The organism is Dactylosporangium aurantiacum (genome assembly GCF_000716715.1).
GTDB classification, from domain to species: Bacteria; Actinomycetota; Actinomycetes; order Mycobacteriales; family Micromonosporaceae; genus Dactylosporangium; species Dactylosporangium aurantiacum.
Genome location: NZ_JNYJ01000006.1, coordinates 57,501 through 112,355 on the forward strand (window position 1 = coordinate 57,501; position 54,855 = coordinate 112,355).

Below are 54,855 nucleotides of genomic sequence, written 5' to 3' on the forward strand. Positions count from 1 at the left end.
CGCGCCGGCTGGTGGAGGCGATGGCGTGTCTTGGCGGCAGTGTCGAGCTGAGCGTGTTGCAGGCCGCCATCGGCAAATCGGCGACTCAGCTGGAGCGGTGCCTGGCGCCGGCGCTGGATGAGGGTCTGGTGGTGATGGAGCCGGGGGTGCGCGACGCGGTCCGGTTCCGTCATGACCGGATCCGCGAGATGACGTTGCGCGGGCTGGATCCGCGGCGACGGCGTGCGCTGCAGCTGGCGATGGCGCGGCGGCTGGCCGGCGTGCCGGAGTTGTTCGCGGTCGCGGCGGAGCAGTATCTGCCGGTGGTGGACGCGGTCGAGGACGGCATGGAGCGGCGCCGGGTGGTGGGCCTGCTGCGGCGTGCCGCTGATCAGGCGGTGCTGGTCGGCAACTACATGTCGGTGAACGCGCTGCTGACCGCCGCGTTGCGGCTCGTCGGCCCGGCGGACACCGCCACGCTGGTCGAGGTGCGCACCGGCCGGCACGCCGCCCTGTACAGCATGGGGCGCCTGGAGGACGCGGACGACGAGTACCGCACCATCGAGGGCCTGTGCACCAACGCCTTGAACTGTGCGGACGCGACGGTGGTGCAGACGCACAGCCTGACCCACCGGAGCCGTTTCGCGGAGGCGATCGAGCTCTGCCTGGGCGCGTTGCGTGAGCTCGGCATCGCCGTGCCGGCCGCCGACCGGCTCCCGACGGAGGCAGATCACCGGTTCGACTACCTGTACCAATGGGTAGACCAGACACGACCCGCCGACGACCTGGCTCAACCAGAGATCACCGAGCCGGTGCTGCTGGCCGCGGCCAGGCTGATCAATGCGGTCCTACCGGCCGCCTTCTTCACCCCCGATCAGCCCCTGGTCGCCTGGCTGAGCCTGGAGGCGCTGCGGATCTGGATGGAGCACGGCACCGCCGGCGCCCTGCTCGGACCGATGAGCCATACCGCCTTCGCCGTTGTGGACATGCGCGGCGACTATGCCTCCGGGTACCGGGCGCTGCGGCGGATCGTGGCCCTGGGCGAAGCCCGCGGCTACGAGCCCGACACCTCGCAGGCGCGCTTTCTGTCAGCGCTGCTGAACTCCTGGTTCGAACCGTTCGAAAACGTCGTCGGGTCGGGTCGGCGGGCCCGGGAGGGGTTGCTCGCCGGCGGCGACCTGGCCAACGCCGGACACACCTACTACGCCACCGTGCCGGCCCTGCTGGAGTGCGCGCCGTCGCTGGATGTCTACGTCACCGAGGTGGAGGCCGGGCTGGCCTTCATGCGGCGGACCGGCGCCGAACAGACCGGTGAGCTGCTCGACAACTACCGGCGGGTGGCCGGTGTGCTGCGCGGTGAGAGCTCCGCCGTGGCCGGTGCGGCGCTGCCCGCCGACAGCGACGCCAGCAGCATGCTGACGCTGCTGCACGCGCATGCCACCGGTGGGATCGTGACGGCCGTCCTCGGCGACCTGGCCGGCCTGACGCGGCACACCGCGGCGGCGATGTCGATGCTGGTGGCCGGCCAGGGCGTCTACCCGGCCGCGGTGGCGCGGGTGTTGCGTGGGCTGGCCCTGGCCGGGCAGGCCCGGGCCGGTCGCGGTGGTGAGCGTGCCGGTCTGCTGTCCGAACTGGACGACGTGATGCGCTGGCTGGCCGCCCGGGCGGCGGACGCGCCGGCGAACTTCCGGCATCTGCTGCGGTTCCTCGAGGCGGAGCGGGCCTGGGCGGTCGGCGACTTCCGCGCCGCCATCCTCGCCTTCGACGCGGCGTGGCGGGACGCCGCCCAGGTGCAACGGCCGTGGCACCGGGCCCTGATCACCGAACACGCGGGCCGTTTCCACCTCGTCCACGGCCTCGAACACACCGGCTACACCCTGCTCGCCGAAGCCCGCCAGGAGTACCTCGCCTGGGGTGCCACAGCCAAAGTCAGCCAACTGGACCGGGCGTACCCGGCCCTGCGCCATCAGGCCGGGACGGTCACACCCGACAGCCAGCCGGAGGACCGGCCAGACGATCATTCCCCTGGCCGCTCCACCGTCACGACCGGAACCATCGACCTGCTCGGCATCCTGTCCGCATCGCAAGCACTCAGCTCCGAAACGAACATCGCGGGGCTGCACACCCGCCTGGCCGACGTCCTCAGCGCGATGACCGGGGCCACCAGTGTCCAGCTCCTCGTGTGGAGCGCCGACCGGCAGACCTGGCTCCTGCCCACACCCGACCACGGCGTCGTCCCGGTCGACGGCACCGGCCGCGAGCACACCGTCCCGCTGTCCATCCTGCGGTACACCCAACGCACCGGCGAGCCACTCGTCATCGGCGACGCCACCACCGACGACCGCTTCGCCCGCGACCCCTACTTCACCGACCTCACCCGCTGTTCACTGCTGGCCATCCCCGTCCTCAGCCGCAGCACCCTCAAAGCGGTCCTCCTGCTGGAGAACCGGCTCATCCGCGGCGCCTTCACCGCCGAACGACTCGACAGCGTCAAACTCATCGCCGGCCAACTCGCCGTCTCCCTCGACAACGCCCACCTCTATGCCGAGTTCCGCCGCGTCGCGGACGAACAAACCGCCCTCCGGCGCATCGCCACGCTCGTCGCCCGCAGCGCGAAACCCGAACTCGTCTTCGACGCCGTCGCCGACGTGGCCGGCACACTCTTCGGCGCCGACGCCACTGTGATCGCACGATTCGAACCCGACGCCGACGCGACAGTGATGGGAAGCTACGGACTGCGACACCCACAACCCGGCTGGCGCGGCAAACCCCCACCCGGCCGGGCGCTGGCCCTGGTCCAGGCCACCGGTCGAGCGGCACGCACCGACGCGGACGACCACATCGCCGCCGACCCCAAAGCGTTCACCCTCGGACTTCGCTCAACGGTGGCCAGCCCGATCATCGTCGAAGACCGGGTGTGGGGCGCCATGGTCATCGGATCCGGCTGCGAACACCTTCCCGATGACACCGAACGACGACTCGCCGACTTCACCGAACTCGTCGCCACCGCCGTCGCCAACGCCGAAAGCCGCACCGAACTCACCACCTCACGGGCGCGTGTGGTCGCCGCCGCCGACCAGACCCGCCGCCGCATCGAACGAGACGTCCACGACGGCGCCCAGCAACGGCTGGTCGCCCTCGCACTGCAACTGCGCATGGCACAGGCCGAGCTGCCGCCCGAACTCGACAGCTTCCGCACCCACCTCGACCGCGCCGTCGCCGGAGCCACCGCCGCAGTCGACGAGCTGCGCGAGATCTCCCGCGGCATCCACCCGGCAATCCTCACCGAAGGCGGCCTCAAGCCGGCGCTGCGCGCCCTCGCCCGCCGCTCACCGATCCCCGTGGACCTCGACATCGACATCACCACACGACTTCCCGAACGAGTGGAGATCAGCGCCTACTACATCGTTGCCGAAGCACTCACCAACATCGCCAAACACGCCAAGGCCAGGACCGCCAGCGTCACCGTCCACGCCGACACCACCGTCCTGCACGTCACGGTGCACGACGACGGCGTCGGCGGCGCCGACTTCACCCGCGGCACCGGCCTGCTCGGCCTCAAGGACCGCGCGGCGGCACTCGGCGGCCGGATCACCCTGCACAGCCCACGCGGGGCAGGCACCGACCTCGACGTCGAACTTCCCCTCACCGCCACCGACGACACACCCACCCAGGACCACCTGGCAGAACGCGGTTAGGCAGGGTCGGCCGGGCCGGAACGTAGTGAGACCGGCATCCACGGGGGAAGATGCCGGTCTCACCGCAAGGTTAAGGCATGTTCGCCGTCCATACCAAGAGCGGAATGCTACGAAGTGAGGACGACCGGGAGCTCGCTCAGCGCACGAGTGCGGATCGAGTGGCGCCAGGCTGGCGGTGCGCCCGGATCGGCCAGTGTGACCTGGGGAAACTGCTCCAGCAGGGTGCCGACCGCCACCTCGGCCGACAGCAGCGCGAGCGCGGCGCCGAAGCAGTAGTGCGGCCCGTGGCCCAGGCCCACGTGCGGGGCGGGCGGGACGCGGAGGCGGAACTCGTCGGGATCGTCCACGGCCGCGGGGTCGCGGTTGGCGGCGGCCAGGCTCAGCAGCACGGTGGCGCCGGCCGGGATCGTCACCTCACCGTACGCCAGACGTTCCCGTGCGAACCGGCGCAGCGCCAGGATCGCCGGTGGCTCGTACCGCAGCGTCTCCTCCACCGCGGCCCGGCACAACTGCGGGTCGGCGCGGACCTCGGCCACCAGCTGGGGCCGCTGCAACAGCAGCAGGATGCAGTTGCCGATCAGGTTGACCGAGTTCTCGTACCCGGCCAGGAGCGTGAGGAAGGCCAGCGAGGTGAGCTCGTCCTCACTGAGCCGGTCGTCTTCGTCGCGGGCGGCGATCATCGCGGTGATCAGGTCGTCGGCCGGCTCGGCCCGCTTGGCTGCGATCAGGCCGCGAAGATAGGTCTCGAACGCGGCCACCGGCTCGGTGGCGCCGCTGAGCATGCCCGCGGTCACGGTGCGCAGGTGCGGCCGGTCGGCGTCGGGAACGCCGAGCAGGTCGCAGATCACCGTGACGGCCAGCGGCACCGCGTAGCCGGCGATGAGGTCGGCGGGGTGCCGGGAGAGCAGGCCGGCGGCGAGGGCGGCCACCCGCGGCCGGAGCGCCTCGACCCGGCGGGCGCTGAACGCGGGGGCCACCAGGCGGCGGATCCGGGTGTGATCGGGGGCGTCCATGTTCAGCAGGTTGGCGTCCAGCGCGGGCGGGAGCTTGAAGCCGCCCCAGTCGCCGGTGCCGTGGCGCTTGTTCAGCGACAGCCGCGGGTCGGCCAGACCGGCGCGCACGTCGGCGTAGCGGGTCAGTACCCACACCGGCGAGCCGTCGGGCAGCGTCACCTGGTGCGCCCGGCCGGCGGCGCGCAGCGCGGCGTACGCCGCGTGCGGATCGTCGAGGAGGGCGGTCGTCATGGCGTGCTCGCAATCTGCCCCTGGTCCGGGTCGGTCAACGCGAAGCCTACCGAGCCAGACCGGGCGTCCGGTCGGGGTTCCTCGTGGTCGAGTGCAGCGCGCGCGACACCGCAACGAGCCAGCGCACTTCGTCCGCGAAGTCGATGTGGCCGCCGTCGAACGGGGCGGACCGGTGGCCGGTGGCCGGAGGCGTGGCCCGCCAGGCGTTCCACCGGGCCCGCCGGGCCTCATCGAGGGTGCCGTCGAGCGACGCCTGATGGGCCTCGCACGCGGCCACGAGCGAGGCGGCGTAGGCCACCGCGTCGCGGTCGGGGGCGTCCGCGAGGTGGTGGCGGAGCTGGCGGATGCCGTCGCCGATCTCCACGACCCGCCGCCGCAGCCGGCGGTCGACGTCGCGCACGATGCGCCGCGGTGGTTCGTGCGCCGGGTCGAGCACCACCTCCGGCACGGTCACCGCGACAGCCGTCCACAGCGGATGGAGTCGCCGGTACGCCGAGCGCTGCGCCTGCCAGGAGCCGACGCGGGACAGCCGCGGGCCGAGCGACGGCAGGGTCAGCCCGACGACGATGAGCATCGCGCCGAGGGCGGCGACCGGCGGCACCAGCCCTTCCAGCGGCCGGGCATCGGTGTCGAGCTGACCCTCGACGAGGGTGACGGCGCGGATTGCACAGTACAGGATGCCGAACCCGGCGCCGACGGCGGTCAGGCGCAACCCTCGACTGAGCCAGCTCCGCCCGGCGTCGCGCGCGTAGGGCAGGCAGAGACGGATGATGTCGACGACGCCGAGCGCCACCATCGCGACGTAGCAGCCGAGGTACACCGCGTAGGCCGGATCGTGCGCGTAGGTCGCGGCGGCGTCCGTCGGGCGCTCCCCGTAGCGTTCGGCCCGGGTGAACAGCACGGCCATCGCGGCCAGCACGGCGATCACCCACAGCACCCGCCAGCGGGCCTGCCGCCAGCCGTCGGCGGGCGGGTTGGTCCAGAAGATGATCAGGCACTGGATGGTGCCGGAGAACGCGATGACGCCGCTCTGACTGATGAGCAGGGCGAGGTTCGGGATGTCGGCGGCAGCGTCCAGGCGGGCCCACACGGCCGGCGTGGAGACGGTGAAGATGACGCCCATGAGCGCGAAGGCGGTGCATACCACGTACAGGGCCGGGTCGCGCGGGTCCTGGCGCAGGCCGCGCACGAGCCGGTAGGCCAGCGCGATCCAGGCGACGGCCGCCGCCACGGGGTAGATCAGCCCGTTCACTGCGGATCCCCGAGGGCGCGCTCGATGCGCGTGATGACACCGGCCGCCTGCTCCGGCACGTCCCAGCGGGCCTCCCCGCGCCACGGGTTGAGCAGCTCGAACAGCTCGGTGCCGAGCTCCTCGGCCTCCCGCTCGGCGGCACCGTCGAAGCAGGTGCGGGCCAGCGTGCCCTCCAGCGGCTCACCGAGCGCGGCCAGCGCCGCGCCGGGGTCGAGGTTGGGCAGCAGCCGCCGGATCGCCTCGGGGTCGTTGAGGTCGAGCAGGTGGTGGCCGTGGGCGAGGTGGGCCAGCTCATGGCAGAGCACCATGTCGCGCAGCCACCGGGGCGCGGCGGCGTCGATGATGATGCTGAGACTGTTCGCGCGCACGGCGACCCAGCCGCTGGGCAGCTCCGGCGGCATCGAGACATACAGCTGGTGGATCGGCTTGCCGACCTGCTCGCTGATGACGGCGCACAGGGTGTCGGCGGTGACGTGCTTCGGCAGTCGCAGTCCGGCGACGACGCCGGAGCGCCGCCGGGACCGGCCCCATCTCATCGGTCCACCTCCCCGCTCGTCCTCTCCTGCCGATCTGCCCCACACGGCGACGAACCCGGTCACTTCGGCGGGTCCGGGTCGATGCCGATGCCTTCGAGCTCGAGCAGCTGGCGCAGCACCGAGTCGAGCGCCTGCTGGCTGGCGGGGGACAGCCCGGTGCGGCCCAGCACGTCGCGGAGCACGACCTTGCGCACGTTGAGCTCGCGCATGGCACGCAGACGCTGCAGGTCGCCCTCGATGTCGTGCACCTCTGGCCCGTCGCCGTCGGCGATGAGATACGACGTCGGCACCCCGAACGCCATCGCGAGCGCCTTGAGGTGACTCAGCCGCGGATCGGTTGCCTTGCCGCTGCGCAGCTCACCGATGTAAGCGCCGCTGATGGTGACCGGCGCGTCCATTTCCTGGCGCAGCTGCGCGGCCAGCGGGCCCTTGTTGATGCGCTCGGCGATCTCACTGTTGAAGTACTCGCCGTCCGAGCGGGCGCGGTTGGCGCCGTCCGGCGGCTTGAAGGTGGCGAAGAGCAGGTTGAGCCGATCGGCCAAGGAACGCCGCCCGTGCATGCCCGGCTCCTACCCCCGTCGCGTCCGTGTCGCGGGCGAGTATAGAGCACCCTCGACGTCGAAGCCGTTGACAGTGACCGATTGAGACCGGCTATCCTCTCAGCACGCCGCAAAACGCACGTTGAGTCGACGGGCAACCCACGCAACGGGCGTTTGGCGGAGGTCGTGGGGGAGGGTGGGCATCAACTGGTGCCATGAAACGGGGGCCACCTTCCTCTCACGGACCGCCGGAGGTTTCCCGCGTCCGGCCGGGTGGGAATCCTGTCGGTCAGGCAGCCGAGGCTGCCGTGACCGCAGGACTCCGCTCGCGCGTGAAGAGGTGGCAACATGCCGGCATCCGAGCCGTCCGGTCTGGCATCGATCGGGGCGTGGCTGCGCGACGATCCGTCGCTCGCCCGGTTGGAGGCACTGAGCCAGGACGTGCGGGATCTCGCGCTCGACGCCGGGCTCGACCCGGACCGGCACCCGGTGCTGAAGGACCCGACCTGGACCGGCCGGCTGCGGGCACGGGCCGCCGCGCCGGTGACGGTCATCGTGATCGGTCAGGTGTCCGCCGGGAAGTCCACCTTCGTCAACTCGATGCTCGGCCGCCGGTTGCTGCCCACCTCGCAGGACCCGACCGACGGTGTCGTGTCCGTCCTGCAGGCCACCGAGCCGGGTGCGCCGGAGCGGGCCGAACGGGTCACCGCCGACGGGCGCGTGGAACCGTTCGCGTCGCTGGAGGACGGGGTCCGCTTCCTGGCCCGCCAGTCGGCCGGTGAACGGGAACAGCTCGGCAGCCGCGAGGTCAGGCTGTACCTCGACGAGCCGATCCTGCAGAACCTGCGGCTGGTGAACACGCCAGGCCTCGGCGACCGGCTCGCGGCGTTCGAGCGGGTCACTCTCGACTGGTTGCGTGACGACGCCTCGGACCTGGTGATCTGGACGTTCTTCCCCGACTCCGCGGCCAACCGTGGCGAGCTGGGCGTGTTCGCCGACGCGCTGACCCGCCGGCGCAACGCCGTGCTCGGGGTGGTCACCCGGGCGATGGAGGACCACGAGGACGAGCCGGACTTCGATCCGCGCACCGACGCGCAGCTGGCCGGCGTCGTCGCGCAACTGCGGGCGCAGCTCGGCGACTACCTGCACGACGTCGTGCTGTACGACGCCTACCGGACCAGGACGCTGCTGCGGCAGCTGCAGGCCGATCCCGGTCGGGCGACCGATCCACGCTTCGCGGTCGACCTCGAACGGTGCGGTTACACGGCGGTCCGGGACATCCTGACCCGCCTCGCCGGTGACGTCGACGCTCGGCGGATGCTGCTGATGCGCCAGTGCGCCGGCACCGCCGGGACCCTGGCCGACGCGGCGGACGCGGCCGAGCAGATCTTCACCGCGCGTGCCCGCATCCGCGCCGATCAGCTGGCCGCGTTCCAGCGGGTGGAGCACGAGGTGATCAACCCGGTGCACGACCTGCTGGACACGGACCTGACCACCATCGCCGACCGTTTCGCCGCCGAACTGGTACACCTGCACACGGAGGCCGCCAGCGACGTCATCGCCGCCGAGTTCACCCTCGGCGGGTCCCTGGTCGGTAGTGCGGCCGCGGCGCTGTCGCGGGTCACCGCGCGAGGCGCTCAGGTGGACACCGTGTCGCAGCGGCTCAGCCGGGCGATCGAGGCGGAAATGGAACGCAAGCTCGCCGCGACGTCGTTCCAGGAACGGCTGCTGGTCACCACCCGCAGCACGGTCCAGCGGCGGCTCAGCGCGCTCGCCGCGGAGCTGCGGATCGCCGCCGGCGACCGCGGGCCGGGCGGGCGGACCGCCGTCACCGTCGACGTACGGCCCGTCGGCGGCATGGCTCAGCCGCTCGTGGAAGGCATCGTCAGCCACGTCGTCGGGACCGTCGCGGAGGCCGCGGCCAAGAGCCTGGTCGGTGGCACCAGCGCGGCGATCGGCCGCAGCGCGATCGAGCAGGCCGGGACCGCGGTGGCGGTCGGCGCCGCCCGTACGGCGACCACCTCCACCCTCGCGAAGGCCGTCGGCGTCTTCACCGTCGTCATGGTGCCGCTGGACGTGCGCCGACTGTTCCGGGACTTCAACGAGGGCAAGGCGCGGCTCATCCAGGGCATCGCCGCGACGTACGAGCGCAGCCGCTGGCTGTACGCGGGCCGCATCCGCGACACGCTCGTGCCGATCGCCGACGACGCGGTCGACGACCTGCGCTCGGCGGCCAGGGCGTCGCTGGTGCCGGCCGAGTCCGGCGACCACCGGTCGGTGGAGCGCGCGGCCGCCGCCGGCAACGCGGCCATCGCCCTGCGGCACATCAAGGAGACCCTGACCCACGCCGCAGCGGGCCATGCCGGACCCTACGGCCGCTGACCCCTCCGGCGACCCTGCCACCCGGTGCCTGGGCCTGCTCGCCGAGGCTGTCGCGCTCGCGGAGACGGCAGCGGCGCTCGCGGGCACGCCGAGCCCGGCCGAGCAGCAGCTGCGCCGCATGTACGACGAGTGGGCCGACACGACTCTTCGGGTCGCCGTGGTGGGGGCGTCCTCGACCGGCAAGAGCACGCTGCTGCAGCACCTCTTCGGCCCGGTGCCGCTGCCGACCGGCCGCACCGCGACCACCGCCGCGCTGACCGTCCTGCGGCACGGCCCGGCCGCCGAGGCGCAGGTCCACCTGCGGACGTCGCTGACCATCGACGCGGACGCCGTGCGCTCGGGCGGCGCGGACGACGACGTCCGCAAGGCCCTGTCCGCGTGGTGCGCCGATCCGGACGCGTTCGGGCTGCTCACCGCGACCCACACCGACGGCCGGACCTCGGTGCCGGTCACCGCCGCGGACCTCGACCTGTCCCACCGGACCGGGCGGATCGACGTGACCTTCGCCGCCGCCGCGCCGCTGCGCTTCGACCTGACCTGCGACGACGGCGTCCGTGGGTTCGCCGCCGCCGTCACCGATCCCGTGCAGGCGCTGCGGGTGTCCCGCGCCGTGTGCCGGCTGCCGCACCCCCGGCTGGACGGGGTCACCGTCATCGACACCGCCGGCTTCAGCTCGCCGTCGCCGCTGCACGACCAGCTGTCCGCCGAGCTGCTCCAGCGGCGCCCCGACGTCCTCGTCGTGCTCCTGGACGCCCGCCGGCCCGACAGCCCGCCGAGCCACGACACCCTCGCCGCCGTCCGCCCCGTGCTGGCCGCCGACCCGCACGCCCGGCTCGTCGTCGGGCTCACGCACGCCGACCGTGCCCTGCGCAGCCATCTCGACGACCTTGACGTCGACGTCGGGGATGTCACCCCGGACGAACGCGCGACGCTCATCGACGATTTCGTCGCCGTCTCGCGCAGCCGCGCCGAAACCCTGCTCGGCGCGGATCTCGCGACGATGCCCGTGGTCGTGCCCCTCGCGCTGTCCCCGCAGGCGCCGCCCGAGCTGCGCCACCACGTCGAGCACCTGTGGAAGCAGGTCGAGCGGCTGGGCGGCGTCGGCGTCGGCCACGACACCTGGCTCGCCCGGGCCCGAGCCGCCGGCGCCGCGGTCGACGGCCTGGCCCGCTGGTGCGACCAGCGGCACCAGGCCCTGCTGCCGGAACTCGCCGACCTGCACCGCCACGCCGACGAGGTGCGGCAGCGCGGCCGCTCCAACCGCGCCGGTCACCTCGCGGCCCGGACCGCCGTCTCCCGGGCGGCCGGCAGCATCCGCGCGGCCGTGATCAGCGAGCGCACGAACCTGCTCAGCGACATCGACCAGCTGCGCAAGGACAGGAACTTCAGCCGGTACCTCACTGATGCGTACCCCGACGCGCTGCACCGGGCGGTGAACAGCATCCGCGCTGTCGCCGAGGCGCACCACACGGAGCTCGGCCGGCGGCTCATCGTCCCGGGGCTGCACCGACCGGTCCTGCTCGAGGGCGACCGGCTACGACCGGACGCGCGGACCGCCGCCGCGGCCAGACGCCGGATCAAGGGGATGCGGCACCGGATGCGGCAGGGCTGGAGCCTGGCGCTGGGGAGCATCGCGGACCTCGCCGCCCGCGACCTCGCCGCCGCCCGTGCGGCCCTCAGCCACCACGCCTACGAGCAGCTGAACCAGGTCGGCCGGCACCTCGAGCATTGGGTCAACCACCTCAACCGGCTCCTCGCGGCCAACCATGCCGCCGTCCAGCAGCACGACCGCCGCCACCTGGCGGAACTGCGCGACGTTGTCGCCCGCATCGAGCTGACGCGGCAGCGCGCGGACCAGCTGCGCTCGTGCGCCCGCGACGCCGAGGCGCTCCGGGCGGCGCTGACCGCGTAACGCGTCCGGCGAGGTCCTCACCCGGCGCGGCGACCGCTGATCAGACCGGCAGGGGGCGCTTGCCGAGGCCCTTGACCGAGGCGCGGGCCTTCCTGCCCGGGTCGAACAGGGCGAGGCAGCGCTGGGTCCGCTCGCCGGCCTGCCACTCCTCGTCGTCGAAGCCGTCCCAGGCGACGCCGACGTCGCCGCGGGCGCCGAGCTGGGCGGCGGTGAGGCCCAGGTACGCCGCGGCGGCGGACCAGCAGCGGTCGCTCGTCCACTCCTTCAGCTGCGCGGCGGTGGGCAACGGGCCGCCGGCGGCGGTGCCGACCTGGACGGTGCCGACGAACTCGGCCTCGTGCGGCTGCGCGCAGTCGATCGGGGTCAGCGCCCGGATCTGGCCCCACCAGTCGCCGGCCTTGTCGCCGTTGACGTCGAAGCAGCGCAGCGCCTTCGGTGCGGCGCCGGACAGCGAGCCCTTCAGCGACTCGGTGCTGCTGGCGGTGCGGCCGTAGATGTCGCTGAGCTGGTGGACCGAGCAGACGGACGAGCGCAGGCCGCCCTCCCACGGTGCGCCGGCCGGCATCTGCACGTCGATGCCGAGCATGCCGGTGTGCCAGTCGCCGCCGACGTAGTCGCTGACCGCATTGCCGCAGGCGACGTACGCCGCCCGGAACGCGTCGCTGGTCCTGGCGGGCGCCTCGGACGCCTGCGCCGGGCCGCCCTCCACAGCGGCGACCGCGACCACCTCGGACCTGTGCCCGCGGTCGCAGCCGACCGTCGAGCCGCGCAGCGCCAGCGGGTTGAACGTCGCGGAGGCCGGCCGGTCCACGCAGGTGCCGGCGGCCGGCAGCTCGAACGCCGGCGCGGTCAGCGGCCGCCAGTCGTCGACGAGGTCGCCGTCGGCGCCGGCGACCGTGGCGCCGCAGCCGGACACGGTGAGCAGCGCGGTGGTGAGCACGGCGGCGAGCGCCGCCCGGACAGGCGTCATCATCGGATCCCGATCCCCCGTGGACCCCACCGGACGGTGGGACCTTGAATCTCGACGCCAGGTGCGGTGTTGTCAACGGCCGTCCGGGTCGAACCTGGCCGGGCTCTGCGGCGCAGGGGAGCGGGGCGCCGTGCCACCGCGGGAGTCGAGGCGGCGGCGCTGCGACGTCACGCCGCGCACGGGGCGACCCGCCGGACGTCACCGGGGCGGCGCTGCGGCGGTGCGTCGGACTGGAGCCCGCCTGAGCCACGCCGTCAGGGCAGCTGGGGGTACACCACGCGGACGTCGGCGGACAGGGCGGCCTTCGCGCCCTTGGCGGCCTCGTCGACGAGGATCTCCAGGTCGCCGCAGGCGATGCCGTCGACCACGGCGGCGGCCACGAACGCCGGGTCCAGCTTCGGCACGTCCCAGCGGGTCATCATGTCGGTGTCGGCGGCGCCCAGGTGCACGCCGCTGACCACGGTGCCCTGCCCGGCGAGCTCCAGCCGCACGCCGTTGGTGAGGCTCCACTGCGCCGCCTTCGCCGCGCTGTACGAGGTGGCGTTGAGGAACGTGATCCACGACAGCACCGACAGCAGGTTGGCGATGGCGCCGCCGCCGTTCCGGGCGAGCACCGGGGCGAACGCGCGGGTCACCCGCAGCGTGCCGAAGAAGTGCGTGTCCATCTCGAGCCGGATGGCGTCGAGGTCGCCGTCGACGAGGTTGGCGAAGGTGGCCAGCCCGGCGTTGTTGACCAGCAGGCTGACGTCGCCGGCCTGCTCCGCGGCCGCGTCGACGGACGCCTGGTCGGTGACGTCGAGCCGCAGCACGGTCGCGCCGGGCAGGTCCACGGCCCGCGGGTCCCGGGCGGTGGCGTACACCTTCGCCCCGCGGTCGAGCAGCTCCCGCGCGATATGCAGGCCGAGCCCCCGGTTGGCCCCGGTGACCAGCGCGACCGATCCCTCGATCTCCATATGGTGACCTCCTGAGTTGGTCCGGTCACCGTATGACACCACCGCGCGGCGACGCCTCATCCGTTCGGCGGTCGGTTGTCGGACTTCGCCGTCTCATCCTCGTCCCGGATGCCTCTTGAACGGCCCATACCGACGGTCGGCCGGACGATGCCGGCGAGCGCCCGCAAGATGGCCGGGCGCTCGCTGGGCTTGGTGTTCCGCAGCACCACCATGATGATCACGAGCTTTGCCACGGACGGTATCGCGAGCGCGACGACGGCGATCCAGGGAACGCTGATCAGCGAGGGCATCTGACCCTCCTCGTCTTCGCTGGCTGTCCGTGGCTGTCTCGTCGGTGCGTCGGCGGGGGCGGCGAGCGCGCGATCAGCGCTCGCCGTTGCCCCACGGGCAGCCGCACGACCGCCGAAGCATCAGATCGGTGTCCAGCCAGGCGCAGCCGGTGCGGACCACGTACAGGACAGCGTCCCCAATGGATCTGCGTGGATGCTGTTCTGGCCTACCGAAGCGTTTGGGTGCCGGGAGCAGCGGGCCGGCCAGCGCCCACTGTTCGTCGGTCAGGTCTGAGGGGTACCGCCGCGGCCGGAGCATCCGGCCACGTTGGCGGCATCGGCATCGGCGGGCACGCGGGCACGCCGATGCATCATCGGACCTTGTCGCAGAATTCCCATTCCTTGCCGTGGTCGGGGCACTGTTCCCTGAGCTGCTGGGTGGCCAGCGATAACGCCCTGCGACCAGGCTCGTCCGGCGTGTAGTGCAACTCGAACTTCTGGCCGCACCTCACACACCGAAGCATGACGTTCCTGGCGGTGCGGCCCCAGACCGCGCGCTCCCCGTCGGGCGGGATCCAGGGGCTCGGCTCGGTGGCCCAGCCGGCGTCGTAATGCTGCACCGCCTCGACGAACTCCGCGGGCGGCCGGTAGGCATGAGCGGAGACGTAATGCCAGATCAGCGCCGGCGCCGCGAACATCACGCCCGGCCGGGCCGGCACCCTGATCTCGCGGAACGCAAGCCAGGACTCGCCGTCCGACCGCGGATCGGCGATGAGACTCGTGTCTGACGGGCAGAACTCACAGCGGTGCAGGCCGCGCGTCTCGTTGACGGCCGGGTTGCCGACGATGTCGAGCAACGCGTCGGCGAACCCGTCCGGGACCGGGCCCGTGTCGAACGGCTGCGAGGCGTCCAACCAGCCGACGCTGAGCCGCTCGTACCGCGGCCGGTAGTCCAGCGTGCCCCATTCATATCTGACGGTGTCGTGGTCGAAGAGCGAGTACGCGTGCGTCAGGTCTGCGAAGTAGGTCACCGCGGCAAGATACGGCGTTGGGTGCAACAACCGGCAATGAGGTCGGTCATGCGGTCGAGACCTGCACGCCGGTCAGGCCCGATGAGCATCGCCGCAGCTGGGACGTCCGGCTTACCTTGGCGGCATCGACGCAAGCGGTTACGGCTGACGACAAACAGACCCACTTCTCAAACACGCTCTCAGTGGGGGACAGTCGGGCGGCGCGGATTGCCGGGACGAGGCCCGCGGCGCCGCCGATGAGCACCGTTGCGGCGAGGGCGCCGGCCGTGGCCCAGGCCGGCGCGACGGTGGGCCAGGTCGGCGCTCACCGCCGGACGCGGGAACGCGAGTCGCGCGATCAGGTCGGACGATCACGGCGGTGCACGGCATGACTCACTGACCGACTTCCTGCAGATCGTGGAGGAGCTCCGACACCGCGACCGGGTCGATCGCGCCGAAGCCGGCGACGGCCCTGCCGTCGGCGTGGGTGGGCAGCCACACCTTGCCGAGGGTCTGCTGCTGTTCGCCGGTGACGTCGCCGATGTACATGCCGGGGTCGAGGTCGATCGAGGCGACGAGGCCGCCGGGCAGGTCACGCTCCAGCGTGCACACCATGCCGCCGTCGCCGACGTTGCCCATCCGCCAGCCGCGGCGCACCAGCCCGAGGAGCCGTCCGACGTGGACGGTGCGGCCGGCGTGCCGGTCGAGGCTGTGGGCGGCGCGCTCGTCGTCGGTCAGCACGTGGACGTCGCGACCCAGCTGCGCGAACGGCTGCAGGATCTCGTAGTCGGCGAACACGTCCGCCCACGCCGCCAATCGGTCGCCGAGCCGCAGCGGGTGCGCGAGCCACACCGTCGCGGTCGCGGTGACGACGATCGGCTCGTCTTCCACGTCGGCGTACGTGCGGTCCTCGGCCACCCGGAAGCACGCCTCACCGTCGTCTGGGCCTTCGGAGGTCACCCAGAGCAGCCGGCGCGCGACGTGCCACAGCAGCGGATGTCCCACCAGGTAGCGGTGGAACTCCGCACTGCTCCACCGGCGCTGGTCGGCCATGGCGCGCTCGAGGCGGCGGATCTGGTCGGCCGCCACGGTCCGCACGTCCTTCTTCAACCCGAGGAACCGCTGGTACGCGGCGGGCGCGGCGACCGGGTCGTCCTTCACTCCGCACCTGGGCAGCGCGGCGCGGCGGGTACCGGCGGCGTCGGTGACAAAGGGCATGAGGTGCTCGTCGAAGCCGACGACGAACCGGCGCGGCCCGTAGTCGAGGCTGAGGCTGCCGTCGGTGTCGAGACCGAGGTCGGGCACAAGGCGGTCCGCGAGCTGGTCCAAGGTGAGGCCGGTGTCCCGGGCCAGGGTCTCCAGCCGCTCCTTGGCGATCCGGCGGGTGCTGTGCTTGGAGGCTTTGTCGGCGACGCCCTGGATGTGCATGAGCGCCACGTCGGTGCCGATCGCGGTGAGCACGTCGAGGCCGCGCGCGGCCCGGGTGTGGTCGCCGTGACCGGGCCAGGAGCGGATCAGCGGACCCAGCCTGCGGGCCGTCTCGTCGTCGCCGATGAAGCCCTGCATGTCGAGCGCCCATCGGCCGACCGACGGACAGTTGGCGTCGACCCAGCGCAGCAGGAGGGCCCGGCCGAAGGCGGCCAGCGAGCCGGGGTCGCAGACGTCCTTCACAATCTTCAGACCCGCATACGGCAGGGAAGGCTGGGACAGCGAGAGCATGGTGACCACGTGCCGCGCCGACTCGACCGGCAGGGTCCGCACGCCGTCCCGCAGCCGGATCGCCGGCAGCGTCGGCAGGGCGACCCAGCGCGGGATCTTCGGCAACGTCGAGGGCAGCAGGTCGAGCGGGTCCGTGTCGAGCAGAGTCCGGATTGCGGCGCCGGCCGCCGGACCGTAGTGCTCGGCGGCGGTGAGCACCAGATCTCGGTGACCTTCCGCGGCGAGCGCCAGCAGTGCGTGCTCGGCGAGTTCACGGCGCGGGCCGGGCTCCTCCAGGGCCGGCGGCACGAGATCGCGGGCGGCGGCGGCCGGGTGGCGGGACAGCCACTGCCGCGCGAGGTCGCGGGTCCACGCCGACCGGGACTTCACCCGCAGTTCCATCATCAGGTCCGCCAGCTCCGGTCCGGTGAACGGCAGCAGCCGCAGCGTCGTCTCGGTGACCATCTCCCGCGACAACGCGACGAGGTCCGGCACGGCGTGCAGTGCGTCGCCTCCCGCCGTGCCGTCGGACGCCAGCGGCGCGGAGCGGGTCAGGCCGGGCACCACGACCGGCTCGCGGCGGCGGGACCACGGCGGGGTGACGAGCACATCCTGCAGCCCGTCGTGCCCGGTGGCCGCCGGGTCGGTCGTCGGCGGCAGGTCCGTCGTGGTCACGCAGTCACCTCACGCAGGTCACGGATGAGCCCGGACATCAACGTCTTCCTCGAACAACACCTGCTTCGCACGCCGCTGACTGTAGGTCACGCCGCGATCGGACCGGCGACGCGGCTCGTGACGGGTCACGGGGAGGTGAGGGCTTCGGTGGGGGACAGGCGGGCGGCGCGGATGGCGGGGAAGAGGCCCGCGACGCCGCCGATGAGGACGGTGGCGGCCAGCGCGCCCGCCGTCGCCCAGGCCGGCACGACCGCCGGCCAGGACTGGTAGGTGGCGTAGCCGGTGGTGACCGCGACGCCGAGCAGGACGCCGCCGAGGCCGCCGAGGAAGGACAGCAGCAACGACTCGGTGAGGAACTGCAGCCGGACCTGGCCGCGGGTGGCGCCCAGGGCGCGGCGCAGACCGATCTCGGCGCGGCGCTCCAGGACCGACACCACCATGGTGTTTGCCACGCCGACACCGCCGACGAGCAGGGCCACCGCGCCGAGGCCGAGCAGCAGGGCGTTGAGGGTGGTGTCGGCGGCGCGGCGGGCGGCCAGGGCGTCGGACGGTTTGGACACCGCGACGTCGCCGGGGGCCCGCGGGTCGGCGGTGGCGGCCAGGACCGCCCGGACCGCCTCGACCTGGTGGTCGCGGGAGCGGGTGTACACCGTCGTGGCGTGCCCGTCGAAGCGCAGCGACCCGGTGGCGGCGTCCCAGCCGACGAGGACCGCCGCGTCGAGCTCGGCGGCGAGGGGCACCGCGGCGAGCACGCCGATGACGGTGAAGTGCTGGCCGCCGACCAGGATCCAGGTGTCGGGGCTGGGCCGGCCGATGCCGAGCCGGTCGGCGGCGGCGGCGCCGAGCACCGCCGCCGGGTAGCGGGCGGTGGCGCCGTTGAGCCAGACGCCGGCGCGGACGCGTGCGCCGACGGTGGCCGGCAGGGTGAGCCGGGCGGCGAGGACGCTCAGGCCGTTGGTCTCCGCCTTCGGGATCAGGTCCGAGCGGTACACCCGGGCGCCGCGGACCCGGCCGGTCGCCGAGACGGCGGTCACCGGGCCGATCCGCGCGATCATCGACTCGGCCTCGGCCGGCAGCGTCGCGGGCTGCCCCTCGAGGGTCTGGCCAGGTGCGACGGTGAGCAGGTTGGTGCCCAGCGCGGCGAGCCGGCGGTCCAGCTCCGCCCGCGACGAGGAGGAGATGCCGACGACGGCCACCATGGCGGCGATGCCGATCGCGACGCCGAGCGCGGACAGCAGCGCCCGCGCCGGCCGGGTCCGCAGCCCGGCCGCGCCGACGCGCAACAGATCCGCGGGCGCCAGGCGGGCCGGGGCCGGAGGGCCGAGGCGAGCGCTCATGACACCACCCGGCCGTCACGCATGTGCACCTGCCGGTCCAGGCCGGCGGCGAGGTCCCGGTCGTGGGTGACGACCACGACCGTGGTGCCGGCGGCGTGCAGCTCGCGCAGCACGCCGAGCACGCCCCGGCCGGCGGCGGAGTCGAGGTTGCCGGTGGGTTCGTCGGCGAGCAGCAGCGCGGGGTCGCCGACGACCGCGCGGGCGATCGCGACCCGTTGCCGCTCGCCGCCGGACAGCTCGTGCGGCCGGTGGCCGAGGCGGTGGCCGAGACCGACCCGCTCCAGCGCGGCCGCCGCCCGCAGCCGCCGCCGGCGCAGCGGCACCCCGGCGTAGAGCAGCCCGTCGGCGACGTTGTCCAGCGCCGGTACCCCGGCGGCGAGGTGGAACTGCTGGAACACGAACCCGATCCGGCCGGCCCGCAACGCCGACAGCCGGCGGTCGGACAGCGCCGACACGTCGTGGCCGTCGACGCTGACCCGGCCCGCCGTCGGCCGGTCGAGGGTGCCGAGCAGATGCAGCATCGTCGACTTGCCGGAGCCGGACGGGCCGGCGACCGCGACCAGCTCGCCGGCGGCGATGCGCAGGGTCACGCCGGCGAGGGCCGTGACGCCGCCCGGGTACACCTTCGTCACGTCGGTCAGCTCGATCATGCCGGCATCACCACGGTCGTGCCGTCCCGCAGCCCGTCGCCGCTGATCTCGACCCGGCCACCGGCGAACAGGCCGGTCTCGACGCGGACGTGGCGGGTGGCCGTTCCGTCGAGGACGACCTCGACGCCGTAGCCGCCCTCGGCGAGCGCGACCAGGGCCGCCACCGGCACGGTCAGCACGTCGGCGCGGGCGGCGGCGGTGAACACGACGGTGACCACGGCCGCCTCCAGCCGCGCGGCGGCCGCCGGGTCGGCCAGCGACACGACCGCCTCCAGCTTCGTCTGCGGCTGCGCGTCCGGCGTCGCCGGCTGCTCGACCACCGTCGAGACCCGCTCCAGCCGGCCGGGCACCGCCTGCCCGTCGGGCAGCAGCACCCGCACCTCGACGCCCTTGCGGGCCAGCCGCTGTCGGGACACGTCGAGCAGGACCGTCACCAGGCGGCCCGTCCCGGTGTACTGCAGCACGTCCTCGCCGCCGCCGGTCGAGCGGTTGACCCCCGTGGTCACCGAATCGACGCGGATCTCACCCGGCGCGAACAGCACCCGGCCCAGCTGGACCTCCCCGGTGCGGGGCAGGCCGAGGTCGCGCTGCCAGGCCCGCACCGCAGCGGCCGTGCCCGCCGAGTACGTGTCGTCGACCGTGAAGCCGCCGTACCCGAGCGCCCGCAGGCTGTCCTCCAACTGCCGCACGTCCGCGCCCACCACGCCGGTGGTGAGGGTGCGGTACGCGACGACCGCGCCGAACAGCAGCACGACGGGCGTGTCGTCGACCCGGTACACCGCCTGGCCCCGGCCGATGACGTCGCCGGGCAGCGGCAGCCGGGTGACGACCCCGCCGATCCGGCCGGTCAGGGTGATCCGGGCGCCGTAGCCGAGGTCGCCGGCCCGCTCGTACGTGTCCACCAGGGTCTGCCGGGTCACCCGCGCCGTGGCCGGCGGCCCGGCCGGCGCCTGCCCGCCACCGCGCGACGGCGGCGTGAACCCGTCCGCGGCCACGACCGCCGCGCCCAGCGTCAGCACCAGCGCGCCGCACGCCGCGACCCGCCGGCCGCGCCGCCGCCCGTTCACCGCGACGGGGCGGGCGACCGGCCGCCGTGCCGGATGCAGGCCGCGCGGGCCTCCTCGTACTGCGGGTCCTGCCGGGCCGAGTCGGGCACCTCGAGGTCCAGGTCCGGCTCCGGGTCCGGGAAGTCCTCCACGCCGTGGGCGCGCATGCACCGCGACTCCTCACGCGCGACGTCGAGCTTGCCGGCCAGCTCCCCGGCGTCCAGCACCGGCCGGTACTGCTCGCACGCCGCCACGGCCCGCTCGAGCACCTCGCCGTCGATCGAGCCCTTGTCGTACCCGCCACCGACCCGGACGTTGCCGTTGCCGTCGACCACCGGGTCGGCCTCGGGGACACCGTGCTCGCGCATGCACCGGGCGTGCCGCAGGCCCTGCTCCTGGAAGCTCAGCGTGGGCGTGCTGCCCGGCGTCGCGGTGCCGCCCGCGCTCGCCACCCGTGCGCCGTCGTCCGCCGTCGTGCACGCCGCGAGCAGCAGCAGCGGCAGCAGCAGTGCGGCCAGGACCCGTCTCGTCATGCGCACCAGTGCACCGCGGCGGCGGCAACGGTACCGTCACAGCCGCTGTAACGCCGGTGTAATGCCCGGTCACCGAGAATGCCGGACGGGGGTGTGCGGTGCGGGTGCTGCTGATCGAGGACGAGGCCCTGCTCGCGGAGCAGGTCGCCGACGGGCTGCGTGACCAGGGCATCGCCGTGGACGTCGCCGCCGACGGGCTGGACGGCCTGCACAAGGCGGGCAGCAACCGCTACGACGTGGTCGTGCTCGACCGGGACCTGCCGCTCGTGCACGGCGACCAGGTCTGCACCGCGCTCGCCGCGGGCGGCGGCGACACCCGCATCCTGATGCTCACCGCCGCCGGGGAGGCCGCCGACCGGGTCGCCGGCCTGATGCTCGGCGCCGACGACTACCTGCCCAAGCCCTTCGTCTTCGCCGAGCTGGTGCTGCGCGTGCGGGCGCTGGCCCGTCGGTCCAACAACGCGCCCCGCGTGCTGCGGCGCGCCGGGCTGAGCTTCGACACCGCCCGCCGGGTCGTCACCCGCGACGGGCGCACCATCGCGCTGACCACGAAGGAGCTGGCCGTGCTGGAGATCCTGATGAGCGCCGGCGGTGCCGTGGTCAGCGCCGAGGACCTGCTGGAGCGGGCCTGGGACGAGCACGCCGACCCGTTCACCGCCACCGTCCGGGTCACGCTGGCCCGGCTGCGGCGCAAGCTCGGCGACCCGCCGCTGATCGAGACCGTCGTCGGCGCGGGATACCGGCTGTGAGGCACCCGTCGATCCGGCTGCGGCTCACCGTCGTCTACGCCGTCGTGCTCGTCGTGGCGTGCGCGGCGCTGCTGGCGCTCAACTACTGGCTGCTGTACCACAGCCTGTACGACAACATCCACGACCCGAGCCCGGCGGAGCTGGCGAAGCTGCGCGCCGCCCCGCCCGGCATGGTCCCCGAGGCCGGGGAGAAGCTGCGGGCCGCGGAGCTCGACGCGGCCCTCGTGGCGCGGCTGCGCCGGCAGACGCTGCTGAGCACCGCCGGCACCTCCGCGATCGGGCTGCTCGTCACCGCGGTGATCGGGCTGGGCATCTCGTGGGTCGTGGCCGGGCGGATGCTGCGGCCGCTGCGGACCCTCACCGCCACCACCCGCCGCATCTCCGAGGACCGGCTGCACGAGCGGATCGCCCTCACCGGCCCCCGCGACGAGCTGCGCGAGCTCGCCGACACGTTCGACGAGATGGTGGGCCGGCTGGAGTCCGCGTTCACCAGCCAGCGCCGCTTCGTCGCCGACGCCGCGCACGAGCTGCGCACCCCCCTCGCCATCGTGCGCACCGGCGCCGAGGTGCAGCTGGCGAAGCGGCACAGCAGCCCCGAGCAGTGGCAGGCGATGGCCGAGCGGGTCCTCGTCGCCACCGGCCGCGCCGAACGCATGCTCGACGGCCTGCTCGCCCTGGCCCGCAGCGACAGCGGCGTCATCGCCGCCGAGCCGCACGACCTCGCCCCGGCGGCCGCGGCCGCGCTGGGCGACATCGACGACGAGGTCGAGCGGGCCGGGCTGAGCGTCACCACCGACCTGCGCCCGGCGCCGGTGACCGGCGACCCGGCGCTGCTGGACCGCCTGGTCAGCAACCTCGTGGACAACGCCGTGCGGCACAACCAGACCGGCGGCCGGGTCGAGGTGACCACCGCCGGCGCGGCCGGGTCCGCGGTCCTCGTCGTGCGCAACACCGGCGAGCGGATCCCGCCGGCCGAGGTCTCGCGGCTGTTCGAGCCGTTCCAGCGCCTGGCGCCCGAGCGGGCCGCGGGCGCCCGGTCGACGGGGCTCGGGCTGGCCATCGTCCGGTCCATCGTGCACGCCCACGACGGCACGGTCACCGCGTCACCCAACCCCGACGGCGGGCTCACGGTCACCGTCACGCTCCCGGCGCCGGGTTGACGCCCGGTATGCTGGCGGCGGCCGAGGTACTGGCGAGGGTGGAGCACCACCGGGGACCCGGCCGATCGAGGATGTGGCGCGGTCCGCCTGGGCGCCTCCGGCAGCAGCAGACCTGCGATCGGAGGCGGCATGCACCTGCGCCACGGCACGAACCCCCACCAGCGGACCGCGACCGCGACCCCGCTCGACCCCGGGCGGCAGCCGTTCCAGATCGTGCACGGGGCACCGTCGTACCTGAACATCCTCGACGCCGCGGCGGCCTGGCAGCTGGTGAAGGAGGCCGCGACCGCGCTCGGCACGCCCGTCGCGGCGTCGTTCAAGCACGTCTCGCCGGCCGGCGCCAGGCCCGCGACGACCTGCCGCTGACCCGGGACCTGTTCGCCGGGCACGCGCTGCCCGCCGCGGCCGTCGACGACCTGCTGCTCGGCCTCGTCGTGGTCCGGCACACGCGGTCGAACTCGGTCGCGTACGTCCGCGACGGGATGGCGCTGGGCATCGGCGCCGGTCAGCAGTCCCGGGTCGACTGCACCCGGCTCGCCGGCGGCAAGGCCGACACGTGGTGGCTGCGCCGCCATCCCGCGGTGTCGCCGGCAGGTGCGGCCGGCGGCGTCCAGGAGCGGGTGGCCGCGCAGCTCGACCGGGCCGGCCGGGTGCCCGGCGCGGCCGGCTGGCTGGGCACCCTCGACCGGGTCGCGTTCGTGTCCGACGGTGCGCTGCCGTTCGCCGACAACGTCGAGGAGGCCGCCCGGCACGGCGTGCGGTACATCGCCGAACCGGGCGGCTCCATCCGCTCCGCCGCGGTGCTGCGGGAGTGCGAACGGCGCGGCATCGCGCTCGTGCGGACCGGGGTCCGCCTGTTCAGGCACTGACCCGCACGGCCCCCTGCTGGATGCGCACCATGTTGCCCGACGGGTCACGGAACGCCGAGTCGCGCGGCCCCCACGGCCGCTCGATCGGCTCCTGCAGCACCTCGGCGCCGGATGCCCGCACCCGCTCGAACGTCGCGTCGAGGTCCCCGGTGCTGAACACGATCATCGGCAGGACGCCCCGCGACAACAGGTCCTGCAGTGCGTCGCCGTCTGCCTCGGTACGGCCGGCGTGCGGCCACGACAGCACGAACTGCAGCCCCGGCTGGCCCGTGCCGCCCAGGGTGACCCAGCGCGCGGCGCCCTCGCCGACGTCGTTCTGCACCTCGAGGCCGAGCGCGTCGCGGTAGAAGGCAAGGGACCGGTCCCAGTCGCTGACGGTGATGTGGCAGTACTGCAGCGCGACGTTCGTGGTGTTTTCCATGCCGGCGACGCTAGGTTGCCGCCGGCCGGGGCCGCTTCTCGAATCCTGACCGATCCGCTGGGCGGGCCGCCGCGGCGGCCGCGTGGACGGCGGGGGAGAGGGCGGTCGCGATCACCGCGTACCCGGCGCTGGACGGATGGAACCGGTCGGGGCTGAACAGGGCCGGCTCCGCCGCGAACGCCGCCGCGCTGCGGCCGATGTCGGCGACCCGGGCGCCGGCGGCGAGCGCCGCCCCGGTCTGTGCCCGCTGCAGCGCCGCACTGCCGGCGCGTACCGCGACACGCAGCTGCGGCGGCACCCACGGCACCACGCTCAGGTCCGGTGCCGGCGTGACGACGACCTGCGCCCCGGCGGCCCGCAGCGCGCGGACGGCGTCGCCGAGCAGCGCCGCGGCCCGCGGCGCGGGGACGAAGTGCGTCAGGTCGTTGGCCCCGACGATGATGAGCGCCACGTCCGGCGCCTCCGCGGCCGCCCGCCGCACCTGCTCCGCCAGGCCGAGGCTGTCGGCGCCCGGCACCGCGAACACCCGCGCCCGGGCCGGCGTGCCGGCCGCGGTCAGCGACGCCGCCAGCCGGGCACCGACGGTGTCGGCGGGGCTCGCGGCGCCCTGCCCGTATGCGATGGAGTCGCCGAGCACGGCGAGCGTCAGTGTCACAGCAGAGGACAACACCGGCGTCGCCGCGGTGCTTCCCTCAGAACAGCGTCAGCGGCTCGGCCGGCTCGGGCTCCGGCAGCGGCGCCAGCCGCGGCAGGCGGGCCCGCACCTCGTCGTGGAACCGCCGGGCCAGTGCGGGCGCGTCGGTGTTGTCCGGGGTGTGCACGAACACCGTCGGCGAGCGACCCTCCCGCAGCCAGCCGGTGACCACGTCGACCCAGCGCTGCCAGCCCTCGACGGTCCGGTCGGGGTCGTCGCGGCCGAGGTACCGCACGATCGGCCGGTCGGTCAGCGCCGCCGTGCGCAGCGGCATGCGCGGCTTCTTGGTCCACGCGTCGCGTTCGGCGTCGCTGGTGGGCGGGGCGGCGAAGAACGCGGTCGTGTCGAACGGCACCCACTCGGCCCCGCCGAGCGCCGCCTCCAGCAGCCGCGCCGCGCCGGGATCGGTGAAGAACTCCGGGTGCCGGACCTCCACGGCGTACCGGTGGGCCGGCGGCATCCGGCGCAGGAACCTGGCGAGCGCGTCGACGTCGCCGGGGCCGAACGACCCGGGCAGCTGGATCCAGACCGCGTGGGCGCGCGGCCCGAGCGGCTCGATCGCGTCGAGGAACGCCCGCACGTCGCCGCCGGCGTCGGTGAGGCGCCGCTCATGGGTGACCCGCTTCGGCAGCTTCACCACGAACCGGAACCCCGGATCCGTCTGCTGCGCCCACGACGCCACCGTGTCCCTGGCCGGCGTGGCGTAGAACGTGGTGTTGCCCTCCACGGCGTTGCACCGGCCCGCATACGCCCGCAGCCGCTCGTGCGCCGCCAGCGGCTGGGGCGAGAACCGCCAGGCCTTGTGCGTCCACATGGCACACCCGACATGAAGCTGCACAACCGGCACGCTACCCGCGCCGCCGGGCGCGCGGCCAGTCACGGGGTGCCGGTGAGGGCGCGCAGCAGCGCCAGGTCGTGCCGGTCGACGTCGCGGTGCTCGTACCCCTGATGGAATCCCAGCTGCAGGCGGGGCGAGATGCACGGCACCGGGCGGCCGGCGATGGTGCCGGTGGTCAGGTCGGCGCGCGGGTAGTCGAACCAGTCGCCGTCGAGGCCCGCCTGCCGGCCGTCGCCGCCGGGCCGCTCGAAGACCACGGGGTGCAGGTCGACGCGCCCGTCGCCGGGCTCGACGAGCTCGACCCGGACGGGGCGCCAGTCGGTCTCGACGCTGTACCCGAGCGCCACGAGGGCCGCCATCGCCGCGGGCTCGCGGTCGGCGTCGATGGCGAGGTCGAGGTCCCGGTGCGGGCGGGTCTGCCGGCCGGCGAGGGCGTCGACGCCCCAGCCGCCCGAGATCCAGCACGGGCAGCCGGCCTCGCGCAGCGCGGCGAGGACCTCGTGCACCTTGGTCGCGTCCATTCTCACGTCGGGCATTCTTGTCTCCCACCCCTATGTAGCGAAACTGTATTCACCTATGTAGGCTTCCGGCATGCCACCGATCAGGATGACGACGGCGTTGGCGAAGGTCGTCGCGGCGCTGCTGCACGACCCGACCGCGGAGCACTACGGGCTGGAGCTGATGCGCGCGACCGGCCACCCGAGCGGCACGCTCTACCCGATCCTGGTCCGGCTCGAGGCCGCCGGCTGGGTCAGCACCCGCTGGGAGGAGATCGACGCCGCCGAGGCGGGCCGCCCGCCCCGGCGGTACTACCGGCTGACCGCCGAGGGCGTGGTCGCCGCCCGGCAGGCCCTCGCGGAGCTGCGGCTCCAGCTCGACCCCGGCGCCAGCACCGTCACGAAGCCTCGGGGGGCGACGGCATGACGCCGACACGGGGAGCCGTCGCGGCGGTCGTCGGCGGGCTCGTCGCCGTCGCCGCGCGGCGCTGGGGCGTGTCGGCCGTCGACGACCGGGTCCTGGAGTGGCAGGGTGAGCTGCACGCCCTGCGGCACGAGCCGGGTGTGCCACCGGCGGTCCGGGGGTATCGGCAGATCACCTTCGCGCTGAGCCTCGCCACGTCCCGGCCGGCCCGCGCGCAGCGACCCGCCGCGGCGGCGCTGGACACCACCTGGGGCCTGATCGGGCTGCCGCGACCCGTGCTGGTCGTGCTCGCCGTGCCGGGCATCGCGATCGGCCTCATGCAGGGCTACGCCGACGCCGTCCGCGACTCGATCTTCTCCCTGCTCGTGCCGCGCGACAACAGCGGCGACCCGGCCAACGGCATCACCGGCCCCGGCGCCGCGTTCTGGGTCGGGCTGGTGCTGCTGGCCGGGGGCCTGGTGCTGGCGGCCACCGTGTTCAGCCGCTCCTGGTCCGCGCAGGACCCCGCGCACCGCCGGCTCGCCCGGCTCACCGCCGTGCCGGTCCTGCTCGCCGCCGGCGGTCAGCTCACCCGCCAGCCATCGGTCCCGGCCGCCGCCCTGGTCGCGGCCGCGGTCGTGCTCGCCGGGGCGGGCCTGTGGGCCGACCGGGTCACCGGCGCCCGGCGCTGGCTGGTGCTCGTGCCCGCGGGGACGGTCACCGCCGCCGTGCTGTTCGTGGCGGGCCGCGGACCCGAGACGCTGCACCACGGCGTCGTCGGCACGGCGGCCGTCACCCTGGCCGTGACCGTGTTCGCGGTCCGCTGCGCCGCCGCCACCACCCGCGTCGCCCCGGCCACCGCGCCCCCGGTCGAGGCCGCCGCGCCGACGACGGGTCCCGGCGCGGGGTCGGCGGCGCGCACGGTGGCGCTGGTGACCGCGCTGGCCGTCACCATGGTCGGTGCCGCGGTCCTCGCCGTCTCCTGGGCGGGTGCTCTGCCCGTCGACGGGCTGAACCTCGGGGTCTGGGCGGGGTGGCGCACCGCGATCCGGCAGGCCGCGGCCGTGCTCGTCGTCGCGGGCCTCGTCCAGCTCGCGGCGGTGCATCCGCGCTCCCGGCTCACCGGCGACCGGCGCCGCCGGGTCGGCCTGGCCGTGGCGGTCGTCGCCGCCTGCTGCGTGCCGAGCCTGCTGCTGCACGGGCGCTGGATGTGGGTCGCCGTCGAAGCGGCCCGCCCGGTTACGCCCCGTCGACCGCGGTCGTCGCCGGCGCCCTCACGGCACTGTGCCTGGCCGGCGCGATCAGCGCCCGCCGGCCCCCGCTGCGCGCCGCGGCCGCGGTGGCGCTCGTGGCCGGGTGCGCCGGCTTCGTGGCGGCGGCGGCCTCGTTGAGCGCCGGCGACGGCGACAACGACCCGCTGGTGCTCCTCGGCAACCTCGCCGGGCTCGTGGTCACGATCCCGCTGCTGCTCACGGTCCGCCGGGTCGTCCTCGGCCGCCGCCCCGGCCGCCTCCGCCGGGCGCTGCGGTGGACGGTGGCCGTCATCGCCATGCCGGTCCTCGGCGTGCCGAAGCTGCTCGAAGGCCTGTACCGCTACGCCGACACCCTCTTCGAACCGGACCCACGCCGGTACGCCATCGAGCCCAGCGTGCTGGGCACCGTCGTGGCCGCACTGGTCCTGGCCGCGTTCCTGGGCCGCCGTCCCACCGCCGCGCCCCCGTCCACTGCCGCGGGTGGTGCTGCTCACTGCTCGGCTGACGGTGGGTGAGGGCGCTCGTCGGCCGGGCGCCGCCGCGGGGCGTTCACGGTCACCGCCGAAGCGGCCGGCACCGTGGCAACGATCGGCTGAGGTCACACCCGGTCGCACGGCGTCCTGACCTCAGCAGTCCAGCGCACCGGTCGGATGCCCCATCGACGCCGGGGACACCGAAGGTCACTTGGACGCCGCCGTACGAGTGCGGCTTCCGACCGTGGTGCGGGCGAAATCCCGCGACAGCCGCGGTGGCGGGTGGCCAGAATGGCGCCATGGGCGCCGCGATGTCTGGCAACGACTTCCTGCTGCTGCCGCCACGACCCGACCGCACCGCCGCGCTGCTGGCCGCTGCCGCGCAGCGCAGGGGCATGACGGTGGAGCACTGCTCGGACAGCACCGTGCCGGCGCGGCTGCGCGGCTGCGATGGTGGACACCTCTACGGCGGTCCGGCGTTCGCCGCCGCGGTCGGCGCCGACCTCGATCTCGCGCTCCTCGAACCGGCCGATGACTGGCTACCCGGGTTGCCCGAGGAGTTCCGCTGGCGCGACATCACGCTGACCTCGCTGGGCGAGGCGCGGTGGGCACGCACACCGATGTTCGTCAAGCAGCCACGGGACAAGGACCTGGCGGCCGCTGTCTACGCCGACGGCAGCCGGCTGCCCGGCACCGACCGCCTCGCGGCGGACACACCGGTCCTGGTCAGCGACATCGTCACGTTCGTGGTGGAATACCGGCTGTACGTCCTGGACGGCACGGTCCATGCCGCCAGCCGGTACGCGACCTTCGGCCGGCTCGACCCGGCACCGCTGGACCGCGACGGGCAAAGCTGCGCCGTGCTCGCCTTCGCGAACGACCTGCTCGACGCGTGCGCCGACAGCCTGCCGAGCGGCGTTGTCGTCGACGTCGGCCTGGCCAGCGACCCCGATACGGGCGACGAGCACTGGGCCGTGATCGAAGCGAACATGGCATGGTTCTCCACCTGTTACGCCGCCGACCCCGACCGGGCGCTCGACGTGGTCCTCCGCGCCGCCGGGCCGCGCCACCGCACGGCGGCCCGTGACCACGCCTTCATCCGCACCGCACACCGCAAGCCCACCGCCCCGCTTCGCGGCACATGAGTATGCGCGCACCGCGGCGTCGGGCACTGAGAGCGGCGGTGAAGGTCCAGGCTGCATCGTTGCCGTCGACGCCGAGAGCGACGGCAGGGCGGCACGCACCTGCTCGCACCATCGGGTGACGGGAGTCTGAAGGAATTTCCGGCGCGGTGTCGGATCTGCCGTGGGTCGTTCGTAGAACTGGTGAGGGCAGTCGGGACACGGCCCGACACTTGACCGAGTGCGATCGACGATCGAGAGGTAACGGCATGGGCAAGCTCAGCTACGTGACCAACTTGTCGCTTGACGGCTACATCGAGGACGAGGCCGGCGTGTTCGCCTGGTTGCCGATGGACGATGAGCTCTTCGTGTTCTATACCGAGCTGCTGCGGTCCGTGAGCACGTTCCTGTACGGGCGGCGCCTGTACGAGGGGATGACCGTCTGGGAAACCGACAAGACACTGGCCGCGCGGTCCGATCTCATGGCCGACTTCGCGCGTACCTGGCAGGCGGCCAGCAAGGTCGTGTACTCCACCACGCTCACCGAGGTGTCCACCGCCGACACCCGGATCGAACGCCGTTTCGAACCGGCCGCGGTACGGCAGCTGAAGGCCGCGGCCGGCAAGGACCTCAACGTGGGCGGGGCCAACCTCGCCGCGCAGGCGTTCCGGGCCGGGCTGGTCGACGAGTGCCAGCTGTTCGTCTGGCCCGTGGTCCTCGGCGGGGGCAAGCCGGGGCTGCCGGCCGGCATGCGCACCGACCTCGAGCTCGTCGACGAGCGGCGTTTCAACAACGGCGTCATGCACCTGCGCTACCGCACGCTGGGCGGTTGAGGGCCGGGAGGTCGCGGCGGACGGCGAGGACGGCGACGTCGTCGGTCGGGCCGGTGTTGTCCAGCAGGGTCATCGCCGCGTTGCAGGTGGCGTCGGCGGAGCCCGGCGGCAGGGCGTCGACCATCCGTTGCAGGCCGGTGAGGATGCCGCGGCCGCGGCGCTCGACGAGGCCGTCGGTGTAGAGGAACAGGCCCTGGCCCGGCTCCAGGGGGAACCGGGTGTCGCGCCGCGCCGCCCCGCGGTACGCGCCGAGCGGCAGGTCGGGGGTGAGCTTGAGCAGCGTGCCCGGGGTGTCCGGGGCGGTCAGCACCGGTGGCAGGTGGCCGGCGTTGGACAGTGTGACCGTGCTCAGCGTCGGGTCCAGCACGGCGTAGATGGCGGTGGCCATGGCGTCGGGCTCGAAGCGCTGCACCTTGCGGTCCAGCCGGGTCAGCACGTCGGCCGGGTCGTCGGTCTCCATCGCGTACGCCCGCAGCGCGCTCCTGATCCGGCCCATGACCACGGCCGCGTGCAGGCCGCTGCCGGCCACGTCGCCGATGACGATGCCGACGTGGCCGGAGGGCAGGTCGAAGACGTCGTACCAGTCGCCGCCGACGCCGACCTGGGCGCCGGGCACGTAGCGCACCGCGACGTCCAGGCCGGGGATCGCCGGTGGCCGGGCCGGCAGCAGGCTGCGTTGCAGCGCCACGGCGGCGGCTCGGTCCAGGTGTGACCGGCGGGCCTGGGTGGCGAGGCTGGCCCGGTCGGCGACGAGCTGCAGCAGCTCGATGTCGTCGGCGGCGAACGAGCGTCGCTGTGCGGTGCTGACGTGCAGCACGCCGATGACCCGGCCGCTGCTGAGCATCGGCACGGCGAGGACGGAGGTGGTGCCGGCGGGCAGCAGCGTGGCGTCGAAGTCGCCGCTCTGGCCGACGCGTTCCACCGCGACGGGTGCGCCGCGCACGGCGACCTGGCCGGCGAAGCCGGCACCGACGGGGGTCCGCACGACGTGCTGCGGCTCGAGGCCGAGGCCGGCGGTCGCGGTGGCGACCAGGTCGGTGCCGTCCTGGTCGAGCAGCAGCACGGCGGCGCTGTCGACCTGCAGGATGTCCAGGGTGCGCTCCAGCAGCTCGCGGAGCAGATCCTCCAGCCCGAGCTGTGACAGGGCGGCGTCGGTCACCGCCTGCAGCCGGCGGAGCTTCTCCGCGCTGTCGGCCATCGCCTTCCCGCCGCGCCTCAGCACCAGTCACTGCCTTTCCGTTCCGCGCTGTCAGCCGCACGGTCAGTGTCGCATCCGGCGCCCCGCCGGCACTCGTGCCGGGCGGACGGCTGCCCGGTCGGCGGTTCAGCCGGACAGGTGACCCAGGACCCCGGTCAGCTCGAGCACGTCGCGCACCACACCCGCCGGGTTGGCGACGCTGAAGCGCTGCCCGCGCTCGTCGGCCAGGCGCTTGCCCTTGAGCAGCGCGTTGATGCCGGCGGAGTCGATGAACGTCACCCCGGCCAGGTCGACGACCACGCCGGACGCGGCATCGCCGACCGCGGTGGCCAGCGCACCTTCCAACTCGGCGGCGGTCGACAGGTCGACGTCACCGGCGACGCTGATGACGACCGGGTCATCGTCGCGGGTGGTGGACAGCGTCAGAGCCATGGTCCCTCCTTGCGCGAAACGACAAGCGCCTGACGACCCTATATGGTGACTCGACGAGGACGCAGTGACGGCATCGGCGGTTCGTGCGGGACCTTGCGACGCCGGCACAGGCCATGCTCGACATTGTGGATGTGACATGCGGGATGACTCTGACACGGCACCGATGACGGTGGCGCTGCCTGCGGTGACCGTGGCCGGCGTCGCCGAGGTCCGGCGTCGGGTGAGCGAGGCGGCCCGCGAGGTCGGCCTGTCGCCCGATCGGGTGGACGCGTTCACCGTCGCGGTGAACGAGATCGTCATCAACGCCCTCGAGCACGGCGGCGGCACGGCCGCGGTGACGCTGGTGATGTCGGCGCACCAGCTGGTCGTGGAGGTCGTCGACCAGGGCACCGCGCAGTGGCAGTTCAGCGTGCCGGGGGCGCCGCCCCCGCCCGACCAGGTCCACGGGCGCGGGCTGTGGCTGGCTGGCCAAGCAGCTGTCCGACGAGCTCACCATCGACGCCCGCGGCGACGAGCGCCTGGTCCGGCTCACCGCGAAGACCGCCTGACGGGCACGCGGCGCGCTCAGACCGCGGCGGCCTTGCGGTCCTGTTTCGTGCGGTACATCGCGGCGTCCGCGTCACGCAGCAGCCGGTCGGGGTCGCCGGCCGGGCCGGTGGCGACGCCGACGCTGCCGCCGACGGGCAGTGCCCGGCCGTCCAGGTCGACCGGCGCCGACAGCGCGGCCACGATCTGGCCGGACAGTGCGCCGGCGCGGTCCGGGTGCGGGTCGGCGGGCACGACCGCGAACTCGTCGCCGCCGAGCCGCACGGCCAGGTCGCCGGGGTGCAGCAGCGCGGTCAGCCGGGCCGCGACGGTCGTCAGGACGTGGTCGCCGGCGTGGTGACCGTGCCCGTCGTTGATCGCCTTGAACCCGTCGAGGTCGATGACGAGCACGCTGACCTGCCCGCCGGTGCGCTGCTGGAGCCGCTCGCCGAGCAGCGCCCGGTTGGCCAGGCCGGTCAGCGTGTCGTGGGTCGCCTGGTGGCGCAGCTTGTCCTGCAGGGCGCGCGCCTCGGTGATGTCGCGCGCGTTGTACACCACGCCGCGCACGCTCGGATGGGCGCGCAGGTCGGCGCCGATGACGTCGAGCCACCGGTAGCCGCCGTCGGCGTGCCGCAGCCGCAGCTGGGCGGCGACCTGCCCGGCGGGCGCGGTGGCGAGCCGGCCGGGCAGCGCGTCGAAGGCGGCGACGTCGTCGGGGTGGACCCGCTGCCGCAGCACCGCGCCGAGCGCCTGCGCCGGGTCCGTGCCGAGGACGCGCACCGCGGCCGGGCTGGCGTAGGTGACGGTGTCCTGGGCGTCGACGACGATGGTGACGTCGGAGGCGTGCTGGACCAGCGAGCTGAACCATTCCTTCTGTACGTGCAGATCGGTGAGCAGCCGGTCGTTGTCGTGGAACGCGGCGAGCTGCCGGGTGAGCACCAGCAGTGTGATGACGACGACGCCGGCGGTCACGCCCCAGATGCGCACGCCGGGGCCGATCCCGGTGAGTGCCACGACGAGCAGCACCTGGGTGGCGATGACCGCCAGGTACGGCATCCGGCTGAACCGGCCCCGGGCGGCACCGCGCCGGCCGGCGGGGCGGCGGCGGGTCTGCAGCTCCTGCAGCCGCAGGCTGAACACGACCAGGATGCACGGGATGAGCTGCGCGACGGTCATGATCCGCGGGTTCGACGCGCCGGTCAGGACGGTGGCGACGGACGCGCCGACCGCGGTGCCGGCCGTGCCGATACTGCCGATGACCCCGGCGAGCAGCGTGAACGGTGCCGTGTCGCTGAGGATGAGCTTGAGCACGCCCAGGACGATGACCAGCATGACCGCGGACACGGCGGCGGTCGCGAGCCGGTCGACCAGGTGGTCGGAGCCCAGCTCCGCACCGATCGAGAAGTACCAGAGGAACACCGCCACGCCGGCCATGACGGTCGCGGCGTCCAGCCACAGCCGCAGCCGCTGCCGGCCGTCCGCGCCGAGCGGGTGGCGCAGCATGGTGACCACCATGCCGGACATGCCGAGCACGACCAGGACGGTCTGCACCGTGCTGACGGTGGCGGCGGGGTGCAGCAGCACCAGCACGGACTGGTAGCCGTCGCCGGCGGCGCAGCACACCGCGGTGACCGTCATCGACCGCCAGAACCGGCGGGCGGCCGGTTGCGCGGCGCACAGCGCGGCGAGGCGCCGGCTGAGGAAGACCAGCGTGACGTCCAGGCCGGTCTGGATCAGCCAGGAGGACCGGCCGCCACCCGGGCCGAGCAGGAACCACAGCACCACGGCGACGGTCAGCCCGGCGAGGCCGAGCAGCACCCGGTCGCGCAGGAGCGGACGGTCCCGCATGCACCGCTCCCTTCAGCCCGCCACCGGCGGGTACGCCGACGTGCTCCGGTGCGGCTCCGGGCGGCGCCACGACCGACCATCGGCGGGCGCGGGCCGGGGATGAGCCGTCAGGTCATGGAGCACCCTGGTGGCACCCAGACCAGCCGCGCCGGGTACAGCGACTCGGCGGTCTCCAGGGCCGCCTCGGCGGAGCCGAACACGGCGACCTCGAGGCTGCCGTCGGCGAGGAACCAGCTGGTCACGGCCCGCTCGGCCAGCTGGTGGCCCCAGGCCACGACGCACGGATGGCCGTCGTCCTCGGGGTCGGCGACGATGCCGAAGAGCGCCGGCGCACCCGCCAGCAGCCGCCGGTCGATGTCGGTCACGAACGCTCCCTCCTACGGGCGAATGCACGTGCATCTGCATGCTATTGGGCGTGCCGATGAGGCGATATGACGATGAGTCAAGATCGTTTCACGTGAAGTATTCGCCGCGGGTACGCCCCGCGATGGCACGGGCCGTTCTGAGTAGCCGCGCCCGGCCGGTCCGCGTCCGCTGAGGCGTCCGGGCCCGGTGGTGCCGGTGTGGCACCCTCGACGCCCTCGTACCACGCAAGGAGACGCATGGAGTTCCGGATCCTCGGTCCGCTGGAGGTGCTCGTCACGGGCCGGTCGGTCCCGCTCGGCGGGCCGAAGCCCCGCGCGGTCCTGGCCACGCTGCTGCTGGACGCCGACCAGGTGGTCACCGTCGACCGGCTCATCGGCGGCGTGTGGGGCGAGGACCCGCCGCCCAGCGCGACGAACGCCCTGCAGACGTACCTGTCCCGGCTGCGCCGCGTGCTGGGCGCCGACACGCTGCGGCGGCACCAGCGTGGGTACCGGGTGGTCGCCGGCGCCGGGCAGATCGACGCGCAGCGCTTCGAGCACGGCGTCACCCAGGGCCGGGAGGCCCTCGCCGGCGGCGACCCGGCGGCCGCGCACCGCACCGTCGAGGCGGCGCTGACCCTGTGGCGCGGTCCGGCGCTCATGGAGCTCACCGACGACCTGTCCGCACAGGCGGAGATCGCCCGCCTCACCGAGCTGCGGCAGGTCGCCGCCGAGCTGCGGGTCGAGGCGCTGCTCGGGCTGGGCCGCACCGATGAGGCGGTCGCCGCGGCCACGGCCCTGGTCGCCGACCACCCGCTGCGTGAACGCAGCCGCGCCCAGCTCATGCTGGCCCTGTACCGCGCCGGCCGGCAGACCGAGGCGCTCGCCACGTACCACGACGCGCGGGCGCTGCTCGCCGGCGACTTCGGCCTCGACCCCGGCGTCGACCTCGCCGCCCTCGCCCAGGCCATCCTGCGTCAGGACCGGGCGCTGCTCGACGGCCCGCCGCCGGCCCGCCCGGCGCCGCACCGGCCGCGGACCACGACGCCCGGCCGGCTGCCGACGCCGGTCCGCCGGCCGACGCCGGGCCAGGCGACGAGCCGGGCGCCGGTCGACCGGTTCCTCGGCCGGACCCTCGAGGTCGGCCAGGTGCGGGCCCTGCTGCGCGAGCACCGGCTCATCACGCTCACCGGCCCCGGCGGTGCCGGCAAGAGCCGCCTCGCCACCGAGGTCTGCCGCGACGCGGGCCTCGACGTCCGGGTCGCCGAGCTGGCCGGACTCACCGACGAGGCGCTGCTGGAGCCGGCCATCGCGCAGGCGTTCGGGCTCGCCGTCAGCACCGACGTGGCCGGCGTCGCCGCCGCCGTCGGCGACCGTGACCTCGTGCTGCTGCTGGACAACGGCGAGCACCTGGTGGCGGCCCTCGCCACGGCCGTACCGCGGCTGCTGCACGCGCTGCCCGGGCTGCGGATCCTGGTGACCAGCCGGGCACCGCTGAGCATCGGCGGCGAGCGGCTGCACCCGGTGCCGCCGCTGCCCGCGGCCACGGCGGTCGAGCTGTTCCTGGACCGGGCCGCCGCGGTCGCGCCGCAGTGGACGTGCGCGCCCGCCGAGCGCCAGGTCGTCGCGCGGATCTGCGCCCGCCTCGACGGGCTGCCACTGGCGGTGGAGCTCGCCGCGGCGCAGCTGGTGGCGCTGTCCCCGGCGCAGATCCTGCAGCGGCTCGACGACCCGGCGGCGTTGCGCACCGCGCGGCGTGACGTGCCCGACCGGCACCGCAGCCTCGACAGCGCGATCGACGTCACGTACCGGCTGCTGGACCCGCCGCAGCGCGACACGTTCGCCAGGCTCAGCGTCTTCGCCGGCACATTCGACCTGGAGGCCGCCGAACGCGTCGCGGGCGGTGCGGTCCTCGCCCCGCTGACCGGGCTGATCACCGGGTCGCTGGTGACGACGCTGCCGGGCACGTCGCCGCGGCGCTACCGGATGCTGCAGACGTTGCGCCAGTACGCCGACCGCAGGCTGGGCGACGACGAGCGCCGGGCGGTGCGCCGCCGGCACCTGGACCGGGCCGCCGAGCTGGCCGCGACCGCCGACCGGGAGCTGCGCGGCCCGGACGCCCGCCGGTGGTTCCGGACGCTCGCCGCCGAGCAGGACGACCTGCGCGCCGCGCTCGCCCACGCGCTCGGCGGGGCCGACCCCGGCACGGGGCTGCGCCTGGCCGCCGACCTCGCCTGGTTCTGGTACCGGGCCGGCCGCATCGCCGAAGGGCTGCGCTGGCTGCGGGCCGGGCTGGACGCCGCGCCCGGCGCCGCCGACGACGACCGGGCCAGGGCCCTGACCGGCGTGGCCAGCCTGTGTTACCTCGCCGGTGACGTCGGCGCCGGCACCGACGCCGTCCTCGTCGCGCTGCGGCTCGCCCGGCGGGCGGGGCGGCCCACGACGCTCGCCCGCGCCTCGGCGTACCTGACCCTGTCGATGGCGCTGCGCGGCCGGGTCGCCGAGGGCGTCGAGACGGGCCGGCAGGCCCGGGCGCAGGCGGTGGCCAGCGGCGCCGACTGGGTGCTCGCCGAGGCGCTGATCAGCATCGGCCTGCTCGCCGGGGTCGCCGGGGACCCGGCGACGGGGGCGGCCGTGCTGGACGAGGCGATCGACGTCGGCACCCGCTGCGGGTTCGGCTGGTCCGCCGCGTCCGCCCGGTGGATCCGGGCCAAGCAGGCGCTCGCCACCGGCGCCTACGAGCAGGCGTACGCGCTCGCCCGGCGCGCCGCGCGCGACCTCGACGACGAGGACGACGTCACCGGCTGGCTGGCCACCACCCACCTGCTCGCCGGCGCGCTCGCCCTGACCGGCCGGCCGGAAGACGGCGCGGTGCTGCTCGGCGCCGTCGACGCGCTCGGTGCGCAGGCCGGCTACGCCCCGCTGCGCATGGACCCGGTCAACGGGCCGCGCACCGTGCAGGCCGTCACGTCGCGGCTCACGCCGGCGGCGTACCGGCAGGCGCACGCCCGTGGCCTGCGGCTGCGCCGACCCGACGTCCGCGCGTACCTCGACGGGTTGTGACGCTGCACCTGGATTGCACGCCGCCGTTGAGCGGCACGCCGCACGCTGTGCACCTCAACTGGCCTCGAACACAGCGGAGCATCCTTTGACGACATCATTCACCCGGGCCGGGGCGGCGCTGCTGCTCACGGTCCTCGGCGCGGTCGCGGCACCGTCCGCGGCGCACGCCACCGCACTGTGCGACCAGCCGGTGCCGCCGCCGGCCTGCAGCGAGGACCCCGACCCCGATCCCGGGCCGATCGACACCCCGCCCCGCGGCGCGCTGGACAGCGTGGCGTTCACCGGCAACGGCGCCCGCGTCACCGGCTGGGCCGCCGACGGCGACAGCGCCGCGCCGCTGCAGGTCCACGTCTACGTCGACGGCGCGTTCGCCGGTGCCGCGGTGGCGGACACGTACCGGCCGGACGTCGCCGCGGTGTACCCGTACTTCGGCGCCTGGCGCGGCTACGACGCCGTCGTGCCGGCCCGCCCGGGCACGCACACGGTGTGCACGTACGCGATCAACGTGCAGCCGCCGAACACCAGCCCCGCCGGCAACCGGCAGCTGGGCTGCCGCTCCTACGACGTGCCGGCCGTCGCGAACGTGGCGTCGCTCTACAGTGGACAGTGGCTGGTCGCCTTCGACGACAACGTCGTCGGCGAGACCGGCTTCGAGGTCATGTGGGAGTACTTCACCTGGTACACGATCCCGGGCACGCACGAGCGAGTCGCCACGCCGCGGGTGTGGCGGTACACGCTGCCGCCGCACGAGGGCACGGGCCGGGTGACGCTGCCCGACCAGCGCCCGATCAACGCCACGCGGCTCACCGTCACCGCGCCGGGCCTGGGCAGCGCCAGCACCACCGACCTGTACTGACCAGACCTCGCCGGCGCCGCTGACCCCCGCCCTGCCGGCGCCGGCGGGCCGCACCGGCACCGGCCCTGGCACACCCGCGCCGCCAGGGCCGGTGCCCCGGGCATGACGCGGCTCTCAGTGCGCGCACAGGCATCCAGGACGATGATCGAAGCATGACGGCGGTGTTGGAACGTCCGGCAGCGGTGCTCGTCGCGGTGTCCCGGCCGTGGTTCTGGCCGGTGTCCTGGGTGCCGGCGTATCTCGGCACCGTCCTGGCCGCCCACGCGTGGCTGCCGGCGCGCGCGGACCTGCCGCGGGCGCTCGTCGCGCTGCTCGTCCTCGGCCCGCTCATCTGGGGTGCGGTGCTCGCCCAGAACGACCTGCAGGACCTGCGCAGCGACCGCGACAACCCGCGCAAGGCGACGGCGCCGCTGGTCACCGGGGCCGTCTCGGCGCGGCGGTTGCGGCTGTGGTACCGGTGGATCGCCGGCACCGCCGTCGTCGCCGCCCTGTACGTGGGGCCGCTGTTCGTCCTCGGGGTCGCCGGCGTGCTGCTGCTCGGGTGGGCGTACAGCGTGCCACCGCTGCGGCTCAAGACCCGGCCGGGCTGGGACGTCGCGGTGAACGCGCTGGTCGTCGGGGTCGTGTCGCCGGCCGCGGGCTGGTCGATCACCCGCCCGCCGTGGGAGTTCCCGTGGCAGTTCGGGCTGATCGGCCTGCTCTTCGCCGCCGCCCTGTGCGTGCCCACGACCGTCACCGACCTCACCGCCGACACCGCCGCCGGTGACACCACGTTCGCGGTGCGGTTCGGCCCGCGGTTCGCGCACCGCCTCGGTGTCGCGCTGTGGGGCGCCGCCCTGGCGATCTCGGTGGCGTGCGCGTGGCTCGACGTGTTGGTCCCCCGCTCGACGCTGGTGCCGCAGCTGCTCATGACACCGGTGCTGCTGGCCGGGTACGCGATCCTCACCCGCCGCCCGACGATCCGGCGCCTCGCGGTGCTGTCGGTGCTGTTCGGCGTGCCGACGGTCGGCTTCGCACTGGCGTACATCGGCTGACCGGCAGGGGGACAGCGGGCCGGCGGGGACGCGCAGTACGATCTTGCCGCGTGACAAGTTTCCCGTACCGGCCCGCAAGCCCGGAGGCCCTCGCCGCCCGATGGGTGCAGTGGGTCGCCGCGACCGGACCACTGCGCAACCCGGTCGCCGACGACACCGGGGCGCACGCGCACCGCCGCCAGCCCGCCGACGTGTGGTTCCTCGCCGGCTGCTTCGGCGGCGCCGTCGAGCGGCGCTGCACCGTCCCGGCGGGCCGGCCGCTGTTCTTTCCCGCGTTCAACATGTGGGGCCCGGACGTCGAGCCGATACCGGAGGCGACCGGCGAGGCGCACGTCGACGACGTCCGGCACCCGGTCGAGCCGATCGACGCGACGGAGCCGTTCGAGGTGCGCGGCGCCTTCCTCAACCCCGTCACCCGCACCCGCGGCCCGGTCCCGGTGCGCGTCTGGGGCCTGTGGGCCCGCGTCGACCCGCTCACCCCAGGGGAGCACCGGGTGCGGTTCACCGGCTCCGACGGGCACGGCTTCCGCGTCGCCGCCATGTACGAGCTGACGGTCGCCTGATGGACGACTACCACGCGCCGATCCGCGCCCAGCTCGAGGCGTTCATCGACGAGCACCGCGCCGCCCTGGCGGCGTCCCTCGACGGGCTCACCGAGGAGCAGGCCCGCCGCTCGCTCGTGCCGTCCCGCACGACCCTGCTCGGTCTGGTGAAGCACGCGACGTTCGTGGAGCAGGTCTGGTTCGACGAGGCCGTCACCGCGCGCTCACGCGCGCGGATCGGCATCCCGGAGACGCCCGACGACTCGTTCGTGCTGACCGACGCGGACACGATCGCGTCGGTGCGGCAGGCGTACCGGGCCGCCTGCGACGCCTCCCGCCGGGCGACGGCCCCGCTCGGCCTGGACGACCTGCTGCCGGGCAACCGCCGCGGCCCGCTGCCGCTGCGCTGGGTCTACCTGCACGTGCTGCGCGAGCTCGCGCAGCACTGCGGTCACGCCGACATCCTGCGCGAGCAGGTGCTCAGCGGCTAGTGGCCCGCCTGCCCCTGGGCTGGGCCTTCTTCGCCTGAGCCTTCTTGGCCTGGACCTTCTTGGCCTGGACCTTCTTCGGCTGGACCTTCGCGGCCGGTGCCGTCGCCGGCGCCGCGGCGGCCTCCTCGCGCTGCGCCTGCAGGCGGCGCTCCTCGCGCTTGTTCTCCGCGTGGATCTCGCGCTCCTTCACCAGCCACTCCGGCGGGTCGGCGGCCAGCGCGGCGATCTGCGCGGTCGTGAGCGGCTCGGTGATCCCGCCGCGGGCCAGCCCGCTGTTGGACACCCGCAGCCGGGCGGCGACGACGTTGCGCGGGTGCGGCCCGTCGCGGCGCAGGTCCGCCAGCCACTGCGGGGGGTTGCGCTGCATCTCGTCGAGCTCCTCGCGGGACACCATCCCGTCCTGGAACTCCTGCGGCGTCGCGGGCAGGTACACGACAAGCTTCAGCGCCGCCGTGGAGGGCTTCATCACCTGGGACTTCTTCGGCTTGCTCACTGCGTCAGGGTAGCGACCCACCGGGCGGGTGGGCACATCGCCCGCACCGTGGTGCCCGCCGTCACCCTGCCGGCACCCCCGCGACGGGTACCCTGACCAGGTCCGGCCCCTACCCGGTCAGCCCGCTGCTTCGGAGGTGCCGTGCCCGACGACCGCCGTCCCGAGACGTTCCGCCTGCTCGTCGTCCCCGGCGTCACCCCCGACAAGTGGACCCGGGTCTGGTCGGAGCGCCTGCCGGACGTCGAGCTGCGGCTGGAGCCCACCGAGGCCGCCGCCGCACCCGGCCACCTCTCCGCCGGCGCCGACGCCGGGCTGATCCGGCTGCCGGTCGACCCCGCCGAGTTCCACGCGATCCCCCTGTACACCGAAGCCACCGTCGCCGTCGTGCCCAAGGACCACCTGCTGGCGGCGGCCGACGAGCTCACCGTCGCCGACCTGGCCGACGAGACCCTGCTCAGCCCGCTCGACGACGTGCTGACCTGGCCCGCTGTCCCGGCGCCGGTGCTGGCCGAACGCCCGGCGACCACCGCCGCCGCGGTCGAATGGGTCGCGGCCGAGGTCGGCGTGCTGGTCGTGCCGCAGTCCCTCGCCCGCGCCCACCACCGCAAGGACCTCACGTACCGCGTCGTCACCGACGCCCCCCAGTCCTCGGTGGCGCTCGTGTGGGTCCGCGACCGCCACACCGACCTGGTCGAGGAGATGATCGGCATCGTCCGCGGCCGGACCGCGAACAGCACCCGCGGCCGCTCTTCCGGCGCCGCCGCCGGCCGTGACGGCGGCGCTGGCGGTGGCGGCTCCAGCGGAGGCCGTGGCGCCGGCGGCGGCCGTGACGGTGGCGGCCGTGACGGTGGCGCCGGCGTTGGTGGCGGCGGCGAGCAGGCGGGTCAGCGGCCCGCCCGGCAGCAGGGCCGGCAACCCGCCGCCCAGGGGCGGCAGTCCACCGGTCAACCGGGCCGGCAGCCGGGCAGGCAGCAGCCCGGCCGGTCCGGCACCGGGTCCGGCGCCGCGGGCCGGGGCGCCTCGCCCCGCGGCGGCCCGGCCAAACGCCGCGGCCGCTGACCGGTCCACGGGCAGCGCGGCCCTGCCGCCGAACCGTCGGCCGGCCCCTTGCAGATGGTCGACCCGGGCGGTGTGCCCGCCTGGCCTCAACCGGCGCCCACCGCCCCGGCCACGCTGGTCCGGCTCCACGACCCACGGTGGCGGGATCCCGATCGCCGCCTGGGACGCGCCGCCGCCCGGACGCGGGCGGACCGGCTCCTCGCCGACCACGTGCCCCGTTCGACCCGGTCGCCCTGGACGGGATCCGCCGGCCGCCGCCGGGCTGCGGCCACTGCGGCGCGGGGCGTTGGACGACCGGTTGGCCTGTGTCCACGGCCCACGGGCGCTCCGGCGGCACGGCAGCGAGCGCCCTGTCCGGATGGGCGCCGGCGGGCACCCCTGGACCCTACCAACGACCCCCGGCTGCCGCTCTGAGGTCTTCTCGTCACCACCGCAGCGTGTTCTCATGCCGGTGGGAGGCGACCCATGACGTCCGGTCGTGGCCGCTCCTGATACACGGATGCGTGGAAGGTGAACGATGCGAAGAAGATCTACGTTGCGGCTGGCGGTCACGACCGCTGCCGTGGCGACTGTGGTGGCGGCGGGTGGAGCCCCCAGCACGGCCGGCACGACGGGTGCCGCACCCGCCGCCGCGGGAGCCGCGGGCGCCGCGGGCGCCGCGGAGTGTGCGCCGGGCGCCGGTGGCAGCGGGGCGCGGGTGAGCGCGGGCGCCACCGCCCAGGAGCCGCAGCTGTACCCGAAGAACGAAGCGAACGCGTACGGCGTGATCAAGGACTCGCCGCGCCTGGCCAACGGCAGCGTCACCGTGCCGACGGTGTTCCACATGATCTCCGACCACCCGCTCGGCGCGGCGGAGCAGGCCCGGTGGAACACGCTCATCGCGGCGCAGATGACGGTGCTCAACGACTCGTTCGCCGGCAGGACGGCCGCGGACGCCTCGGACACGCCGTTCCGGTTCACGCTCACCGGCACGACGTGGACGGTGAACAGCGACTGGTACACCGTCGTGCCGGGCAAGAACGAGCGGGACATGAAGATGGCGCTGTACACCGGCGACTCCCGCACCCTGAACGTGTACGCGGCCAACATCGGCGACGGGCTGCTCGGCTGGGCGTACTTCCCGAAGGGCTACAACAACGGCCGTGACTACATCGACGGCGTGGTCATGCTCGACGAGTCGATGCCCGGCGGGACGGCCGGCAAGTACGCCGAGGGCGACACCCTCACGCACGAGGTCGGGCACTGGCTGATGCTGGAGCACACCTTCGCGCACGGTTGCGCCGCGTCCGGCGACTACGTGGCCGACACCCCGCGTGAGGCGATCCCGCAGTTCAACTGCCCGGTCGGCGCGGACACGTGCAGCGCACCCGGGCTCGACCCGATCCACAACTTCATGGACTACTCGCAGGACTCCTGCATGAACATGTTCACCGCCGGGCAGGCGGACCGGATGAGCGACGGCTGGGTGGCATTCCGCGCCGGCGGCGCGGGCTGACATCAGCGGCAGCGGCCCGCAGCGCCCGACCCGGTGCGCTGCGGGCCGCGTCGTGTCTGCCGCAGGTCAGCACCGCCCGAACACGAGCACCTCGACGGCCGCCTGCCACGGTCAGCGGACCAGCGCGAAGTCGGTGACCGCGGGCAGGCGACGGAAGCCGGCCGAGGCGTACGTCGCGACAGCGCCGGCGTTCGACGTGGGCGTGACGACGGTGGCGCTGGAGGCACCCATGTCCCGCAGCGTCGAGGCCGCGGCGAGGGTGATCGCGGTACCGTAGCCGCGACCGCGGTGGTCGCGATGGACGCCCACGGGCTCCAGGAGACCGGGACGGCCCTCCCCGGCCGACCAGACCGTGGCCGCCGCTACCGCGTTGTCCCGGTCGTCGTAGCCGACCAGGCAGCGGGCGTGCCGGTACGCCGGCGACCGCGACATCACGGTCCACCGGCCGGCGGTGAAGGTCGAGCGGTCGAAGGCCGCCCGCTGCACCGCGACCCGGTCAGCGACCCGCTCGTGGCCGACGGTCTCCACCCGCACCCGCGGCGTCTCGACAGGACTGCGGAGGTCCCGGACCAACGGCGTCCACGGCTCGTCATCGATCCAGCCGCGCCGGCGCAGCAGCGAACGGAAGACCGTGCCGAACCGGGCCTCGACGATCGGTTTGTCGCCCGTCAGGACGCCACGGGCCGGATCCTCGAGATCGCGCAGGAGGATTCGGGCGAGCCCCTCATCCTGATCCGCCGACGGGGCGACACCCATCCGGACCAGGGACCCTTCATCCAGCAACCCGATCGCCACGACGGTCCCGTTCGCGGTCCAGACCCGCAGCGCCCCGGCCAGCGCGGCCGGCCCGAACCGCCACTGCCACCCGAGGTCCCCCGGATGCAACTGGACCGGCAGCCCGTCCCGCTGCCAGGACCCCAGCTCCGACAGGACCTCCCCGAGCGCACGAGCATGCGGCGTCGTCAGATCGACATGCATGTGATGATCCAACCCCATCGCCGCCCGCACCGCGCACCCGACGAACTGCTGCCGGTACGCGACGCCGCGGTCCCACTGATCGACGGCCACCCACAGGCTGAACGCCGCCGCCCAGCGCAGGCCGTAGTGGCGCTGCGTGCTGGGAATGCCGCCGGTCCCGAGGTCCTGTGCGAAACAGTCCTGCGCCGGGGTGGGTTCGTCGAAGGCAAGACCTGCGGGGAACGCGACCCGCAGGTACGGCGCGAACGAGAAGTCGCGCAGCTCGACGGCGGCGAGGGCGGCCTCCAGCAGGCGCCGGAAGTCGTCCACCCGCTGACAGACCGCGGTGATCAGCGCATCGTGCGGCGTGCCCGGATGCGGCCAGCGGTCGGGCGGCGTGCGGCACGCATGGTCAAACGCGCGCGGGTGCTCGGCAGCACGGATCAGCCGGGCGAGGACCGCCTCGTCGACCACCAGCGAGGCCCACACCCGCTCCCCGGGCCGAGCGTCGCTCATCGCCGCGACGAGTGCCCGCAGATCCACCGGCCCATTGTGCCGCGACGGCGCGCAGTCGCACTGCGCTGTCGCGATCGACTCCACCCAGTTCCACTACGTCGCACTCGACTGGCAGCCCAGCTCGGTGACCGGTACGTCGACGGCGGGCCGGTCCGCGTCGGTCGCGTGGCCGCGGATGGCGGCGTCCAGGAGCCCTTCGGTGTCCCAGGTGTCGCCGGACGCTTCGGCCGCGGCAAGGAACGTGGCCTCGACCGGGCGCAGCCGCGTGATGGGCGCGTCGAGCGGGAACCGGGCCACGAACCGCGCGCCGGACGGGCCGACCAGCAGGACCGCCAGGGGTGGGTCGCCGTTGAGGGGCAGGTCGGGGTACACGTCGCCGCCCCAGTGCAGGACCGGTGAGTCGGCGGTGGCGAAGCGGGCCGCGCCGGCGAGCATGAGCAGGTCGGTCTGGGTGCCGTAGGTGTCGCCGTGGTAGTCGTACAGGTAGACCTCCAGGGCGCCGTCGTGGTGGCGGGCGACGGTCACGCCCCGGGTGGCGCGGGTCGCCAGCCGCTGGAGCGGGGTGCCGGCGCGGGCCTCGCGGATGCCGGCGGCCGCGGCGGGGGAGCCGGCGAGCCCGGTCAGGTCCCAGTCGGTGCCGGCGCCGTCGGCCGCCCAGCCGGTCCACATCGCGGCCGGGTTGGCGATGGCGTCCGGTCCGGGCAGGGGTGTGCGCAGCCACGTGTCGAAGCCGGCCCGCGGCATCGGGATCCGGGCCGCTACCATGTACGAGCGACCACCCACGAGCGACCTCCGGCGATGCGACCATGTGCGGCATGACAGTACGAGGGACGCCCGCATACGACCAAACCGCCGTGCCGGCGCCCGTCGCCGCCGCGGTGGCCGCCGCCCGCCGGACCGGGTTCGCCAACTCGTGCGGGCCGGAGCACGGGGAGCTGCTGCGCCTGCTGGCCCGTGGGGTCGGCGCCGGGACGATCGGCGAAACCGGCACCGGCTGCGGCGTGGGGCTGGCGTGGCTCGCCGCCGGCGCGGACCCCGGTGCGCGGCTGGTCAGCGTCGAGCGCGACCCGGACCGGGCCGCCGTGGCCGCGGAGGTGTTCGCCGCCGACCCGCGCGTCACGGTCGTCGCCGCCGACTGGCGTGACCTGCTCGCGCACGGGCCGTTCGACCTGCTGGTCCTCGACGGCGGCGGGCACGGCAAGCACGACGGGGAGCCCATCGACGTCGAGGTGTGGCTGCGGCCGGGTGGTCTGCTGGTCATCGACGACTTCACGCCGTCCCGCGGGTGGCCTCCCGTGTACGACGGCCGCCCCGACCTCGCCCGCCTGCACTGGCTGCGGCATCCGGCCCTGCTGGCCACGGAGCTGCCGGTGACGCCGTCGTCGGTGAGCCTCGTCGGCCGGTACCCGGGCCGTAAGGTGGCGGGGTGAACGCCGAGGAACTGCCCGAGTTCCACTTCGCCTGGCCGGGCCCGCTGCGCGACGCGCTCGTCGCCGCCGTGCTGGACGGTACGAAAACCACGACGACGGCCCTGGTCCAGGACTACGCGCTCGACGGTGACCCGCTGCCGGCCGTGGGGGACCGGGCCGCGGTCGTCGACTCCGCCGGGCGGCGGGTCGCGGTCATCGAGCTGACCCGCGTCCGCGTGTGCGGCCTCGGCGAGGTCGACGTCGCCCACGCCCGCGACGAGGGCGAGGGCCACGACACCGTCGCCGCCTGGCGGGCCGGGCACGAGAAGTTCTGGCACGGCGAGCAGTACCGGGGCTGGCTGGGCGACCCGGAGTACACGGTCGACGACGACACCCCCGCGGTGCTGCAACGGTTCCGGGTCGTCGAGCGGCGCTGAGGTCAGTAGGCCGTGCCGCCGTCCTCGGCGAGCGCGGCGGCCACCTCGGACAGCACCGCCCGCCACTGGGCCTCGTCCTGCTTGGGCAGCACGTCGTCCCACAGCGGCAGGCAGCTGCCCCGCAGCTGGGTCAGCCCGGCGGGCCGGCCCATGAACCACAGGTGCAGGTGCCGCGCCCCGTCGCCGATCTTCGAGGCGTGCACCCGGCCGATCCCGCCGACCGACATGATCGCCCGCTCGACCCGCTGCAGCATCGGCCCGATCTCGGCGGCCCGGGCCGCGGGCAGGTCGCCGAGGTCGTGGTGGCCGATCGGGCACAGCAGCACCACCACCGGCACCGCGGTCGGGCCGCCCGAGTGCCGCAGCATCCAGTGCTCGTCGGCCCACACCGCCCGGCGCAGGCCGTCCTCGCAGATGAAGCAGCCGTCCGGGCCGTCCTCGCCGTTGCGCGGCGGCTCCGGCAGCGCCGGCTGGTCGAGCGACTTCACCCGCAGGTCACCGTCGAACGGGAATGTGTCCCACCCGGGGATGCCGCCCTCGAACGGGACGGACGGCCCACCGACGGGCAGGTGCGTGAGGAAGCGATCGGTCATGGCGACGATCATGCCAGGATGACCGCCATGGATCTGACCCGTCGCGTCATCGTCGCCCTGGACTTCGACACCGAGCAGGAGGCCTGCGCGGTCGTGGAGCGTCTCGGTGACCGCGGGCGGGCGTACAAGATCGGGCCGCAGCTGCTGACCACGCCCGGCCGGGGCACCCCGTGGACGCGCTGCGCGCCGGGGCCTCGCACGTCGTCATCGGCCGCGCCCTGACGCGGGCCCCGGACCCCGCGGCGGTCTCGACGCCATCGCCGCGGAACTGCGCGCCTGAGCCGTCCCGCCGCAGTCCCGTCCGGGGCCGGACGTCACCGCCGCCCGGTCCCGGGGCACCCTCAGCCGTTCGCCGCGCTCAACATCCCGTCGAGCTCCGGGTCGGCCATGAGCTCCCGCACCTCCTGCGCGCAGCGGCAGGCAGCGGCGATCCTGGCGGCCCACGCCACCGCCTCGGCCCGCGAGGCGACGTCGACGACGACGAGCCCGCCGATCACCTCCTTGGTCTCCGGGTACGGGCCGTCGGTGACCATCCCGTCGGTGCCCACGACGGTCGCCGTCTGGCGCTGGAGCCCACCCCCGAACACGAACACCCCGGCGTCCACGATCTCCCGGATCACCGCGTGCGCCGCCTTGCCCACCTCGGGCAGCTCCTCGCCGGTGATGTGGTCCATCGCGCCGTCATCGAACGAGATCAAGTACCGGGTCATCCCACGACTCCCTTGCGTCCCCGGCGGCCCCCTCCGGCCGCCTGTCACCTGTGCTACGAACGGCTCGCCCCAGATCCGACGCTATGCCAGAAATCTTCGCCGCGGGATTTGGGGTCCAGCGCCCGGAGGTGTCCCGCGGGCAGGTCAGGACGCCGCGGGGGCGTACTGCGGGCGGCCGGCGGGGCGGTACACCTGGATCGTCACGCCCTTCGAGTCGACGCGGGAGTCGAGCAGTTGGAGGGCGAGGTCAGGGCCGGTGGCCGGGAACAGCCGGGCGCCCTGGCCGAGCACCACGGGGACGACCAGCAGGGTCAGCTCGTCGACCAGGCCGCGCTCCAGCAGCCAGCGGATCAGGGTGCCGCTGCCGTGCACCTGCAGCTCGCCGCCCGGCGCGGCCTTCAGCTGCGCGATCGCGGCCGCCAGGTCGCCGGCCAGGACGTCGGTGCCCGACCACGCCGGGTCGGTGAGGGTGGTGGACGCCACGTACTTGGGGCGCGCGTTCAACGCCCGCATGACGGGCTCCCAGCCGGGGACGTCCCGCTCCGCCAGGGACCCCCACGAGCGGGCGAACAGCTCGTAGGTCCGCCGGCCGAACAGGAACGCGTCGGCGCGCTGGTAGGTGTCATTGATGTACGCCCTGGTGTCCTGGTCGCCCTTGCCGAGGGCCCACCCGCCGCGCACGAACCCGTCGCGGCGGTCCTCCTCCGACGCGCCGCCGTTGCCCTGCATCACGCCGTCGATGGTCAGCTGGGTCATCGTGGTCAGCTTCATGGTGGCGGTTCCTTCACATCCGGTGCCGCCCCGAGCGGGTGGCCTCGCCCCTGCTACGAACGCCACCGCCCCGATCCGACACCGGCCGGCGAACTTCTCCGATGCACGCGTCCACCCACGAGGCGGGTTCGTCCTCGCCGGAGCACACCGGGACGCAACCCCGGCGGCCGGTTCAGTCGGCGGCCGCCGGTGCGGCGGGGCGGGTGAAGAAGCGGACGATGTCTTCCGCGGCGGTGGGGGACAGCATCATCGCCTGGATCCGGGCGGACATCTCCGCGATCGGGTGGATCCTGGTGAACATCGCCGTCTCGTACGACCGGATCGCCGCGTCCGGGTCGTGCGGGTCGGCGGCGAGCCGGGCGGCCAGCTCCGCGGCGTCGAGCATGGCCTGGTTGGCGCCCTCGCCGACCGGTGCCATGAGGTGCGCGGCGTCGCCGATGAGGGTGACGCCCGGCCGGCCGGGCCAGCGCGCGCCGGCGGGCGTCGCCGCGATCAGGCGCGGCGCGGGGTCGCCGTCGCCGGCGTCGATGAGGGCGGTCAGCCGCGGGTCCCAGCCGTCGAACAGCTCCAGCAGGGCGCGCTTGCTGCGGTACGTGTCGACCGGGCGGTCCGGCGCGCGCAGTGAGACGCCGACGCGCAGACTGCCGTCGCCGAGGCGCTGCGCGGCCAGGATCTGGTTCGCGCCGACGCACCACAGGTTGCCCGGGCCGACGAGGTCGGCGATCGTCGGGTGGCGGCGGTCGACGTCGCCGATGCTCAGCTCCACCAGCGTGGCCACGTACGACGGCTGGACGTCGGTCAGCAGCGCCCGGACGACCGACCGCGCGCCGTCGGCGCCGATGAGGACGTCGCAGCCGGTCCGGTGGCCGCCGTCGAACGTCAGCTCCCAGCCGCCGCCGGCCCCGGGGGCCGCCTCGGCGAGCCGGTGGCCCCACCGCACCGTGCCGCCGGGGAGCGCGTCGAGCAGCAGGTCACGCAGCGCGCGACGGTCGATCTCCGGGCGTCCGGCGAACGAGCCGGGTCGCGGCTCATGGTGCACCAGCACCCGCCCGGCCGGGTCGAGGATGCGGTGCTCCTCGCCCTCGGGCCGCGCCTGCTCCTGGAACCGGACGGTGAGACCCGCGTCGGCGAGGGCTTGCTGCCCGGACTCGGGGTGCAGGTCGAGCGAGCCGCCCTGCGGCCGGGCGGACCGGTGGGCCTCCCGCTCGTACACGACCGCGTCGATGCCGTGCCGGTGCAGGATCCGTGCGAGGGTCAGCCCGCCCAGGCCGCCCCCGGCGATCGCGATGCGCATGCCCACTCCGTTAGCGTACGATGTACCTCATGGATACACCGTACGGTAGCGGACCGCTCCCCGTTTGGGAACGGCCCGAGCCGCAGCCCCGGGCGGCGCCGGTGCCGTTGAGCCGGGAGAAGATCGCCGCCACGGCGATCCGGCTCGCCGACGCGCACGGCCTGGACGGGCTGTCGGTCCGCGGGATCGCCAAGGAGCTCGGCGTCGGACCGATGCGGCTGTACGACTACGTGACCAACCGCTCCGAGCTGCTGGACCTGATGGTCGACGTCGTCTACGCCCGCATCGCCGGATCCGCCCGGGACGCCGGGTGGCGGGCCACCGTCCTCGCGGTCGCGCACGCCACCCGGGCCGCGGCCCTGGACCACGAATGGTTCGCCGACCTGCTCGGCGGTCGGCCGCACCTGGGCCCGCACGCGCTCGCCGTGGGCGAGGCGACCGCGGCGGCGCTGAGCCAGGCCCCCGGCATCCGCGGCATCGAGGACCTCCAGCGCGCTCTCGGCGCGCTCAACGCGTTCATCGTCGGCGCGATCCGCCGGGAGGTCACCGAGCGGCGCACCGCCCGCGCCACCGGCACCGACGAGGCCGCCTGGCAGGCCAGCCACGGCCCGTACCTCACCCGCATGCTGGACACCGGCAGGTATCCCACCGTCGCCCGGCTCGTCCACGACGGCGCCCACCTCGACGCCGGGGAGACCTTCGCGCACAACCTGACCACCGTCCTGGACGGCATCACCGCCGGTCCCCACGCGTGAAGGAGCCGTCGATGACCACCGACCCGGTGATGGCCCGCATCGGCGAGGCGGTGCAGCTGCACCACGGTCAGGGGCGGCGCGAGGCGGCCCGCGAGCTGTTCGCGCAGGTCTGGCAGGAGATCGGCGGGGAGCACGGCGACCCGCTGCACGTCTGCGTGCTCGCGCACTCGATGGCCGACGTGCAGGACGACGTCCGTGAGGAGCTGCGCTGGGACCGGCGGGCACTCGCGGCGGCCGGCCTGCTCACCGACGACCGGGTCGCGCGCGCCGGCGTGCCGCTGTCCGTGGCCGGCCTCTACCCGTCGCTGCACCTCAACCTCGCCGACTGCTACCACCGGCTCGGCGACCCCGCCCGCGCCCGGGAGCACATCGAGCACGCCCGCGCCGGGATCGGCGCCCTCGGCGACGACGCGTACGGGCAGCTGATCAGGGACGGTCTGGAGCGGCTGACGCGGCAACTGGCGCCCGGGTGAGCGCACGGCCGGACTACCGCGACCGCAGCAGCGTCACGGTCTCCGCGGTCGCCGGGTGGTCCGGTCCGAGGTAGCGGATCTGGTCGTCGGCCAGGGCCCGCAGCACCCGTTGTGCCTCGCGCCGGCGGCCCTGACCGAGCAGCGCCCGGCCCAGCCAGTACCGGGGACGCGTGTCGAGCGTCTCGGGATGCCCGGCGCCCAGCACCCGACGCCGGTCTGCGACGAGCCGCTGCAGCTCCTCCTCCGCGGCGGCGAAACGGCCGCACAGCACGTACAGCTCGGCGAGCGAATGCCGGGCGTCCAGCGACTCGGCGTGGTCGGCGCCGAGCACCCGCTCCCGGGCGGCGATGACCCCGGTGTAGCGTCGCTCGGCCTCGTCCGGCCGCCCGCACCGCCCGATGGCCCAGGCCAGGCAGCACCGGGTGTGCAGGGTGTCGGCGTGCTCCTCGCCGAGCGCGGCGACCCGCGCGAGCTGCACCGCCTGCAGCAGGGACTCCGCGGCCCGCCAGTCACCGAGCCGCCCGGTGGCCCAGGCGAGCTTGTGCCGGGTGTCGAGCGTGTCGGGATGCCCGGCGCCCAGACCGCTGGTCCGCGCCTGGCACACCTGCGAGAGTTCGGCGTGGGCCTCCGCCCACCGGCCGAGCCGCCCGACCGCCCACGCCCGCTCGTGCCGCAGCGCCAGCAGCGCCTCGTGCGTCGCGCCGAGCCGGTCGGCGTGCGGCAGCGCCCGCACCGCGAGCGCCTCGGCGTCCGCGTCGTGTCCACGCCACGTGTCGGCGGCGACCACCCGGCTGACCGTCGTGATCAGGGTCGCCAGGTCCTCGTCGGTGAGCGTACCGGCGGACCGCAGCAGCTCCTCGACGTGCGGCGCGAACAGCCCGAACCAGGCCCAGTGGGCGTTGTCGTCGAACCGCAGGGCCGCGACGGCCGCGGCCACGAGCGCGACGGCGACACCGGCGGGCGCGGAGCGGCCGGGCGAACCGACCCGGTTCGTCTCGGCCACGACCGGGTGCAGCATGAACAGCCGGCTGCGGTCGGGCGCGACGGCCGCCACGGCAGTGATCAGGCTCTGGTCGGCGAGGCCTTCGAGGTTGCGTTGCACCACCCGGCGTACGTGCAGCGCGTCGCGCCCGGCCGCGCCGTCGCCGCCGAGCAGCGCCCGGACGGGGTCCGCGTGCAGCAGTGTCTCCGGCACCGGCACACCCGGGGCGAAGTGCGACAGCACCTGCAGCAGCGGCCGGCCGTACGGCAGTCCGTGTCCCTCCAGCGCGCTCACCGACATCTGCCACGTCAGCATGACGTTGGCGCGGTGCTCGACGGGCTCGCCGGCGGCCCCGGGCGCGGCGAGGACCCGATCGACGCCGAGCTCCCGCAGCGCGTCGCGGTAGCCGTCGAACGTGTGCCAGATCGGAAACGGCGAGTTGAGGTTGGCCCCGGCCAGGCGCAACGCCAGCGGCAGGCAACCCAGGTCACGGGCGAGCCGCTCGGCGGCCGCCCTGGCGCCGGCGTCGCGCGCCAGGTCCAGCAGCACCTGCGCCGAGTCGGCCGCGGCCAGCGGCCCGAGCTCGACCACGTCGGCGTCGCGCCCCCACAGCTGCCGGCGGCTCGTCCGGCTGGTGACCAGCACGAGCCCGCGGTCGGCGCAGCCGGCCACCCCCGACTGGATCAACCCGGCGGCGAGGCGCGGGTCGTCGAGGTTGTCGAACACCAGCAGCCACCGCTGGGGCGCCTGCCGCAGCAGCTCCCAGAGCCGCTCCACCGCGCGCGGCGCCCCGTTGCGGATCGCCGTCACCTGCACCTCGCCCAGACCGTGCGCCTCGGCCAGACTGACCAGACCGTCGACCAGGCCCGCCTGGTCCTGCGCGGCGATCCACCAGGCCGCCCGGCCCTCGCGTCGCGCGTACCACCGGCACACCCACGCGGCCAGGAACGACTTGCCCACGCCGCCCATCCCGGTCAGCACGTGCACCGCGCCGTCCGGCCGCCGCGCCGCGCGGGCCAGCCGCCGCAGCTCCCGGTCCCGGCCGCGGATCGCGGGGGTGCCGACGGGCGCCGGCGCCGACAGCGGGGCACCCGTGAACGTCGCGTCCCCACCGCCGGTCGCGGGCCGCCGCAGCGCCCCCGCGAGCAGCCCGGCCACGGCGATGCCGCCGCCGGCGACGCTTGCCCACTTGTCGGCCCGGTCCAGCCCCTCATGCACGAGAAACCCGGTCACGAGGGCGGCTACCAGCACGGCACCGGCGATCAGGCCGAACCGCCGCTGTGACGAACGCATGCGGACATTGTCCCGGACCGATGCCAATCCCGCGGCGCCGGTCGTTGCGCACCGCCGCGGGCCTCAGCGACCGCCGAGCCAGTGTGGTGGGGAACGTGTCCGCCAACCGCGTCGCAGGGCCGCTGCCATGCCCACCGCCGCGCAGTCCGCCGGGCCGAACACGTCGACGAGGGGCCGCATGTCGGGGCGGCGGCCGCGCCGCAGCGCGTACGCGTCCTCCCCGCCGGACCAGTCGCGCACCATGCCGGAGCTGTGCACGTCGCGCCGGGCGCCGTCGCAGCACAGCAGGATGCCCTCCGGTTCGAGCTGTTCGCGCAGCGCCAGCAGCGCCGCGGTCCAGTCGGCGCCGGCCGCCGTCCACCGCCGCCCGTCCGGTGCGCGCAGCATCAGGTCACCCTCGCCGCGCTCCAGCTCCCACTCGTAGGTGCCGCCGGGGGTCCGTACGCGCATCGGCCGGGTCGTCACCGCTCGCCGCCCAGCGCCCGGGTCAGGGCGTCCTCGGTCTGCGCGGCGAGGGTCTCCGCGGTCGCCTGGAACCGGGTGCCGATGACGGCCCCGGCCGCACCGAGCGCGAGGGCCGCCGCGACCCCACGCCCGTCGGCGCTGCCGCCCACGTCGAGCGCCCGCCTGGCCTCGTCGAGGTCGGTGAGGGCCCCGCCGGCCGACCCGCCCATCGGGGCCAGCACGACCGGGTGCCGCACCCCCAGCATCGTGGTGAACCGCGTCGTCAGTGCCATCGATCCATTCTCGCGTGCCGCCACGAACCTTCGCTGCCGTGTGGTACGCCGGACACCGGGACCCGCTCGGCTGAGCCGTGTGACAACCTGTCTGGGTGCTGATCGTGATGTGCGGCCTGCAGGGGACCGGCAAGAGCACCATCGCCGGCCAGGTGGCCCGGGAGCTGCCGGCGCCGGTGCTGCCCGTCGACCCGGTCGAGGTCGCGCTGTGGGCCGCCGGCATCGACCGGGAGCAGCCGACCGGGCTGGCCGCGTTCGTGGTCGTCGGCGCCCTGGCCGGCACCATGCTCAAGCTCGGCCAGACCGTCGTCGTCGACGCCGTCAACGACGCCGAGGTGGCCCGCCAGCAGTGGCGTGACCTCGCCGCCCGGCACGAGGTGCCGCTGCGCTTCGTCGAGGTCGTCTGCTCCGACCCGGCCCTGCACCGGCGGCGCCTCGAGGAGCGCCACGACAACGACCTCGCCGGCGCCGCCGCGCCGACCTGGGAGTCGGTCGAGGCGCGCCGCGCCGGGTTCGCGGGCTGGGACGACGACCGCCTCGTCGTGGACTCCGTC

57 protein-coding genes, 1 pseudogene and 1 riboswitch (2 of these 59 running past the window's edge) are annotated in these 54,855 nt (G+C 74.6%); of the genes and pseudogenes, 26 read left to right on the top strand and 32 right to left on the bottom strand.

Features of this window, described 5'->3' with window-relative positions; genetic code table 11:
• Positions 1–3,677: the 3' portion of an AAA family ATPase gene (locus tag OP18_RS08005; protein ID WP_162189754.1), read on the top strand. 1,726 nt of this gene lie to the left of the window's left edge; only the last 3,677 of its 5,403 coding nucleotides appear in the window; the start codon falls outside the window, past its left edge; the stop codon is at positions 3,675–3,677.
• A 107-nt stretch (positions 3,678–3,784) separates the two neighbouring features.
• Here the strand turns inward: OP18_RS08005 and OP18_RS08010 are convergent, their stop codons facing one another.
• From OP18_RS08010 to OP18_RS08025, 4 genes are read right to left on the bottom strand one after another with little or no spacing between them, the layout of a single operon-like run.
• Positions 3,785–4,921: a cytochrome P450 family protein gene (locus OP18_RS08010; RefSeq protein ID WP_033358131.1), complete on the bottom strand. Its 1,137-nt coding sequence runs from the start codon at positions 4,919–4,921 to the stop codon at positions 3,785–3,787.
• Between the two features lie 46 nt (positions 4,922–4,967).
• Positions 4,968–6,173, bottom strand: a complete 1,206-nt coding sequence (locus tag OP18_RS08015) for an MAB_1171c family putative transporter (RefSeq protein WP_052386366.1) — start codon at positions 6,171–6,173, stop codon at positions 4,968–4,970.
• The gene (locus tag OP18_RS08020) at positions 6,170–6,709 is read right to left on the bottom strand and encodes a M48 family metalloprotease (RefSeq protein ID WP_033358132.1); all 540 of its coding nucleotides are present in this window, start codon (positions 6,707–6,709) and stop codon (positions 6,170–6,172) included. Before OP18_RS08020 ends, OP18_RS08015 begins: the two co-directional genes overlap by 4 nt.
• A gap of 59 nt (positions 6,710–6,768) precedes the next feature.
• Complete coding sequence (locus OP18_RS08025) at positions 6,769–7,269, bottom strand: universal stress protein (protein ID WP_033358133.1); 501 nt, start codon at positions 7,267–7,269, stop codon at positions 6,769–6,771.
• Positions 7,270–7,596: 327 nt separating this feature from the next.
• Between OP18_RS08025 and OP18_RS08030 the strand changes: the two genes are divergently transcribed.
• A complete protein-coding gene (locus tag OP18_RS08030; protein ID WP_033358134.1) occupies positions 7,597–9,630 on the top strand; it encodes a dynamin family protein in 2,034 nt (677 codons plus the stop codon).
• A complete protein-coding gene (locus OP18_RS08035) occupies positions 9,608–11,542 on the top strand; it encodes a dynamin family protein (protein WP_033358135.1) in 1,935 nt (644 codons plus the stop codon). Before OP18_RS08030 ends, OP18_RS08035 begins: the two co-directional genes overlap by 23 nt.
• A 40-nt stretch (positions 11,543–11,582) precedes the next feature.
• Here OP18_RS08035 and OP18_RS08040 read toward each other — a convergent pair whose 3' ends face one another.
• The 10 genes from OP18_RS08040 to OP18_RS56885 form a co-directional block, all read right to left on the bottom strand.
• A complete protein-coding gene (locus OP18_RS08040; RefSeq protein WP_033358136.1) occupies positions 11,583–12,515 on the bottom strand; it encodes a septum formation family protein in 933 nt (310 codons plus the stop codon).
• A gap of 251 nt (positions 12,516–12,766) precedes the next feature.
• A complete protein-coding gene (locus OP18_RS08045; protein WP_033358137.1) occupies positions 12,767–13,465 on the bottom strand; it encodes an SDR family oxidoreductase in 699 nt (232 codons plus the stop codon).
• 56 nt (positions 13,466–13,521) lie between these two features.
• On the bottom strand, positions 13,522–13,755 hold the full coding sequence (locus OP18_RS56880) for a hypothetical protein (protein WP_156089357.1): 234 nt from the start codon (positions 13,753–13,755) through the stop codon (positions 13,522–13,524).
• Between the two features lie 73 nt (positions 13,756–13,828).
• Entirely contained in the window at positions 13,829–14,053 is a 225-nt protein-coding gene (locus OP18_RS54870; RefSeq protein ID WP_081970505.1) for a transposase, read from the bottom strand.
• 52 nt (positions 14,054–14,105) lie between these two features.
• Complete coding sequence (locus OP18_RS52140) at positions 14,106–14,765, bottom strand: DUF7919 family protein (RefSeq protein ID WP_052386368.1); 660 nt, start codon at positions 14,763–14,765, stop codon at positions 14,106–14,108.
• A gap of 372 nt (positions 14,766–15,137) precedes the next feature.
• The gene (locus OP18_RS08055) at positions 15,138–17,117 is read right to left on the bottom strand and encodes a DUF4132 domain-containing protein (RefSeq protein ID WP_052386369.1); all 1,980 of its coding nucleotides are present in this window, start codon (positions 17,115–17,117) and stop codon (positions 15,138–15,140) included.
• A 125-nt stretch (positions 17,118–17,242) separates the two neighbouring features.
• Positions 17,243–18,454: an ABC transporter permease gene (locus OP18_RS08060; protein ID WP_033358138.1), complete on the bottom strand. Its 1,212-nt coding sequence runs from the start codon at positions 18,452–18,454 to the stop codon at positions 17,243–17,245.
• Positions 18,451–19,104 carry an ABC transporter ATP-binding protein gene (locus OP18_RS08065; RefSeq protein ID WP_033358139.1) on the bottom strand — a complete coding sequence of 218 codons (654 nt, stop codon included), beginning with the start codon at positions 19,102–19,104 and terminating at the stop codon, positions 18,451–18,453. Before OP18_RS08065 ends, OP18_RS08060 begins: the two co-directional genes overlap by 4 nt.
• Complete coding sequence (locus OP18_RS08070; RefSeq protein ID WP_033358140.1) at positions 19,101–20,171, bottom strand: peptidoglycan-binding protein; 1,071 nt, start codon at positions 20,169–20,171, stop codon at positions 19,101–19,103. The genes OP18_RS08065 and OP18_RS08070 overlap by 4 nt, the downstream gene beginning before the upstream one ends.
• Positions 20,168–20,683, bottom strand: coding sequence for a hypothetical protein (locus tag OP18_RS56885; RefSeq protein ID WP_052386370.1), 516 nt, complete (start codon positions 20,681–20,683; stop codon positions 20,168–20,170). Before OP18_RS56885 ends, OP18_RS08070 begins: the two co-directional genes overlap by 4 nt.
• Positions 20,684–20,781: 98 nt before the next feature.
• Here OP18_RS56885 and OP18_RS08080 point away from each other — a divergent pair, with 98 nt between their 5' ends.
• From OP18_RS08080 to OP18_RS59545, 4 genes are all read left to right on the top strand, one after another.
• On the top strand, positions 20,782–21,432 hold the full coding sequence (locus tag OP18_RS08080; RefSeq protein ID WP_033358141.1) for a response regulator transcription factor: 651 nt from the start codon (positions 20,782–20,784) through the stop codon (positions 21,430–21,432).
• Positions 21,429–22,592, top strand: a complete 1,164-nt coding sequence (locus tag OP18_RS08085) for a sensor histidine kinase (protein ID WP_033358142.1) — start codon at positions 21,429–21,431, stop codon at positions 22,590–22,592. Before OP18_RS08080 ends, OP18_RS08085 begins: the two co-directional genes overlap by 4 nt.
• Before the next feature lie 15 nt (positions 22,593–22,607).
• Positions 22,608–22,692: riboswitch (ZMP/ZTP riboswitch) on the top strand.
• A gap of 29 nt (positions 22,693–22,721) precedes the next feature.
• Positions 22,722–22,958, top strand: a complete 237-nt coding sequence (locus OP18_RS59540; RefSeq protein ID WP_052386371.1) for a hypothetical protein — start codon at positions 22,722–22,724, stop codon at positions 22,956–22,958.
• 8 nt (positions 22,959–22,966) lie between these two features.
• The gene (locus OP18_RS59545) at positions 22,967–23,461 is read left to right on the top strand and encodes a hypothetical protein (RefSeq protein WP_281179455.1); all 495 of its coding nucleotides are present in this window, start codon (positions 22,967–22,969) and stop codon (positions 23,459–23,461) included.
• On the opposite strand, the gene OP18_RS08095 is transcribed toward OP18_RS59545, so the two are convergent.
• The 4 genes from OP18_RS08095 to OP18_RS08110 form a co-directional block, all read right to left on the bottom strand.
• Complete coding sequence (locus OP18_RS08095) at positions 23,451–23,882, bottom strand: VOC family protein (protein WP_033358143.1); 432 nt, start codon at positions 23,880–23,882, stop codon at positions 23,451–23,453. The two genes, OP18_RS59545 and OP18_RS08095, sit on opposite strands and share 11 nt — an antisense overlap.
• Before the next feature lie 10 nt (positions 23,883–23,892).
• Positions 23,893–24,537, bottom strand: coding sequence for a GDSL-type esterase/lipase family protein (locus tag OP18_RS08100; protein ID WP_081970511.1), 645 nt, complete (start codon positions 24,535–24,537; stop codon positions 23,893–23,895).
• A 37-nt stretch (positions 24,538–24,574) separates the two neighbouring features.
• Positions 24,575–25,390 carry a DUF72 domain-containing protein gene (locus tag OP18_RS08105; RefSeq protein ID WP_211273468.1) on the bottom strand — a complete coding sequence of 272 codons (816 nt, stop codon included), beginning with the start codon at positions 25,388–25,390 and terminating at the stop codon, positions 24,575–24,577.
• 62 nt (positions 25,391–25,452) lie between these two features.
• Positions 25,453–25,935 (bottom strand): nucleotidyltransferase domain-containing protein, encoded by a 483-nt coding sequence (locus OP18_RS08110; protein WP_033358145.1) that lies wholly within the window; start codon positions 25,933–25,935, stop codon positions 25,453–25,455.
• A 70-nt stretch (positions 25,936–26,005) separates the two neighbouring features.
• Between OP18_RS08110 and OP18_RS08115 the strand changes: the two genes are divergently transcribed.
• The 5 genes from OP18_RS08115 (at position 26,006) to OP18_RS08135 (ending at position 29,994) form a co-directional block, all read left to right on the top strand.
• On the top strand, positions 26,006–26,338 hold the full coding sequence (locus tag OP18_RS08115; protein ID WP_211273470.1) for a PadR family transcriptional regulator: 333 nt from the start codon (positions 26,006–26,008) through the stop codon (positions 26,336–26,338).
• On the top strand, positions 26,335–27,705 hold the full coding sequence (locus tag OP18_RS08120; protein ID WP_033358146.1) for a hypothetical protein: 1,371 nt from the start codon (positions 26,335–26,337) through the stop codon (positions 27,703–27,705). Before OP18_RS08115 ends, OP18_RS08120 begins: the two co-directional genes overlap by 4 nt.
• Positions 27,663–28,082, top strand: coding sequence for a hypothetical protein (locus tag OP18_RS08125; RefSeq protein ID WP_033358147.1), 420 nt, complete (start codon positions 27,663–27,665; stop codon positions 28,080–28,082). The genes OP18_RS08120 and OP18_RS08125 overlap by 43 nt, the downstream gene beginning before the upstream one ends.
• A 257-nt stretch (positions 28,083–28,339) precedes the next feature.
• The gene (locus OP18_RS08130; RefSeq protein WP_245635294.1) at positions 28,340–29,185 is read left to right on the top strand and encodes an ATP-grasp domain-containing protein; all 846 of its coding nucleotides are present in this window, start codon (positions 28,340–28,342) and stop codon (positions 29,183–29,185) included.
• A gap of 245 nt (positions 29,186–29,430) precedes the next feature.
• Positions 29,431–29,994, top strand: a complete 564-nt coding sequence (locus OP18_RS08135) for a dihydrofolate reductase family protein (protein WP_033358148.1) — start codon at positions 29,431–29,433, stop codon at positions 29,992–29,994.
• On the opposite strand, the gene OP18_RS08140 is transcribed toward OP18_RS08135, so the two are convergent.
• Entirely contained in the window at positions 29,960–31,216 is a 1,257-nt protein-coding gene (locus tag OP18_RS08140; protein ID WP_245635295.1) for a PP2C family protein-serine/threonine phosphatase, read from the bottom strand. The two genes, OP18_RS08135 and OP18_RS08140, sit on opposite strands and share 35 nt — an antisense overlap.
• Positions 31,217–31,318: 102 nt before the next feature.
• Complete coding sequence (locus OP18_RS58570) at positions 31,319–31,624, bottom strand: STAS domain-containing protein (protein ID WP_052386375.1); 306 nt, start codon at positions 31,622–31,624, stop codon at positions 31,319–31,321.
• A 163-nt stretch (positions 31,625–31,787) separates the two neighbouring features.
• On the opposite strand from OP18_RS58570, the pseudogene OP18_RS62465 reads away from it, so the two are divergent.
• Positions 31,788–32,084: pseudogene (locus OP18_RS62465) on the top strand (ATP-binding protein); the annotation flags it as partial.
• A 104-nt stretch (positions 32,085–32,188) separates the two neighbouring features.
• Here OP18_RS62465 and OP18_RS52155 read toward each other — a convergent pair.
• Together OP18_RS52155 and OP18_RS08155 are read right to left on the bottom strand one after the other, a co-directional pair.
• Entirely contained in the window at positions 32,189–33,997 is a 1,809-nt protein-coding gene (locus tag OP18_RS52155; RefSeq protein WP_052386376.1) for a sensor domain-containing diguanylate cyclase, read from the bottom strand.
• A gap of 107 nt (positions 33,998–34,104) precedes the next feature.
• Positions 34,105–34,362, bottom strand: coding sequence for a hypothetical protein (locus OP18_RS08155; protein WP_033358149.1), 258 nt, complete (start codon positions 34,360–34,362; stop codon positions 34,105–34,107).
• Positions 34,363–34,599: 237 nt separating this feature from the next.
• On the opposite strand from OP18_RS08155, the gene OP18_RS51115 reads away from it, so the two are divergent.
• The 5 genes from OP18_RS51115 (at position 34,600) to OP18_RS08180 (ending at position 40,327) form a co-directional block, all read left to right on the top strand.
• On the top strand, positions 34,600–37,404 hold the full coding sequence (locus OP18_RS51115) for an AfsR/SARP family transcriptional regulator (protein WP_052386377.1): 2,805 nt from the start codon (positions 34,600–34,602) through the stop codon (positions 37,402–37,404).
• A gap of 85 nt (positions 37,405–37,489) precedes the next feature.
• Positions 37,490–38,260: a hypothetical protein gene (locus tag OP18_RS08165; protein WP_033358150.1), complete on the top strand. Its 771-nt coding sequence runs from the start codon at positions 37,490–37,492 to the stop codon at positions 38,258–38,260.
• Positions 38,261–38,412: 152 nt separating this feature from the next.
• Positions 38,413–39,294: a UbiA prenyltransferase family protein gene (locus tag OP18_RS08170; RefSeq protein WP_081970515.1), complete on the top strand. Its 882-nt coding sequence runs from the start codon at positions 38,413–38,415 to the stop codon at positions 39,292–39,294.
• Positions 39,295–39,344: 50 nt separating this feature from the next.
• Positions 39,345–39,857 (top strand): hypothetical protein, encoded by a 513-nt coding sequence (locus OP18_RS08175; RefSeq protein ID WP_033358151.1) that lies wholly within the window; start codon positions 39,345–39,347, stop codon positions 39,855–39,857.
• Positions 39,857–40,327, top strand: a complete 471-nt coding sequence (locus tag OP18_RS08180) for a DinB family protein (RefSeq protein ID WP_033358152.1) — start codon at positions 39,857–39,859, stop codon at positions 40,325–40,327. The genes OP18_RS08175 and OP18_RS08180 overlap by 1 nt, the downstream gene beginning before the upstream one ends.
• Here OP18_RS08180 and OP18_RS08185 read toward each other — a convergent pair.
• A complete protein-coding gene (locus tag OP18_RS08185) occupies positions 40,317–40,820 on the bottom strand; it encodes a DUF5997 family protein (RefSeq protein WP_245635296.1) in 504 nt (167 codons plus the stop codon). The two genes, OP18_RS08180 and OP18_RS08185, sit on opposite strands and share 11 nt — an antisense overlap.
• A gap of 141 nt (positions 40,821–40,961) precedes the next feature.
• Between OP18_RS08185 and OP18_RS08190 the strand changes: the two genes are divergently transcribed.
• Positions 40,962–41,879, top strand: coding sequence for a LysR family transcriptional regulator substrate-binding protein (locus OP18_RS08190; RefSeq protein WP_081970517.1), 918 nt, complete (start codon positions 40,962–40,964; stop codon positions 41,877–41,879).
• Positions 41,880–42,396: 517 nt separating this feature from the next.
• The gene (locus OP18_RS08195) at positions 42,397–43,374 is read left to right on the top strand and encodes a zinc metalloprotease (protein ID WP_033358153.1); all 978 of its coding nucleotides are present in this window, start codon (positions 42,397–42,399) and stop codon (positions 43,372–43,374) included.
• 111 nt (positions 43,375–43,485) lie between these two features.
• On the opposite strand, the gene OP18_RS60380 is transcribed toward OP18_RS08195, so the two are convergent.
• A complete protein-coding gene (locus tag OP18_RS60380; protein ID WP_245635297.1) occupies positions 43,486–44,874 on the bottom strand; it encodes a GNAT family N-acetyltransferase in 1,389 nt (462 codons plus the stop codon).
• A gap of 66 nt (positions 44,875–44,940) precedes the next feature.
• Positions 44,941–45,612 carry a hypothetical protein gene (locus OP18_RS56895; RefSeq protein ID WP_156089359.1) on the bottom strand — a complete coding sequence of 224 codons (672 nt, stop codon included), beginning with the start codon at positions 45,610–45,612 and terminating at the stop codon, positions 44,941–44,943.
• A 50-nt stretch (positions 45,613–45,662) separates the two neighbouring features.
• On the opposite strand from OP18_RS56895, the gene OP18_RS08210 reads away from it, so the two are divergent.
• Positions 45,663–46,277, top strand: coding sequence for an O-methyltransferase (locus OP18_RS08210; protein ID WP_033358155.1), 615 nt, complete (start codon positions 45,663–45,665; stop codon positions 46,275–46,277).
• Positions 46,274–46,693 (top strand): ASCH domain-containing protein, encoded by a 420-nt coding sequence (locus OP18_RS08215; protein ID WP_033358156.1) that lies wholly within the window; start codon positions 46,274–46,276, stop codon positions 46,691–46,693. The genes OP18_RS08210 and OP18_RS08215 overlap by 4 nt, the downstream gene beginning before the upstream one ends.
• Positions 46,694–46,695: 2 nt before the next feature.
• Here the strand turns inward: OP18_RS08215 and OP18_RS08220 are convergent, their stop codons facing one another.
• Positions 46,696–47,286: an HIT family protein gene (locus OP18_RS08220; protein ID WP_081970565.1), complete on the bottom strand. Its 591-nt coding sequence runs from the start codon at positions 47,284–47,286 to the stop codon at positions 46,696–46,698.
• Between the two features lie 27 nt (positions 47,287–47,313).
• On the opposite strand from OP18_RS08220, the gene OP18_RS08225 reads away from it, so the two are divergent.
• Positions 47,314–47,508, top strand: a complete 195-nt coding sequence (locus OP18_RS08225) for a hypothetical protein (protein ID WP_156089360.1) — start codon at positions 47,314–47,316, stop codon at positions 47,506–47,508.
• Positions 47,509–47,627: 119 nt separating this feature from the next.
• Here the strand turns inward: OP18_RS08225 and OP18_RS08230 are convergent, their stop codons facing one another.
• The 3 genes from OP18_RS08230 to OP18_RS08240 all read right to left on the bottom strand — a co-directional run bounded on the left by OP18_RS08230 (position 47,628) and on the right by OP18_RS08240 (position 50,061).
• Positions 47,628–47,996: a YciI family protein gene (locus OP18_RS08230; protein ID WP_033358158.1), complete on the bottom strand. Its 369-nt coding sequence runs from the start codon at positions 47,994–47,996 to the stop codon at positions 47,628–47,630.
• A gap of 144 nt (positions 47,997–48,140) precedes the next feature.
• On the bottom strand, positions 48,141–48,767 hold the full coding sequence (locus OP18_RS08235) for a dihydrofolate reductase family protein (protein WP_033358159.1): 627 nt from the start codon (positions 48,765–48,767) through the stop codon (positions 48,141–48,143).
• A gap of 172 nt (positions 48,768–48,939) precedes the next feature.
• Positions 48,940–50,061 (bottom strand): FAD-dependent oxidoreductase, encoded by a 1,122-nt coding sequence (locus tag OP18_RS08240; RefSeq protein WP_033358261.1) that lies wholly within the window; start codon positions 50,059–50,061, stop codon positions 48,940–48,942.
• A 29-nt stretch (positions 50,062–50,090) separates the two neighbouring features.
• On the opposite strand from OP18_RS08240, the gene OP18_RS08245 reads away from it, so the two are divergent.
• Positions 50,091–50,816 (top strand): TetR/AcrR family transcriptional regulator, encoded by a 726-nt coding sequence (locus OP18_RS08245; protein WP_033358160.1) that lies wholly within the window; start codon positions 50,091–50,093, stop codon positions 50,814–50,816.
• An 11-nt stretch (positions 50,817–50,827) separates the two neighbouring features.
• A complete protein-coding gene (locus OP18_RS08250; RefSeq protein ID WP_033358262.1) occupies positions 50,828–51,289 on the top strand; it encodes a tetratricopeptide repeat protein in 462 nt (153 codons plus the stop codon).
• A gap of 13 nt (positions 51,290–51,302) precedes the next feature.
• Here the strand turns inward: OP18_RS08250 and OP18_RS08255 are convergent, their stop codons facing one another.
• The 3 genes from OP18_RS08255 to OP18_RS62470 form a co-directional block, all read right to left on the bottom strand.
• Positions 51,303–53,564 carry a tetratricopeptide repeat protein gene (locus OP18_RS08255; RefSeq protein ID WP_033358161.1) on the bottom strand — a complete coding sequence of 754 codons (2,262 nt, stop codon included), beginning with the start codon at positions 53,562–53,564 and terminating at the stop codon, positions 51,303–51,305.
• Between the two features lie 63 nt (positions 53,565–53,627).
• Positions 53,628–54,014, bottom strand: a complete 387-nt coding sequence (locus OP18_RS52160) for a hypothetical protein (protein WP_156089361.1) — start codon at positions 54,012–54,014, stop codon at positions 53,628–53,630.
• Positions 54,015–54,025: 11 nt separating this feature from the next.
• Positions 54,026–54,301, bottom strand: coding sequence for a nitronate monooxygenase (locus OP18_RS62470; RefSeq protein ID WP_033358162.1), 276 nt, complete (start codon positions 54,299–54,301; stop codon positions 54,026–54,028).
• A 95-nt stretch (positions 54,302–54,396) separates the two neighbouring features.
• On the opposite strand from OP18_RS62470, the gene OP18_RS08270 reads away from it, so the two are divergent.
• Positions 54,397–54,855, top strand: the 5' portion of a protein-coding gene (locus tag OP18_RS08270; RefSeq protein WP_033358163.1) for a P-loop nucleotide/nucleoside kinase family protein. It continues 57 nt past the right edge of the window; 459 of the gene's 516 nt are visible here — the first part of the coding sequence; the start codon lies at positions 54,397–54,399; its stop codon lies beyond the right edge, outside the window.

What these genes read in the sequence shown, in the direction of transcription:
- OP18_RS08230 (WP_033358158.1), bottom strand. Translation starts at nt 47,996, where the DNA reads ATGACCCGGTACTTGATCTCGTTCGATGACGGCGCGATGGACCACATC.
- OP18_RS08220 (WP_081970565.1), bottom strand. Translation starts at nt 47,286, where the DNA reads ATGACCGATCGCTTCCTCACGCACCTGCCCGTCGGTGGGCCGTCCGTC.
- OP18_RS08035 (WP_033358135.1), top strand. Translation starts at nt 9,608, where the DNA reads ATGCCGGACCCTACGGCCGCTGACCCCTCCGGCGACCCTGCCACCCGG.
- OP18_RS56895 (WP_156089359.1), bottom strand. Translation starts at nt 45,612, where the DNA reads ATGGTAGCGGCCCGGATCCCGATGCCGCGGGCCGGCTTCGACACGTGG.
- OP18_RS08105 (WP_211273468.1), bottom strand. Translation starts at nt 25,390, where the DNA reads ATGTGGACGCACAAGGCCTGGCGGTTCTCGCCCCAGCCGCTGGCGGCG.
- OP18_RS08045 (WP_033358137.1), bottom strand. Translation starts at nt 13,465, where the DNA reads ATGGAGATCGAGGGATCGGTCGCGCTGGTCACCGGGGCCAACCGGGGG.
- OP18_RS08065 (WP_033358139.1), bottom strand. Translation starts at nt 19,104, where the DNA reads ATGATCGAGCTGACCGACGTGACGAAGGTGTACCCGGGCGGCGTCACG.
- OP18_RS08040 (WP_033358136.1), bottom strand. Translation starts at nt 12,515, where the DNA reads ATGATGACGCCTGTCCGGGCGGCGCTCGCCGCCGTGCTCACCACCGCG.
- OP18_RS08020 (WP_033358132.1), bottom strand. Translation starts at nt 6,709, where the DNA reads ATGAGATGGGGCCGGTCCCGGCGGCGCTCCGGCGTCGTCGCCGGACTG.
- OP18_RS08010 (WP_033358131.1), bottom strand. Translation starts at nt 4,921, where the DNA reads ATGACGACCGCCCTCCTCGACGATCCGCACGCGGCGTACGCCGCGCTG.
- OP18_RS08025 (WP_033358133.1), bottom strand. Translation starts at nt 7,269, where the DNA reads ATGCACGGGCGGCGTTCCTTGGCCGATCGGCTCAACCTGCTCTTCGCC.
- OP18_RS08250 (WP_033358262.1), top strand. Translation starts at nt 50,828, where the DNA reads ATGACCACCGACCCGGTGATGGCCCGCATCGGCGAGGCGGTGCAGCTG.
- OP18_RS08180 (WP_033358152.1), top strand. Translation starts at nt 39,857, where the DNA reads ATGGACGACTACCACGCGCCGATCCGCGCCCAGCTCGAGGCGTTCATC.
- OP18_RS08245 (WP_033358160.1), top strand. Translation starts at nt 50,091, where the DNA reads ATGGATACACCGTACGGTAGCGGACCGCTCCCCGTTTGGGAACGGCCC.
- OP18_RS54870 (WP_081970505.1), bottom strand. Translation starts at nt 14,053, where the DNA reads ATGCTCCGGCCGCGGCGGTACCCCTCAGACCTGACCGACGAACAGTGG.
- OP18_RS08060 (WP_033358138.1), bottom strand. Translation starts at nt 18,454, where the DNA reads ATGAGCGCTCGCCTCGGCCCTCCGGCCCCGGCCCGCCTGGCGCCCGCG.
- OP18_RS51115 (WP_052386377.1), top strand. Translation starts at nt 34,600, where the DNA reads ATGGAGTTCCGGATCCTCGGTCCGCTGGAGGTGCTCGTCACGGGCCGG.
- OP18_RS08210 (WP_033358155.1), top strand. Translation starts at nt 45,663, where the DNA reads ATGACAGTACGAGGGACGCCCGCATACGACCAAACCGCCGTGCCGGCG.
- OP18_RS08030 (WP_033358134.1), top strand. Translation starts at nt 7,597, where the DNA reads ATGCCGGCATCCGAGCCGTCCGGTCTGGCATCGATCGGGGCGTGGCTG.
- OP18_RS08120 (WP_033358146.1), top strand. Translation starts at nt 26,335, where the DNA reads ATGACGCCGACACGGGGAGCCGTCGCGGCGGTCGTCGGCGGGCTCGTC.
- OP18_RS08235 (WP_033358159.1), bottom strand. Translation starts at nt 48,767, where the DNA reads ATGAAGCTGACCACGATGACCCAGCTGACCATCGACGGCGTGATGCAG.
- OP18_RS62470 (WP_033358162.1), bottom strand. Translation starts at nt 54,301, where the DNA reads ATGGCACTGACGACGCGGTTCACCACGATGCTGGGGGTGCGGCACCCG.
- OP18_RS58570 (WP_052386375.1), bottom strand. Translation starts at nt 31,624, where the DNA reads ATGGCTCTGACGCTGTCCACCACCCGCGACGATGACCCGGTCGTCATC.
- OP18_RS08195 (WP_033358153.1), top strand. Translation starts at nt 42,397, where the DNA reads ATGCGAAGAAGATCTACGTTGCGGCTGGCGGTCACGACCGCTGCCGTG.
- OP18_RS08130 (WP_245635294.1), top strand. Translation starts at nt 28,340, where the DNA reads ATGGGCGCCGCGATGTCTGGCAACGACTTCCTGCTGCTGCCGCCACGA.
- OP18_RS08110 (WP_033358145.1), bottom strand. Translation starts at nt 25,935, where the DNA reads ATGGACGCGACCAAGGTGCACGAGGTCCTCGCCGCGCTGCGCGAGGCC.
- OP18_RS52155 (WP_052386376.1), bottom strand. Translation starts at nt 33,997, where the DNA reads ATGCGGGACCGTCCGCTCCTGCGCGACCGGGTGCTGCTCGGCCTCGCC.
- OP18_RS52160 (WP_156089361.1), bottom strand. Translation starts at nt 54,014, where the DNA reads ATGCGCGTACGGACCCCCGGCGGCACCTACGAGTGGGAGCTGGAGCGC.
- OP18_RS56880 (WP_156089357.1), bottom strand. Translation starts at nt 13,755, where the DNA reads ATGCCCTCGCTGATCAGCGTTCCCTGGATCGCCGTCGTCGCGCTCGCG.
- OP18_RS08225 (WP_156089360.1), top strand. Translation starts at nt 47,314, where the DNA reads ATGGATCTGACCCGTCGCGTCATCGTCGCCCTGGACTTCGACACCGAG.
- OP18_RS08095 (WP_033358143.1), bottom strand. Translation starts at nt 23,882, where the DNA reads ATGGAAAACACCACGAACGTCGCGCTGCAGTACTGCCACATCACCGTC.
- OP18_RS08240 (WP_033358261.1), bottom strand. Translation starts at nt 50,061, where the DNA reads ATGCGCATCGCGATCGCCGGGGGCGGCCTGGGCGGGCTGACCCTCGCA.
- OP18_RS59540 (WP_052386371.1), top strand. Translation starts at nt 22,722, where the DNA reads ATGCACCTGCGCCACGGCACGAACCCCCACCAGCGGACCGCGACCGCG.
- OP18_RS08170 (WP_081970515.1), top strand. Translation starts at nt 38,413, where the DNA reads ATGACGGCGGTGTTGGAACGTCCGGCAGCGGTGCTCGTCGCGGTGTCC.
- OP18_RS08115 (WP_211273470.1), top strand. Translation starts at nt 26,006, where the DNA reads ATGCCACCGATCAGGATGACGACGGCGTTGGCGAAGGTCGTCGCGGCG.
- OP18_RS08135 (WP_033358148.1), top strand. Translation starts at nt 29,431, where the DNA reads ATGGGCAAGCTCAGCTACGTGACCAACTTGTCGCTTGACGGCTACATC.
- OP18_RS56885 (WP_052386370.1), bottom strand. Translation starts at nt 20,683, where the DNA reads ATGACGAGACGGGTCCTGGCCGCACTGCTGCTGCCGCTGCTGCTGCTC.
- OP18_RS08255 (WP_033358161.1), bottom strand. Translation starts at nt 53,564, where the DNA reads ATGCGTTCGTCACAGCGGCGGTTCGGCCTGATCGCCGGTGCCGTGCTG.